Annotated in this window: 30 protein-coding genes; 14 read left to right on the top strand and 16 right to left on the bottom strand. The window is 64.7% G+C overall.

Features of this window, described 5'->3' with window-relative positions:
- Nucleotides 1–105: 105 nt before the first annotated feature.
- The 3 genes from QSV36_RS07780 to QSV36_RS07770 all read right to left on the bottom strand — a co-directional run bounded on the left by QSV36_RS07780 (nucleotide 106) and on the right by QSV36_RS07770 (nucleotide 1,422).
- A complete protein-coding gene (locus QSV36_RS07780) occupies nucleotides 106–447 on the bottom strand; it encodes a YgaP family membrane protein (RefSeq protein ID WP_289131069.1) in 342 nt (113 codons plus the stop codon).
- Nucleotides 448–509: 62 nt separating this feature from the next.
- A complete protein-coding gene (locus QSV36_RS07775; RefSeq protein WP_225778824.1) occupies nucleotides 510–980 on the bottom strand; it encodes an RNA methyltransferase in 471 nt (156 codons plus the stop codon).
- Between the two features lie 70 nt (nucleotides 981–1,050).
- The gene (locus QSV36_RS07770) at nucleotides 1,051–1,422 is read right to left on the bottom strand and encodes a YajD family HNH nuclease (protein ID WP_003259546.1); all 372 of its coding nucleotides are present in this window, start codon (nucleotides 1,420–1,422) and stop codon (nucleotides 1,051–1,053) included.
- A 132-nt stretch (nucleotides 1,423–1,554) separates the two neighbouring features.
- Here QSV36_RS07770 and QSV36_RS07765 point away from each other — a divergent pair, with 132 nt between their 5' ends.
- Nucleotides 1,555–1,833: a hypothetical protein gene (locus QSV36_RS07765; protein WP_289131068.1), complete on the top strand. Its 279-nt coding sequence runs from the start codon at nucleotides 1,555–1,557 to the stop codon at nucleotides 1,831–1,833.
- A gap of 195 nt (nucleotides 1,834–2,028) precedes the next feature.
- On the opposite strand, the gene QSV36_RS07760 is transcribed toward QSV36_RS07765, so the two are convergent.
- Entirely contained in the window at nucleotides 2,029–4,071 is a 2,043-nt protein-coding gene (locus QSV36_RS07760; protein ID WP_289131067.1) for a S9 family peptidase, read from the bottom strand.
- Between the two features lie 92 nt (nucleotides 4,072–4,163).
- Here QSV36_RS07760 and QSV36_RS07755 point away from each other — a divergent pair, with 92 nt between their 5' ends.
- Genes QSV36_RS07755 through QSV36_RS07745 form a run of 3 tightly spaced genes read left to right on the top strand, consistent with a single transcriptional unit; the run spans nucleotide 4,164 to nucleotide 5,980 of the window.
- Nucleotides 4,164–4,661 carry an MFS transporter gene (locus QSV36_RS07755; protein WP_289131066.1) on the top strand — a complete coding sequence of 166 codons (498 nt, stop codon included), beginning with the start codon at nucleotides 4,164–4,166 and terminating at the stop codon, nucleotides 4,659–4,661.
- A gap of 14 nt (nucleotides 4,662–4,675) precedes the next feature.
- Complete coding sequence (locus QSV36_RS07750) at nucleotides 4,676–5,449, top strand: class II glutamine amidotransferase (protein ID WP_289131065.1); 774 nt, start codon at nucleotides 4,676–4,678, stop codon at nucleotides 5,447–5,449.
- A gap of 9 nt (nucleotides 5,450–5,458) precedes the next feature.
- The gene (locus QSV36_RS07745; protein WP_289131064.1) at nucleotides 5,459–5,980 is read left to right on the top strand and encodes a DUF2937 family protein; all 522 of its coding nucleotides are present in this window, start codon (nucleotides 5,459–5,461) and stop codon (nucleotides 5,978–5,980) included.
- Between the two features lie 136 nt (nucleotides 5,981–6,116).
- Here QSV36_RS07745 and QSV36_RS07740 read toward each other — a convergent pair whose 3' ends face one another.
- Nucleotides 6,117–7,028: a LysR family transcriptional regulator gene (locus QSV36_RS07740; protein ID WP_289131063.1), complete on the bottom strand. Its 912-nt coding sequence runs from the start codon at nucleotides 7,026–7,028 to the stop codon at nucleotides 6,117–6,119.
- Nucleotides 7,029–7,156: 128 nt separating this feature from the next.
- On the opposite strand from QSV36_RS07740, the gene QSV36_RS07735 reads away from it, so the two are divergent.
- Genes QSV36_RS07735 through QSV36_RS07720 form a run of 4 tightly spaced genes read left to right on the top strand, consistent with a single transcriptional unit; the run spans nucleotide 7,157 to nucleotide 10,832 of the window.
- On the top strand, nucleotides 7,157–8,443 hold the full coding sequence (locus QSV36_RS07735; RefSeq protein WP_289131062.1) for an MFS transporter: 1,287 nt from the start codon (nucleotides 7,157–7,159) through the stop codon (nucleotides 8,441–8,443).
- Nucleotides 8,444–8,455: 12 nt separating this feature from the next.
- Entirely contained in the window at nucleotides 8,456–9,235 is a 780-nt protein-coding gene (locus tag QSV36_RS07730; protein ID WP_289131061.1) for a 5-oxoprolinase subunit PxpA, read from the top strand.
- Nucleotides 9,232–9,918, top strand: a complete 687-nt coding sequence (gene pxpB / locus QSV36_RS07725) for a 5-oxoprolinase subunit PxpB (RefSeq protein ID WP_289131060.1) — start codon at nucleotides 9,232–9,234, stop codon at nucleotides 9,916–9,918. Before QSV36_RS07730 ends, pxpB begins: the two co-directional genes overlap by 4 nt.
- The gene (locus QSV36_RS07720; RefSeq protein ID WP_289131059.1) at nucleotides 9,915–10,832 is read left to right on the top strand and encodes a 5-oxoprolinase subunit C family protein; all 918 of its coding nucleotides are present in this window, start codon (nucleotides 9,915–9,917) and stop codon (nucleotides 10,830–10,832) included. Before pxpB ends, QSV36_RS07720 begins: the two co-directional genes overlap by 4 nt.
- A gap of 176 nt (nucleotides 10,833–11,008) precedes the next feature.
- On the opposite strand, the gene QSV36_RS07715 is transcribed toward QSV36_RS07720, so the two are convergent.
- The 3 genes from QSV36_RS07715 to QSV36_RS07705 form a co-directional block, all read right to left on the bottom strand.
- The gene (locus QSV36_RS07715) at nucleotides 11,009–12,187 is read right to left on the bottom strand and encodes a vWA domain-containing protein (RefSeq protein ID WP_186687825.1); all 1,179 of its coding nucleotides are present in this window, start codon (nucleotides 12,185–12,187) and stop codon (nucleotides 11,009–11,011) included.
- Between the two features lie 13 nt (nucleotides 12,188–12,200).
- Entirely contained in the window at nucleotides 12,201–13,046 is an 846-nt protein-coding gene (locus tag QSV36_RS07710) for an AAA family ATPase (protein WP_170031400.1), read from the bottom strand.
- 216 nt (nucleotides 13,047–13,262) lie between these two features.
- Nucleotides 13,263–14,342 carry a DUF748 domain-containing protein gene (locus QSV36_RS07705; protein WP_289131058.1) on the bottom strand — a complete coding sequence of 360 codons (1,080 nt, stop codon included), beginning with the start codon at nucleotides 14,340–14,342 and terminating at the stop codon, nucleotides 13,263–13,265.
- Nucleotides 14,343–14,476: 134 nt separating this feature from the next.
- Between QSV36_RS07705 and cysK the strand changes: the two genes are divergently transcribed.
- Together cysK and QSV36_RS07695 are read left to right on the top strand one after the other, a co-directional pair.
- Nucleotides 14,477–15,451 carry a cysteine synthase A gene (cysK, locus tag QSV36_RS07700; protein ID WP_289131057.1) on the top strand — a complete coding sequence of 325 codons (975 nt, stop codon included), beginning with the start codon at nucleotides 14,477–14,479 and terminating at the stop codon, nucleotides 15,449–15,451.
- Nucleotides 15,452–15,623: 172 nt separating this feature from the next.
- Entirely contained in the window at nucleotides 15,624–16,559 is a 936-nt protein-coding gene (locus tag QSV36_RS07695; protein ID WP_225778809.1) for an aspartyl/asparaginyl beta-hydroxylase domain-containing protein, read from the top strand.
- A gap of 49 nt (nucleotides 16,560–16,608) precedes the next feature.
- On the opposite strand, the gene QSV36_RS07690 is transcribed toward QSV36_RS07695, so the two are convergent.
- From QSV36_RS07690 to azu, 3 genes are all read right to left on the bottom strand, one after another.
- Complete coding sequence (locus QSV36_RS07690; protein WP_289131056.1) at nucleotides 16,609–17,766, bottom strand: ATP-binding protein; 1,158 nt, start codon at nucleotides 17,764–17,766, stop codon at nucleotides 16,609–16,611.
- 145 nt (nucleotides 17,767–17,911) lie between these two features.
- Complete coding sequence (locus tag QSV36_RS07685; RefSeq protein WP_289131055.1) at nucleotides 17,912–19,564, bottom strand: cyclic peptide export ABC transporter; 1,653 nt, start codon at nucleotides 19,562–19,564, stop codon at nucleotides 17,912–17,914.
- A gap of 33 nt (nucleotides 19,565–19,597) precedes the next feature.
- Nucleotides 19,598–20,047, bottom strand: a complete 450-nt coding sequence (azu, locus tag QSV36_RS07680) for an azurin (protein WP_289131054.1) — start codon at nucleotides 20,045–20,047, stop codon at nucleotides 19,598–19,600.
- Between the two features lie 181 nt (nucleotides 20,048–20,228).
- On the opposite strand from azu, the gene QSV36_RS07675 reads away from it, so the two are divergent.
- Together QSV36_RS07675 and QSV36_RS07670 are read left to right on the top strand one after the other, a co-directional pair.
- Nucleotides 20,229–21,212: a TauD/TfdA family dioxygenase gene (locus QSV36_RS07675; protein WP_289131053.1), complete on the top strand. Its 984-nt coding sequence runs from the start codon at nucleotides 20,229–20,231 to the stop codon at nucleotides 21,210–21,212.
- 474 nt (nucleotides 21,213–21,686) lie between these two features.
- Nucleotides 21,687–21,947 carry a DUF3077 domain-containing protein gene (locus QSV36_RS07670; RefSeq protein ID WP_289131052.1) on the top strand — a complete coding sequence of 87 codons (261 nt, stop codon included), beginning with the start codon at nucleotides 21,687–21,689 and terminating at the stop codon, nucleotides 21,945–21,947.
- A 136-nt stretch (nucleotides 21,948–22,083) separates the two neighbouring features.
- Here the strand turns inward: QSV36_RS07670 and QSV36_RS07665 are convergent, their stop codons facing one another.
- The 3 genes from QSV36_RS07665 to QSV36_RS25890 all read right to left on the bottom strand — a co-directional run bounded on the left by QSV36_RS07665 (nucleotide 22,084) and on the right by QSV36_RS25890 (nucleotide 24,485).
- Nucleotides 22,084–22,689, bottom strand: coding sequence for a hypothetical protein (locus QSV36_RS07665; protein ID WP_289131051.1), 606 nt, complete (start codon nucleotides 22,687–22,689; stop codon nucleotides 22,084–22,086).
- Between the two features lie 390 nt (nucleotides 22,690–23,079).
- Entirely contained in the window at nucleotides 23,080–23,595 is a 516-nt protein-coding gene (locus QSV36_RS25895) for a hypothetical protein (RefSeq protein WP_353853220.1), read from the bottom strand.
- Nucleotides 23,592–24,485 (bottom strand): PAAR domain-containing protein, encoded by an 894-nt coding sequence (locus QSV36_RS25890; RefSeq protein ID WP_353853219.1) that lies wholly within the window; start codon nucleotides 24,483–24,485, stop codon nucleotides 23,592–23,594. The genes QSV36_RS25895 and QSV36_RS25890 overlap by 4 nt, the downstream gene beginning before the upstream one ends.
- A gap of 345 nt (nucleotides 24,486–24,830) precedes the next feature.
- Between QSV36_RS25890 and QSV36_RS07655 the strand changes: the two genes are divergently transcribed.
- Together QSV36_RS07655 and QSV36_RS07650 are read left to right on the top strand one after the other, a co-directional pair.
- The gene (locus QSV36_RS07655) at nucleotides 24,831–31,298 is read left to right on the top strand and encodes a non-ribosomal peptide synthetase (protein ID WP_289131050.1); all 6,468 of its coding nucleotides are present in this window, start codon (nucleotides 24,831–24,833) and stop codon (nucleotides 31,296–31,298) included.
- A 1-nt stretch (nucleotide 31,299) separates the two neighbouring features.
- Complete coding sequence (locus QSV36_RS07650) at nucleotides 31,300–43,059, top strand: non-ribosomal peptide synthetase (protein WP_289131049.1); 11,760 nt, start codon at nucleotides 31,300–31,302, stop codon at nucleotides 43,057–43,059.
- 188 nt (nucleotides 43,060–43,247) lie between these two features.
- On the opposite strand, the gene QSV36_RS07645 is transcribed toward QSV36_RS07650, so the two are convergent.
- On the bottom strand, nucleotides 43,248–45,707 hold the full coding sequence (locus tag QSV36_RS07645) for a TonB-dependent siderophore receptor (protein WP_289131048.1): 2,460 nt from the start codon (nucleotides 45,705–45,707) through the stop codon (nucleotides 43,248–43,250).
- Between the two features lie 126 nt (nucleotides 45,708–45,833).
- Nucleotides 45,834–46,694 carry a dihydropyoverdine dehydrogenase gene (pvdO, locus tag QSV36_RS07640; protein ID WP_289131047.1) on the bottom strand — a complete coding sequence of 287 codons (861 nt, stop codon included), beginning with the start codon at nucleotides 46,692–46,694 and terminating at the stop codon, nucleotides 45,834–45,836.
- Nucleotides 46,695–46,754: the final 60 nt, after the last annotated feature.

Here is a 46,754-nt window from a genome sequence, read left to right as displayed (position 1 = left end):
TTCGCGGGTAAACCCGCTCCCACAGGTACGGCAAAGCGTCCAACGTCCTGGTGATCCTGTGGGAGCGGGTTTACCCGCGAAGAGGCCGGCACAGGCCAACGTGCCTCAACTGCCGGTCAACGGGTCCTTCCCGGTCACCGTCACCTCACGCGTCGCCGCCTCGGCACTGGCCTTCAAGGCCTGCAGTTCGGAGGCACTGCGCTCGATGTCCGAGCGCAAACGGTGATATTCCTGGCGGTGGCGCTGCCACCAAGCCTTGGTCGCGCAGTGCCCGGTGAAGCCGCGCGCCAGCGCCAGGCCGCCCACGGCAACCTGCAACAAGCCGACCAGGCCGCCGTGGCGCAGCCCCTTGCTGACCATCAAGGCGCCGCCCGCCAGCGAACTGGCGCGCTCCAGCCCATGAACGTTGTGGTCCTGCGAGGTTGCAGGCGAATGAATATCCAGCATGGCGAGGCCTCCGTCTGACATGTAAGCAGCTGACCCGCTGGCCACCGCCATCGTTCAGTCGGTTATTTGAACCTGGGCCCCGAACGGGTATTCAGCCCCTTGGCCATGCGGTCATACAGCACCACATTCACCGTCGCCGCCAGGTTCATGCAACCTTCGGTCGGAATATAGATGGTCTCTTCACACCAGCCCCGCACATCCTCGCTCAGCGAGCCATCTTCCGGCCCGAAGATGTAGATGGCCCGGTCAGGGTGGGTGTATTCCGGCAACGGACGGGCGCCTTCCACCAGCTCCACCGCCACCGGCGTGCAGCCCAGCGGGATGATGCGTTGCAGGTCGTCGATGCCGATCAGCGGAATGTCGTAGTGCACGCGCTTGGTATCGGTGACGAAGTCACGGGCGCGCTCGTAGCGTTTGCCGGTATAGAACACCGAGTTGACACCGTAGCAACCCGCGGCGCGCATGACCGAGCCGACGTTTTCTGCCGACTTGGGGTTGAACAGGCCGATGCAGCTGTATCGTTTGTTTGCCACGTACCGGGGCCCTTCGCAAAAAAGCGCGATTATACGGGCTGCCCGGTAGCAGCGGGGGGCGAATCGATGGTCAGTCCTTTTTCAGCATGCCTGCCAACCCGGCGAACGGGTTGTGGGTGGCCTTGGCGATGCTCGGGGTGCTGGTGGAGCCTTCGCTGAAGTACTGCTGGTCGGTGTAGCGCGAATGCTCGTTGTCGTGGCAATACAGGCACAGCAGCTCCCAGTTGGAGCCGTCCTGCGGGTTGTTGTCGTGGTTGTGGTCGCGGTGGTGCACGGTCAGTTCGCTCAGGCGCTTGCCGGAGAATTCGCGGGCGCAGCGGCCGCACACGTGCGGGTACATTTTCAGGGCCTTGTCGCGGTAGCCCATTTCCTTGTCACGCTTGGCATCGGCCAGGATACGGTCCAGGCGCGCAGTAGCGGCGGCGGAAGAGGTGGAGCTCATGGTGTTTCCTTCGTTCTGGTCAGGCAAATGTCGGTTATGCCCCTGAGTCTAGCGCGCTTGCACGGCTGGCGGACAGGCGAAAACCGGAATATCGGCGTAGCCTGTAGGAAGGTTCCCGACAGGAGGTTGCTGATGTTTCGCACGATCCTTGCCGTGCTGCTGCTGGCTGGCCTGCCCATGGCCGAAGCTGCCAGCACGCCACCCCGGTTGACCACGCCAGTGCCCGGTGCGCCAGGTACGCCAACGCCCACGCCGTACCCGCAGATTACCCCAAGTACGCCACCCAAGGCCTACGACAGCCAGCCGGGGGCACCCTTGTTGCCGCCCATGCCGGTGCCAGGGCCGCCAAAAGACCAGCCCTTGCCGGGGTTACGCCAGGACCCGCCGAAGCCGCCGGTGCAGGATGATTGAATTCAGCCGGCCTACCCCGGTTTGCTGTGGCAGCGGGTTTACCCGCGAAGCAGGCGCCGCGGTGGATGGCACGGGCTACGCCCGTGTTCGCGGGTAAACCCGCTCCCACAGGGATCGCGCAGGATTCAGGGCATGCGCGGTCCCTGTAGGAGCGACCTTGTGTCGCGAAAGGGGCGCAAAGCGCCCCCAGCCCTCTCAAACGATACCTAGCTCGCCGAACACGAACGCGTACTCGAGGGCCACATCCTTCAGCCCCTGATACCGCCCGCTCATCCCGCCATGCCCAGCCCCCATCTCAGTCTTGAGCAGCAGCAGGTTGTCGTCGGTCTTGCGCGTACGCAGCCGTGCCACCCACTTGGCCGCCTCCCAATACTGCACGCGGCTGTCGTTGTAGCCCGCCACCACCAGCATCGCCGGATAGGCCTGTGCCTTCACGTTCTCATACGGTGCGTAGGCCTTGATCCGCTCATAGACCTCTGGCTCCTCAGGGTTGCCCCATTCGTCGTACTCGGTCACGGTCAACGGCAACTCAGGGTCGAGCATGGTGTTGAGCACGTCGACGAAAGGCACTTCGGCAACGGCACAACGGAACAGTTCGGGGCGCAGGTTGAGCACTGCGCCCATCAGCAGGCCACCGGCACTGCCGCCGCTGATGGCCAGGCGATTGGCGGCGGTCACGCCCTCGGCGATCAGGTGCTCGGCACAGGCGATGAAGTCGCCAAAGCTGTTGTGCTTGTGCTCCTGCTTGCCGGCGCGGTACCAGGCTTCGCCCAGTTCGCCGCCGCCGCGCACGTGGGCGATGGCGAAGGCCACGCCGCGCTGCAGCAGGCTCAGGCGCGCATGCGAGAACCACGGGTCGAGGCTTTCGCCATAGGCGCCGTAGCCATACAGGTACAGTGGCACGGCCTGGCCCAGGTCCTGGCGCCGGCGTACCAGGCTGATCGGCACCTGGGTGCCATCCGCCGCCGTGGCCCACAGGCGCTCGCTGACATAGTCATCGGCGTCGAACGGCCCGAGTACCGGGGTTTGCTTGAGCACCACCTGGGCGCCAGTGGCCAGTTCCAGCTGGCGCACCTGGGCCGGGCGGTTGAGCGCTTCGTAGCGCAGGCGCAGGCGCGGGCTGGCGAACTCCAGGCTGTCCTGCACGTACAGGCTGTAGGCTGCATCGGGCAGCTCGACACGGTAGGCCGGCAGGCCCTGGGGGCGTACCTCGATGATCGGCAGGCCGCCTTCGCGCAGGCTCAGGGTCAGCGCAGTGGCATTCAGGCTGAGGCCCTCGAGCATGATCGCGTCGCGGTGCGGCACCAGCACCTGCCACTGCGCGCGGCTTGGCACCGGTGTTGCCGGCGCGTGGTACAGGGCGAAGTTGATGCCGTCCTGGTTGGTGCGGATGAACCAGCGCCACTGGCCGTCGAGCTGGCCGTGGTCGGGGAAGTACTCATGGCCTTCGACCCGCGGCGCCAGGCAGGTGAAGGGCGCCTGCGGCGTTTCGGCATCCAGCACCCAGGCTTCGCTGGTGGTCTTGCTGTTGAGCAGCAGCACCAGCTGACGCTCGGAGCTGGTGCGGTAGCAGTGCAGGAAAAAGCGCCCGTCGGGTTCTTCGAACACGGTCTGCGCGCCATCGCTGCCCAGGGTGTGGCGGCGCAGGCGCCAGGGCCGGTGGGTGTCGTCCAGTTCGGCAAAGAACAGCGTCTGGCTGTCGTTGGCCCAGGTCAGGCTACCGTCGCAGTCGTCGAAGGGCAGGGTGGTGACGTCGCCACTGGCCAGGTCCTTGACGTACAGGGTGAAGATTTCGTCGCCGCTGGTGTCGAGGCTGTAGGCCAGCAGGCGGTGGTCAGGGCTGACGTTGAACGCGCCCAGTGACAGGAAGCCGCCATTGGCCAGGGCATTGGGGTCGAGCAGCAGTTGCTCCTGGCTTTCATCGACGGTGTTGGTGTCGTCGGCCGGGCGCGGGCAGCGGTAGTGGCGCGGGTACTCGTCGCCAGCAGTGGTGCGGGTGTAGTAGAGGTAGGGGCCCCAGGGGGTCGGCAGCGACAGGTCGGTTTCCAGGATGCGACCCTTGATCTCTTCGAACAATTGCTCGCGCAGCCCTGCCTGGTCGGCCAGGCAGGCTTCCTGGTAGGCGTTTTCGGCTTGCAGGTAAGCCAGCACCTCAGGGCTGTCGCGCTGTTGCAGCCAGGCATAGGGATCGGTGGCGTTGTCGGCATGGGCGATGGGTGGCAGAGGCTTGTTCGGCATCGGGGAACTCTTGGCTGGGGACAGGGAGACGCTGTCTGCGCCCGGAAAAGTGTTTATCATAGGCATCTCTTTGCCTGGCTTGCACGAACACCATGACCGAGAACGACTACACCCTGGCCTGGGGCCTATACGCGGTGGCCGCCCTGGGCTGCCTGCTGGTGGGCTTCAAACTCACCGGCTGGATGTGGCGCTGGCTGCGCGAACCGTTGCGGGTGGTGCTGGCGGTACTGCTGCTGACCCCGACCATCGTCGACCCGGCCAAGGACAGCTTTGCCCCGGCCATCGCCATCACCGCGCTGGACGTCGCCTTCAAGGTCGGCAACAACGCCTGGCGCGCAGTGTCGGACTTCGCCATGTACGGCATGTTCGCCTTCAGCCTGTATTTCCTCTTCGTGGCGCTGCGCTGGCCGCTGGAAAAGCGCGCCCGCGAGCGCCGCGCCCAGGCCGAGGCTGCGGCCCAGCGCGAGGCTGCCGAAGACGACGCGCTCGCTGCCCAGGCGCCGTTGGCCGCCGAGCGCCGGGACCGTTACCTTGACGACCCACGCCCTGCCGCGTTGCGTGGCGGTGGCCGGGTCGAGCCCCGTCTGTAAGCGGAGACACGCCTATGTGCGAACTGCTGGGCATGAGTGCCAACGTCCCCACCGATATCGTTTTCAGCTTCACCGGCCTGATGCAGCGCGGTGGCCGCACCGGCCCGCACCGCGACGGCTGGGGCATCGGTTTCTACGAAGGCCGTGGCCTGCGCCTGTTCCAGGACCCGGCCGCCAGCAGCGAGTCGGAAGTGGCCAACCTGGTGCAGCGCTACCCGATCAAGAGCGAAGTGGTCATCGGCCACATCCGCCAGGCCAACGTCGGCAAGGTATGCCTGGCCAACACCCACCCCTTCGTGCGGGAAATGTGGGGCCGCAACTGGTGCTTCGCGCACAATGGCCAATTGGGCGACTTCAAGGGGCAGGCCGGTTTCTACCGGCCCGTGGGCGACACCGACAGTGAAGCGGCCTTCTGCGACCTGCTCAACCGCATTCGCAGCAGCTTCCCCGAACCGGTTGCGGTGGAACAGCTGCTGCCGGTGCTGGTCGAAGCTTGTGCCGGCTACCGTGCGCTTGGCGTGTTCAATTGCATGCTCAGCGACGGCGACTGGCTGTTCTGCTTCTGCTCGACCAAGCTGGTGCACATCACGCGGCGCGCACCCTTTGGTGCCGCACGGTTGAAGGATGTCGACCTGATCGTCGATTTTCACACCGAAACCACCCCCAACGACGTGGTCACGGTCATCGCTACCGAGGCCCTGACCGAGAACGAGACCTGGCAGCGCTACGCGCCGGGACAATGGGCCCTGTGGCGGCACGGCGAATGCGTGGCGCACGGCCAGAGCTAAGGACGCTGCATGTTCAGAAGTTACCTGCGGTTGCTGCTGTTCACCTTCGGCCTGTTGGCCGGCATCCAGGTCCCGGGGCTGGTCAAGGATTACAGCCAGCGGGTCGAGGCGCACCTGTTCGAATCGCGCGAGGCGCTCGATGGTTTCCGGCAGACGGCCGAGCGCTTCTTCAACGGTGACTTGCAGGCGCTGTTGCGGCACTACCGCAGCAGCGACGACCCGGTATTCCTCAGTGACGCCAACAGCATCGAAAGCCTGATGATCCGTAACGAACGGCTGGAAAACGAATGGCAGGCGCTGCAAGGACCATGGGTTGAACGTACCTGGCACGTGCTGGTGCAGGCCGACCCGCAACTGCGGGAAGAGACGCTTAACGGCTACAGCTACCAAATTCTGCTGGTGCCCGAGGCAATTGGCTGGGGCATTGGCGCAGGGTTTGTGCTGGCCTTTGTGGTCGAGAGCCTGTTGCTGGGGATTGGCTGGGTGATTCTTGGCGGGCGGCGTGGCGCGGTGAAGGAGAGCTGGCGCTGATTTTCGCAGAGCCTGTGCCGGCCTCTTCGCGGGGTAAACCCGCTCCCACATGTACTGCATCAACCTCGAATGCCGTGCAAATCCTGTGGGAGCGGGTTTACCCCGCGAAGCGGCCGGCACAGCCAGCACAGTTGGGTCAGACCAACACTATCCGCTGCCCTCCCACATCCCGTGCATACCCCTCCAGCACCTGCCGGCACACCCCGACCACTTCGTCCACCAGCGCCACCCCGGTCTGCCAGGCCACCACCAGTTCCAGGCTCGGCGGTGGTTGCAACCCCTCCAGCAACACCAGCTCACCCCGGCTCAACTCGGCATCCACCAGCGCCGGTGGCAACGCGCCAATGCCAAAGCCGTCGCGCAGCAAGCGGGTAATCGCCGCCACCGAGTTCACGCAGTTCAACCGCGGCGTTTCGGCACCCGCGGCTTGCAGCAGGCTCAGCACCTCCTGGTGTGGCCGTGAGTTCTTCGAGAAGGTGATGATGCGCTCACGCGCCAGTTCGGCCAGCGAGGCGTAGTCGCGCTGCTGCAGCGAGCCTGCCGCCACGATCCAGCCCATCGGGTAGCGCGCCAGGTCGAGGCTGCGGATCGATTGCTCGCGCACCAGGTCGGTCTGCAGGATCACGTCGAGAAAGCCCTTCTGCAACTGCTCGCGCAGATTCAGAGCGGTGTCGGCCACCAGTTCGATCTCCACCTGCGGGTAGCGTTCGCTCAGCTCGGCCACCAGCGCGCTCATCCAGGTATGGATCACCGTGTCCATCACCCCGATGCGGATGCGCCCGAGCTTGGCCCGGTCGCTGTCCAGTGACTGCTTCATGGCCTTGGCGGTTTCCAGCATGCGCTCGGCATACTCGAGCACCTTGCTGCCCTCTGGGGTCAGGCTGACCCCGCGCGAGTCGCGCAGCAGCAGCTTCACGCCCAGGTCGGCCTCCAGTGCGGCGATCCGGCTGGACACCGAGGCCTGGGTGGTGAACAGCTTTTCCGCAGTCAGGCGGAAGCTCTTGAGCCGGGCAACCCAGACGAAGGTTTCGAGGAAACGAAGGTTCATGATCAGTTTTTCTTGTTCCAGACCGGCGGTTTTTTTCGTTGGACGCAGCTGGCGCGGCCTCTGAACAATGATGCCCAGGCCGCGACCCTGAGTCGCCCGTAAAACAATACCAACAAGCCGAGGCAACCATGAACCCCACCGGCGTGCAGCAGCAGGTCAGTCCCTCTTCATCGACCGGGCCATTCGCCTGGTACCGCGATATCGATTCCCAGCAACGACGCACCTTCTGGAGCTGCAAGATCGGCTATGGCCTGGATGGCATGGACACGCAGATGCTCAGCTTCGTCATCCCCACGCTGATCATGCTGTGGGGCATCAGCACCACCGAGGCCGGGCTGATCCACACCAGTACGCTGATCGCCTCGGCCGCCGGCGGCTGGATTGCCGGCATCCTCTCCGACCGTATCGGCCGGGTGCGCACCCTGCAATTGACGGTGCTGTGGTTCGCCTTCTTCACCTTCCTGTGCGGCTTCGCCCAGAACTACCAGCAGCTGCTTATCGCCCGCACCCTGATGGGCTTTGGCTTCGGCGGCGAATGGACTGCCGGCGCGGTGCTGATCGGCGAGGTGATCCGTGCCCAGGACCGTGGCAAGGCGGTGGGCATGGTGCAGTCCGGCTGGGCGCTGGGCTGGGGCCTCACCGCCATTCTCTACGCGCTGCTGTTTTCCTGGCTGCCGGCAGAGCAGGCCTGGCGTGCGCTGTTCCTGTTGGGCCTGGTGCCGGCGATCTTCGTGATCTTCGTCCGCCGCCTGGTCAAGGACCCCGAGGTGTATCGCGAGGCCAAGGCCGTGCAAGACACCGAGGCGCCTTCGCGCTTCTACGAGATCTTTGCCCCAGGCATGCTCTGGACCACCGTGCGCGCGTCGCTGCTGACCACCGGTGCGCTGGGCGGCTACTACGCCATCACCTCGTGGCTGCCGACGTTTCTCAAGAGCGAACGCGGCCTGAGCGTGCTGGGCACCGGTGGCTACCTGGCCATGGTGATTGTCGGTTCCTACATCGGTTATGTGGTCAGCGCCTATCTGTCCGACCTGCTCGGGCGCAAGAAGAACTTCATTCTGTTCGCCGTGGGCTCGTTCGTCATCGTGCTGCTGTACACGCAAATGCCGGTCAGCGATGGCGTGATGCTGTGGCTGGGGTTGCCGCTGGGCTTCTTCGCCTCGGGCATCTTCAGCGGCATGGGCGCGTTTCTCACCGAGCTGTTCCCCACGCGTATCCGCGGTTCGGGGCAAGGCTTCTGCTACAACATCGGCAAGGTCGTCGCGGCGCTGTTCCCGCTGCTGATTGGCGTGCTCGGCCAGAAGGTGCCGCTGGGCCTGGGCATCGGCGTGTTCGCCGCGGTGTCCTACGGCGTGGTGATCCTGGCGGCACTGAGCCTGCCGGAAACCCGCGGCAAACAGCTGCAGGCGCGGTAAGGTAAGAGGCATATGAACAACCACATGGGAGGCCGAGCGGTGAAACGCCTGCTACTCAACTGCGACATGGGCGAGAGTTTCGGCAGCTGGCGCATGGGCCTGGATGCCGAGGTCATGCCGTTTATCGACTGCGCCAACATCGCCTGCGGCTACCACGCCGGCGACCCTGGCATCATGCGCCGCACCGTGGCCCTGGCGCTGCAGCACGGGGTCACCATTGGCGCACACCCGGCCTACCCGGACCTGGTCGGCTTCGGCCGCCGCTCCATGGCCTGCAGCGCGGAGGAAATCCGCGACCTGCTGCACTACCAGATCGGTGCGCTGGACGGTATCTGCAAGGTGCAGGGTGGCCGCGTGGCCTATGTAAAACCCCATGGCGCGCTGTACAACGACATGATGGCCGACCCGCTCAAGCTGCGCAGCGTACTGGAGGCCGTGGCGGCCTACGGCGACGACCTGCCGCTGATGCTGATGGCCACCGCCGACAATCGTGCGGCCCAGGCGCTGGGCGATGAAATCGGCGTGCCGCTGTGGTTCGAGGCGTTCGCCGACCGCGCCTACACCGCCAGCGGCCACCTGGTGTCGCGGCGCCTGCCCGGCGCGGTGCACCACGACCCGGCTTTGGTTGTGGCGCAGGCGGTGCGTCTTGCCCGTGGCGAAACGCTGGTGGCGGACGACGGCAGCGCGCTGCAACTGGAGGCCAGCACCCTCTGCGTGCACGGCGACAACGACAGCTCGGTGGCGGCGGTACGGCAGATTCGCCAGGCCCTTGAAGCGCTGGAGTCGCCATGAACCCGCGGATCGAAGTGGTGGCCGTCGACAGCCTGATGGTGCGCCTGTTCGAACGCATCGACGAGGCCAACATGCCCTGGCTGCTCGCCGCCAGCCAGCGCTTGCGCGCGGCGTTCGGCGAGTACCTGCTGGACCTGGTGCCTTCCTATACCACGCTGATGGTGCAGTTCACCTTGCCACCGGCTGAAGCGAGGGCGCTGATCAACCAGGCGCTGCAGGGCCTGCAGCCTGATGCGGGCAGCGCCGGTCGACGGCATGAAATCCCGGTGTGGTACGACGCCAGCGTAGGCCCGGAGCTGCCGGTATTGGCAGCCCGCAGCGACTTGAGTGAAGCCGAGGTGATCCGCTTGCACAGCGCGCGTGAGTACCCGGTGTTCGCCCTGGGGTTCGCCCCTGGCTTCGGCTTCATGGGGCTGGTTGACGAACGCTTGGCCAGCCCACGCCTGAGTACCCCGCGCAAGCGCGTGGCGGCCGGCAGTGTCGGCATTGCGGAGCGCCAGACCGCAGCCTACCCGGCGGTTTCCCCGGGTGGCTGGAACCTGATCGGGCGTACCCCGGTGCGCCTGTTCGACCGTGAGCGCGAGGGCTACAGCCTGTTGCAACCCGGCGACCGGGTGCGCTTCGTGCCGGTTTCGCGCAGCGAGTTCGTGGCGTTGGGCGGTGATGTGGAGGCGCAAGGATGAAGCAATTGCAGATCGAGGCCAGCACGCCGCTGTGCCAGTTGCAGGATGCCGGGCGCTTCGGCGTGCGCCACCTGGGCGTGACCCAGGGCGGGGCACTGGACTGGGTGGCGATGTATTGGGCCAACTGGCTACTGGGCAATCCCCTCGCTGCGCCTGTGGTGGAGGTGACGCTGGGTGGTTTCTGCGTGGTGGCCGAACAGGACTGCGTGCTGGCGCTGGCCGGCGCCGACCTGGATGCGCGTGTCGATGATCAGCCGCTGGCACCCTGGCGCAGCTTTGTATTGAGCAAGGGGCAGCGGTTGACGCTGAAACAACCGAAGCAGGGCGTGCGGACCTACCTCGCTGCACCGGGCGGGTTCCTGGGTGAGGATGTGCTGGGCAGTTGTGCCGCGGTGGTGCGCGAAGCACTGGGCGGTATCGATGGCTGCGGGGCTGCGCTTGGCAACGGCCAGTTGTTGACCTTCGCCGGCAGCGCAACGACGCTGCGCGAGGTGCCGCCAGCGCTGCGGCCGCAATACCTGCAAAAGCCAGTGCTCGACCTGGTGATGGGCGCGCAGATTGGCGAGTTCAGCGGTACCAGCCTGTTCGAGGCGTTCAATCGCGAGTGGACGCTGGACAGCCGCGCCGACCGCATGGGCATTCGCCTGCTGGGGCCGCAGCTGGTCCATCAGGGGGCGCCGATGATTTCCGAGGGTATCCCGCTGGGCGCGGTGCAGGTGCCGCCGGACGGGCAGCCGATCGTGTTGCTCAATGATCGGCAGACCATTGGCGGTTATCCGCGGCTGGGGGCGTTGACGCCGCTGGCGCTGGCACAGCTGGCGCAGTGCATGCCGGGAGCAGCGGTGCGCTTCAGGGCGGTGGTGCAGGACGAGGCCTGGCGGGAGCAGCAGGCATACCTGGACCGTTGGCGATAAGGCTGCCGGCCCCTTCGCGGGGTAAACCCGCTCCCACAGGTACGGCGCAAGCCTTGAGACCTGTGCCGGCCCCTTCGCGGGGTAAACCCGCTCCCACAGGTACGGCGCAAGCCTTGAGGCCTGCGCGGGACCTGTGGGAGCGGGTTTACCCCGCGAAAGGGCCGGCACTGGCAACATCATTTGGACAGGTAACGCATCCCTTCCTCCAACCCCTGCAAGGTCAGCGGGTACATCTTGTCTTCGATCAGGTCACGCACCAGATGGGTCGATGCGGTGTAGTCCCAGGCCTGCTTCGGGTACGGGTTGATCCAGATGATCTTGCGGAATTTCTCCATGAAGCGCTGCATCCACACGTAGCCGGCTTCTTCGTTCCAGTGCTCGACGCTGCCACCCGGCTGGGTGATTTCGTAGGGCGCCATGGCCGCGTCGCCGACGAACACCACCTTGTAGTCATCGCCGTACTTGTGCAGCAGGTCGAAGGTGGAATACCGCTCCGAGGTGCGGCGCAGGTTGTTCTTCCACACCGACTCGTACACGAAGTTGTGGAAGTAGTAGTACTCCAGGTGCTTGAACTCGGTCTTGCACGCCGAAAACAGTTCTTCGCAGACCTTGATGTGGGCATCCATCGAACCGCCGATGTCGAACAGCAACAGCAGCTTGACCGTGTTGCGCCGCTCGGGGCGCATCTGGATGTTCAGCAACCCGGCATCGCGTGCGGTGTGGTCGATGGTGCCGTCGATGTCCAGCTCCTCGGCGGCGCCTTCGCGGGCGAACTTGCGCAGCCGGCGCAACGCCAGCTTGATGTTGCGCGTACCCAGCTCGACCTGGTCGTCAAGGTTCTTGTACTCGCGCTGGTCCCACACCTTCACCGCCTTGCCCTGGCGCTTGCCGGCCTCGCCCACGCGGATGCCCTCGGGGTTGAAACCGCCCGAGCCGAACGGGCTGGTGCCGCCGGTGCCGATCCACTTGTTGCCGCCAGCGTGGCGTTCCTTCTGCTCTTCGAGGCGCTTCTTGAATTCCTCGATCAGCTTGTCCAGGCCTCCGAGCGACTGGATCTGCGCGCGCTCTTCGTCGCTCAGCGAGCGCTCGAACTCCTTGCGCAGCCAGTCGTCGGGAATCAGCGCCTCGATGTGCCGGTCGAGGTTCTCCAGGCCCTTGAAGTAGGCGGCGAAGGCCCGGTCGAACTTGTCGAAATGGCGTTCGTCCTTCACCAGGATGGCGCGGGCGAGGTAGTAGAACGCGTCCATGTCGGCGAACACCACGTGCTTCTGCAGGGCCTGGTGCAGGTCGAGCAGTTCGCGCACCGACACCGGCACCTTGGCCGCGCGCATTTCATTGAACAGGTTGAGCAGCATGGCCCGGCTCCTGTCAGCGGTTGCCGCGCCGGCTCATGAAGGCCAGGCGTTCGAGCAGCTGTACGTCCTGCTCGTTCTTCACCAGGGCCCCGGCCAGCGGCGGGATGGCCTTGGTCGGGTCGCGTTCGCGCAGTACCGCTTCCCCGATGTTGTCGGCCATCAACAGCTTGAGCCAGTCGACCAGCTCGGAGGTGGACGGCTTTTTCTTCAGGCCTGGCACCTTGCGCACGTCGAAGAACACATCAAGCGCTTCGCTGACCAGTGCCTGGCTGATGTTGGGGTAGTGCACGTCGACGATCTGCTGCAGGGTGGTGCGGTCGGGGAAGGCGATGTAGTGGAAGAAGCAGCGGCGCAGGAAGGCGTCCGGCAGTTCCTTCTCGTTGTTGGAGGTGATGATGATGATCGGGCGCTGCTTGGCCTTGATGGTCTCGTCGATTTCGTAGACGTAGAACTCCATCTTGTCCAGTTCCTGCAGCAGGTCGTTGGGGAACTCGATGTCGGCCTTGTCGATTTCATCGATCAGCAGGATCACCCGCTCTTCGGCCTCGAACGCTTCCCAGAGCTTGCCTTTCTTCAGGTAGTTGCGCACGTCGTGGACCTTGTCCACGCCCAGCTGCGAGTCGCGCAGGCGGCTGACCGCATCGTACTCGTACAGGCCTTGGTGGGCCTTGGTGGTGGATTTGATGTGCCAGGTGATCAGCCGTGCGCCGAACGAGGCGGCCAGCTGCTCGGCGAGCATGGTCTTGCCGGTGCCGGGTTCGCCCTTGACCAGCAAGGGGCGTTCGAGGGTGATGGCCGCGTTTACCGCCAGTTTCAGGTCGTCTGTGGCGACGTAGTCGCGGGTGCCTTCGAACTTCATGGGGTCTGTCCTCTGCCGTATGCCTGTCAGGGCCTCTTCGCGGGCACGCCCGCTCCCACAGGCATTGCACAACCTTGCGGATCTGTGGGGTACCTGTGGGAGCGGGCATGCCCGCGAAAAGCCCAAAACCTGTTTTCGATTTGTCACCGACTATAACGCGGGGTTCGCCGACTGCAAACGCAGACCGGGTATTCAGTCCCTGAATGCCCCGTCACTTCAGCCTCGGTCAGAATCCGGCGCATCACGCTCATAGCGCGCATTGAATGCCTGGATGAACCCGTTGCGCAGGATCTGCAGGAACGCCTCGAAGGCGCTGATATCCTGCTTGCGTACGCTGCCACTCAATTCCACGCGGGTCGCGAACTGGTTCTTCGGCTGGTTTTTCAATACCGTCTCGGTCGCGCCCACCAACGCCTCCCAGACCGAGCGGAAGAAGCCTTTGTCCTTTTCTTCGACATCCTGCTGCCAGTCGAACACATCCACATCGCGCAACAGCGGCTTGATGTAGCCGTTCAAGCGGCCATTGGTGGCCTCGGCTTCGATCACCACGTCGCCGTGCCCGGCGTTGAAGTCGAACTTGCCATAGGCGCTGGCGAAGTCATTGAGCTTGCGCAGCTCGATACCGGTGGCGCGCAGGCGGAACTCGAAGTCGTCGAAATTGCTGAACGGGTCGAACGTGGCGCGGCTTTCCACCTTGGCATCGCCCACCATCAGCGCCGTGCCCTCGAAACTGGCGTCGCGTCGGCCTTGTTCGTCGCGGATGTTGGTAAGGTTGCGAATGCTGGCGTTGAGCTGGGTGGCCTTGAGGTTGACCGGTGGCTTCGAGTTGAAGTTGCGGAAGGTCAGCACGCCATCGTCGATGCGTACTTCGTTGAGGGTGATGGGCAGCAGTTTTTCCAGTTGCTGGCGCCAGTCGGTGCCCTGGCCGGTCTGCGAGTTCTGCTTGTTGCCGCCGTCGACGAAGTTCAGTTCGGGCCGGTCGAACACTACTTCGGCTACCACAGCGCGGTCGTACCAGAGGGCGTGCCAGCTCACCGACAGGTCGATCAGCGGGGCGTCGAGGAACGGTACCGGCACCTTGCCGGTGGTCTTGACGATCTTCAGCCCGTTGATCTGGTACGCGCCGCGCCACCAGGCCAGGTCGACGTCGGTTATCTGGCCACGGTAGTCGCCCATGTCGGCCAGCTTGTCGTTGAGGTAGTTGCGCACCAGGTAGGGCAGGGCCAGGTGCAGCGCCAGCAACAGCACGATCAGGCTGGCCAGGCCGATCAACGGCCAGCGGTAACGGGCTCTCATCAGCGTGTCTCCAAGGCAGCATGTGCGGTTGACCGCAACGCGGCTCGCTGAGTTCGAACGGGCTTTACGGGCTACCGGGGCGGGCTTACCCTTGAGGTCTTTCCCTGCTCGTTTTCCTGTCAAGGACCCCTGCCATGAGCCGTATCTTTGCCGACAACGCCCATTCCATCGGTAACACGCCGTTGGTGCAGATCAACCGCATCGCCCCGCGCGGGGTGACCATCCTGGCCAAGATCGAAGGGCGCAACCCGGGTTACTCGGTCAAATGCCGCATCGGTGCGAACATGGTCTGGGACGCCGAAAGCAGCGGCAAGCTCAAGCCGGGCATGACCATCGTCGAGCCCACCTCGGGCAATACCGGCATCGGCCTGGCCTTCGTCGCCGCTGCCCGTGGCTACAAGCTGATGCTGACCATGCCCGCCTCGATGAGCCTGGAGCGGCGCAAGGTGCTGAAGGCGCTGGGCGCCGAGTTGGTGCTGACCGACCCGGCCAAGGGCATGAAGGGCGCCATCGAGAAGGCCAACGAAATCGTCGCCTCCGACCCGGCCCAGTACTTCCTGCCCGGCCAGTTCGAAAACCCGGCCAACCCGGCGATCCACGAGAAGACCACCGGCCCGGAAATCTGGAACGATACCGATGGCGCGGTGGATGTGCTGGTGGCCGGCGTGGGCACTGGCGGTACCATCACTGGCGTGTCGCGCTACATCAAGCAGACCCAGGGCAAGGCGATCACTTCGGTGGCTGTGGAACCCCTGGCCTCGCCGCTGATTACCCAGACCTTGGCCGGCGAGGAGCTCAAGCCCAGCCCGCACAAGATCCAGGGCATCGGCGCCGGCTTCGTGCCGAAGAACCTTGACCTGTCGATGGTCGACCAGGTGATGACCGTGACCGATGAGGAATCCAAGGCCATGGCTATCCGCCTGATGCAGGAAGAGGGCATCCTCTGCGGTATTTCCTGTGGTGCGGCGATGGCGGCGGCCGTGCGCCTGGCCGAGAAACCGGAAATGCAGGGCAAGACCATCGTCGTGATTTTGCCCGACTCCGGTGAGCGTTACCTGTCCAGCATGTTGTTCGCCGACATGTTCAGCGAGCAGGAAAACCAGCAGTAAATGGCCTGGCGCTGACCCGGCGCAACGTTCCCTGGCCGGGTTCATTGCAAAATCTTCATCAATGAGTTGCCGCCCAGGTTGTTTTTACACCGGCGGCAGCGGTTTATGATGGCAGGATGATTTACAGGAGTGCAGGGCCCCTGGCGCTGTCTCGTCCTCAAGGAGTGAAAGCATGACCTTTTCCTTTGCAGCCAAGGCGGGTGTCTTGCTGGTGTTTTTCGGCAGTGTGTTGTTCGTGCACCTGCGCGGCAAGGCTCGCTTGCCGGTGTTGCGCCAGTTCGTCAACCATTCGGCGCTGTTCGCCCCCTATAACAGCCTGATGTACCTGTTTTCCGGTGTGCCGTCCAAGCCTTACCTGGATCGCCAGCGCTTCCCCGAGCTGGATGTGCTCAAGGACAACTGGCAGGAAATCCGCGAAGAGGCCATGCGTCTGTTCGACGAGGGCTATATCCGCGCCGCCGAGAAGGACAACGATGCCGGTTTCGGTTCGTTCTTCAAGAAAGGCTGGAAGCGCTTCTACCTGAAGTGGTACGACAAGCCGCTGCCCTCGGCTGAAACCCTTTGCCCGCGTACTGTCGAGCTGGTCAGCAGCATCCCCAACGTCAAGGGCGCGATGTTTGCCCTGCTGCCGGGTGGCAGCCACCTCAACCCGCACCGCGACCCGTTCGCCGGTTCCTTGCGCTACCACTTGGGGCTGTCCACGCCCAACTCCGACGCCTGCCGCATCTACGTCGATGGCGAGGAGTACGCCTGGCGGGATGGCGAGGATGTGATGTTCGACGAAACCTACGTGCACTGGGTGAAGAACGAGACCGACGTTACCCGGGTGATCCTGTTCTGCGACATCGAACGCCCGCTGAGCAGCCCCTTGATGACCCGCATCAACCGCAAGGTCAGCGCCTTCCTCGGCCGTGCTACCGCACCGCAGAACACCGACGACGAGCGCGTGGGCGGGATCAACCAGGCCTATGCCTGGAGCAAGCGCTTCAGCAACCGCATCAGCGCCCAGGTGAAGCAGTTCAAGCGCGCCAACCCCAAGGCCTACCGCGTCTTGCGGCCGGTGCTGGCGGTGCTGGTGGCCTATCTGCTGTATCGCTGGTTGTTCTGATTCCCGCCTCGGGGGCTGCCGTGCAGCCCCCTGTGCAGTTCCAGGCTGCTCAGGCAAGGCCCTGCAGCAGGCCATCGGCCCGTACGATATCGACGATTACCTGTTCGTCTACCGCATACACCCCGCGTGATGCTTTCCATACCAGTTGCTTTTCCTGCAGGGCGATGAGTGCCTGCTGTACCCCCGGCACCTCGGCCTTCACTTCATTGGCAGCCATGCCTGCCAGTTCCATCGCCTTGGCGTACAAGGCCAGGGTCGGGGCCTCGAACGGCGCATAGTCGTTACCTTTGACGCACATCACCCGCAACACTGCGGACTGGATCGGGGTGAGGCTGTGGATCACTTTTTTCAGGCTTGCGTTCAAGTCATCGGCCTGGGCCCGGACCAGTTCGCTGAACCGCGCCGGAATGGCCTGGGGCTCGATGCTGAAGTCGAAGCGGATTTCATCCGCTGCGGCGCCCAACAGTTCCGGGCGGTAGCCGCTTTCCCTGAACAGCTGGAACACCTCGCTTGGGTCAAGCGCGCAGGGCAGGTCGATGTTGGCGCAAAGCCAGTCGATGAAGTCCTGGTCCAACGTCGGGAACTGCACCATCGAGGCGCCGAAGAATGCCTGGTCCTTGCTGTTGCGCAGCATCGCCAGCTTGTCCCGGTTCGAGCCTGTGCAGACGATGCGCAGGCCATGGTGCTTGGAGCTGTTGAGCTCGTCCCGGGCGGCCTTGAGGGCGAACAGGGCGGCTGTACCGGCTTCCGTGGTGATGGCGTGCTGGGCTTCGTCGATGATCAGGACAATGATCTTGTGCGACTCATCGGAGAGTGCCACCAGGGCGCTGGTGAGGTCGATATCCTGCCCGAGGCCGATCTTGTCCAGGCTGAAATTCAGCCCTCCAATCGTGACCTTTTCCATGCCGGACGCCTTCGCCAGCCGCGTGATGAAGCCTTCGTTACGACCCACCGCATCACGCACCGCTTCGACGATGACCTGGCCTGGATCCTTGGTCAGGTCTTTCCACAGGTCGGCATACAGCACGATCGCCCCTGCAGCTTCGAGGGCAGGGCGCAGGTCCTCACGGGCGAAGGTAGATTTGCCGGTGCGCCGTGGCGCCGCGAGAAATACGCCGGAGCTGGCAGCGCTGCCCACGGCGACATGCAGGATCAACTGCGACAGGCGGGATGCGAGCGCCGGGCGGTGGTAGACGGTTTCAGGCATAGCTGCACCTCCATACGAATCTATAGCCGACTATAGACCGACTATAGATTGATTATAGGTTTTCGTAGGGCAGCCAGTTTATAGCGAATTATAGAACGATTATAGAGCGATTATGGCGACCGCTGGCGAACCGACTGTATCGCCTTCATGCCGGCGCCAGCGCAGTGACCACCTTCCCCCGGCTAAGGTGCACCAGCTTATCGGCGGTATCGAAATAGCGGTCATCATGCGAGATCACGATGATGGTCTTGCCCATGCGTTTCAGGTCCGGCAGCAGTTCGGTGTAGAACACCCGGCGGAAGGTTGGGTCCTGGTCCGCCGCCCATTCGTCGAACACCAGCACCGGTCGCCCGCCCAGCCAGGCGTTGACCAGCGCCAGGCGCTTGCGCTGCCCGGTCGACAGGTCGGTGGTGGTGAAGGCGCCATCGCGCACGCTCACCTTGTGGGCGATTTCCAGGCGTTCCAGGTAGCGCGTGGCATCGCCGGGCAGGCTGTGTTCGTGCTCGGGCAGGTCGTCGAACAGGTAGTAGTCGGCAAACACCGTGGTGAACAGTTGGCGATAGTCGTCCAGCCCCTGCGGGCCGACAGCCTTGCCATTCAGGCGCACCTCGCCGCGTTGCGGGGTATACAGGCCCAGCAGCAGTTTGATCAGCGTGGTCTTGCCGCAGCCGTTCTCGCCGACGATGAACAGGATCTCGCCCGGCTCGATGCGCAGGTTCAGCGGCCCTACGTGGAACGGTTCGTGGCCGTCCACCGCAGGGTAGCTGTACTCGACGTTGTGCAGCTCCAGGTGGGCGCGGGGCGGTGCGGTGCATTCGGCCGATGGCTCCAGCAGCAGGTGTGGCTCGGGCGACGAGAAGCGCTCGGCCAGGTCGGCAATGCGCCGGAACGCCACCTGGGCACGGCCGAGGATCGGCAGGTTGCTGATCAAGGTTTCCAGCGGGCCTTTCATGTACAACAGCACCAGCACGAAGCCGCTCATCACCGCCGGGTCGTTGCTGGGCCACAGCGACTGCAAGGCCAGGGTCAGGCCGATGACCACGAAGAACAGCATCGAGCCCAGGCTCTTGGCCATGACGAAAATGTTGATGGCGCGGATATGCGTGCTGGCGATGAAATCAGCGGTGCCCTGGATGTTGCGGGTCAGCATGGCGTGGCGGCGGCGGCGGTCGATGCGCAGCTCCTTGGCGCCTTCGGCGATGGCCGAGTAGTGCTTCTGCAGGTTGTCTTCGGCATCGCGGGCGGCGTTAAAGCCGGCGACGCCTTTTTGCCGGGCGATGTACTGCACGCCGCTGCCGATGCCGATCGCCGCCAGGGTAATGAGGAATATCGGCCACGACAGCCACGCCAGGTAGGCCAGGCAGCCGGACACGGTGGTGAGCGAGATGGCCAGCGGGGCGAAGGCGAAGGCGAAGTCGCTGATGGTGTCAACGTCGCGGGTCAGCACCGGGATCAGGCGGTGGCTGCGGTAGCGTTCGATCTGCTCGATGGGGGCCGACAGCACTTTGGCCCCGAGGTCCTTGCGCAGCCGGGCGATAACCTTTTGGCCGACGTAATTGGTGCCGCTGTCAGCGGCCACGCTGCTGACCAGGGCCAGCAGGCACAGGCCGGCGAAGGCCAGCAGCAGGCCCTGGCTCATGCCGCCCGGTGCATGCAGGCCCTGGTTGACGGTGGCCAGCAGGGCGGTCACCGCCAGGCCGCCGAGCATGCCCAGCAGCACCGAGACGAGCACTGCCATGCGGTAGGGTTGGAGCAGGCCCAGCAGTTCGCGGATGGCCCCGGGAGAAGAGGTTTTCATGAAACGTGATCTCGCTGGTGGAGTAGGGCTCGGTCAGCTGCCGAGGGTCAGGGTGCCCTTCATCAGGGTGCTGTGGAACGGGAACGAGCAGTAGAAGCTGTAGGCGGTACCGGCTTTCAGCAGCTTGGTATCGAAGGTGACGCTGTCCTGCTCGCCGCCGCCGATCAGGCGGGTGTGGGCGAGCACCCGGGTGTCGCCGGGCTGGATGTAGTCGTGCACCTCGCCGGCCTTCTGGCCATCGTCGAGTACCCCCTGCATGTCGGCCTGGGTGCTCAGCACCCAGTTGTGGCCCATCACGTGCTTCGGCATGGCGCCAGGATGGGTGAGGGTGACCGTGAACGCACTGCAGGCCGCCGGCACGCTGATGGCGGGCTTGTCGAATGTCATCTGGTCGGTGCCATGGATTTCCACGGCGCATCGTTGCGCCGACCAGGCGGTCGGGGCAGCGGCGAGCAGGGTGAGGAGCAGGAGCTGGCGAGTCATGTACGGTTCCTGGGCGATAAAAGGGGGCACATCGTTCAGACGAACCGGCGCGCCCTGGCTTTACCTGTGGCTGCGGGGCGGGTGAATTTCGCGCAGGGCCGCTCGTTCATCTAGTCAGGCGCTGCCATGGCGCACATCCCGATTTCGCCGCCAACGCGGCCCTGGCTTGAGGTGACCGGACATGAGTGAACTGCTGAGCTTCGCGATCGAACCGCTGGACGCCGCGCGCGGCAACCTGCCGTTACTGGTGCGCGCGCCGGAGCCGGGCATCGACCTGCTGGAAGCGTTTGCCGAGCTGCAGCCGCTGGTGGACCGCCACCTGCTGCAGGCCGGCGGCATCCTGTTCCGCGGCTTCGAGGTGGCGGGCGCCGAAGCCTTCCGCCAGTTCGCCGCGGCCTTTGGCCACCCGCTGCTCAACTACGAGTTTGGCTCTACCCCGCGCAGCAACGTGACCCAGGGCGTATACACCTCCACCGAATACCCGGCGCACCAGCGCATCCCCTTGCACAACGAGCAGGCCTACACCCTGGAATGGCCGATGAAGATCTGGTTCTACAGCGTGCTCCCCGCCGAGACCGGTGGTGAGACACCGATTGCCGACAGCCGCGAGGTGTACCGGCGCATGCCGGCGCGCATTCGTGAGCGGCTGGTGGAAAAAGGGCTGATGTACGTGCGCAACTACGGCAACGGCCTGGACGTGGAATGGTCGCAGGTGTTCAACACGGAAGACCCGCGCCAGGTCGAGGCCTATTGCCGGGCGCATGCCATCGAGTGCATCTGGAAGGACGACGGCGAATTGCGCACCCGCCAGCGCTGCCAGGTGGTGGCGCGGCATCCGCTGACCGGGGAGGACGTGTGGTTCAACCAGGCGCACCTGTTCCATGTGTCGAACCTGCAGCCAGAGGTGCGTGAGTCGTTGATGGACATCGTCGAGGAAGAGGACCTGCCGCGTAACGTGTACTACGGCGACGGTACGGCCATCGAGGATTCCTTGCTCGATGAGGTGCGCGGGGTGCTGGATGACTGCACCATCAGCTTCCCTTGGTTGGAAAACGATGTGCTGATGCTCGACAACATGCTCGCGGCGCATGCGCGGGCGCCGTTTACCGGCAAGCGCAAGGTGGTGGTGGCGATGGCGCAGGGGTATAGGGAGGTGCTGAGCTGATTTGGGCGTGAGGGCTGCCATGTGCCTGGCTTGAGAGGTGTGGTGCCTATGAGATCGAGCGCCCCCCGGCGGCGCTCGATCTCATAGGCACTGAAAGCGCTGTGGCGAACACCTGTCGGCCCAGATGTATTCCCAAGACATGCGACCTGCAACCTGACAACAATCCCAGACTCTTCTTACACCTCGGGACTGGCAACTCCAACCCCTGCGAAATACCCTACAACCCCTGTCGACACCCGTCTGATTGTTCCTGCAAATCTCGCCCTCTAGGCTTTGTCCGTCGCTGACGGTTCAGCGATCGGGTGTGGAAACCCGCAGCAAGCATTTCAGGTTATGTCGTTCATGGCGGCTGTACCCGGGAGGCCTTGTGCCTACCGAGTTTTCCCTGAATGCACTCGGGTTTCCACCCCGTGTACAGCCGCCACCCTTCGTGTGGAAACGGAAGAGGCGGTCAACGAGCATTCTGGAAAACCCATGACCGACGACACCAAAACCACCCCCGGCGTTACCTACTTCTACCAAGGCGAAGGCCAAACCCATCCATTGTTCCGTATCGCCGAGGGCATTCCCTGTCGCAGCGCCCGGGAGCAAGCCTCGGAGCTGATGGGCTATGCACGCGACTTTTCACTGACCGGTTTGATGGATGGCGACCAGCAGATGCTCTGGGCTTCGCATTACTTTGCAGCCATGGCCAAGGCGCTGCTGGATGATGCCGAGTTGGGTTTGATGCGCTGATCTTTGTATAGGCTGGGCCGGCTCATTAGCGGGTGAACCCGCTCCCACAGAGGTTGTGCATAGACTGAAAAATGCGCTAGCTCTGTAGAAATGGGTTCCCCGGGGTGAGTCCTCAGGCAAGACTAGCCAGTGCGGGTTATTGCATTAATGGTGCGTAAGCCGACAAAAAGCCAAAAATGGCGGTGATGGGCATCCAGCAGATAATCAGCCATAGAACATTTGCCCAAGTTATTTTTGAGTTTTTAAACCCGCAGGCATCACCCTCGCAAACATTGGCTGATTGCTGCATCTGCACCATTGCTACCGAGAAAAAGGTGGAGTAGAGGAGTGTGAGCATGATCGGAATCATGGTGAAAAAGGAGAGTGGCAGGCTGTCAAGAAACTTTTCGGATATATAGAATTCCCAGCACACTATCAATAGGATAGGTGTGTAAAGCATCAGAGAGACACCGATCGCACTACCTTCTACTGGCTGATTCGTTTGAGTACAGCGAGCGACGATTTTTTTCATCAAGAAGAATATTGTGAAAGCGCCGAATATTGTACAAAGCAGCGGGATGAGTCTGAGGCCATGCTGACCCCTGATGAGTAACCAGTGTCGATAGTTCCAGTAATAAAGGTAAAGCCCCATTGATAAGGAAGCCATAATTATGAGTTTTGAAATGGAAATCACATAGAGTTGTGTTTTTTTGGAGTGCGAGGTGGTTAGCGATTCCGGATGGTGCTTCTGGTCTGAGCTCATAGGGTAGCTTCTCATTTTATCAGCTTTATTAGGTAGTATGCCGCTACCCATACAATGCCAATGGTGTTTAGCGAAGATGCAATAAGTATTTTTCTTCTCAAATGCCTAGGGAATTGTAAGTGATCTTGTTCATCCAGTAGTCCACTGCGAATGCTTGAAGCGGGGGAACCAATGGCGCCAGCGATTACAGAAATAACTAGAATCCTGGAACCTATTTTTTTCTCTCCCCACATGCTGGTCGCAAATGGAAGGCAAGCACTCCGTTGGAGCGCTGAGGTCATTTCTTTATATTGTCTAGAGCAGGCGATGTGTAGGTCAGATGCAAGCCCGATTAACGCGAGGAGTATAGGGGTGCCCAACAGAGCTAGTCTTAGTTTTACGTCAAGTTGGTCAATCATCTCCAAAGGCCTCGAAGACTAATTCGCCGAACTGCTCGCCAGTCTCCATACCACCTATGCTACCGGCCAAAGCGCCTCCACCGGTGATCACTACTCCGCATGCTAGGGCGTAGGGGCCGGCTCTCCAGCAAATCTTCGCCGAGATTTCGCCTGCAAGCTTCCCTGCCAACCAGCCACCAGCTAAGCCACCGGAGAAATTACCTGCCTCGGTAACGCTGACCTTTTTACAGACATTTGTGTTGCCCTCTTTGCATACCTCAGAAATTTTTAGTGCAGATCCACCCGCGCCAATAGCAAGGCCAATATGTCCTCCGGTTTTTAAATATTTGGCCATCTTGGCCAGCTTATCCAGATGTGTCGAGTAGCCAGGAATGTGTGTCGGCCCTCCCGCCTTACTCCAGTGATGCACCAAGCTTTTCGACGAGATTCCCAAGTCTCGACGCAGACTTTCATAATTTCCGAGATTGAGCCGCTTGTTCAGAACGGTCGCCTTCAGATTTGAGTTCAATTGCTTAAACAGTTTTTGACGCTCTGCAAAAAATCAGGGTGCCTAAGATGCCCGTGTTTGATGAATTGATTTTTATGCAGGTCTTCAATTTTTCGCAATATGTCGCTGATTTCATCCAGCGACTTGCCAACCATCGCCTCGCTGACCCCCATCGCTAGGCTCACATCACTGAGCAACCCGGCGATCTCGGCCTGATGGCGCATCATGAATTCGGCTTCCTCCGGCGTCAGTTCCGCTAACGCTTCTCTAGCCTGTTTCGCCGCACTCATTGCAGACAGTTCTTCGCGCGTACACACTGGTCGCCGCAGACCATCACCAATGACAAAGATCTCACCCGCCTTGAACCCCTGCTGATAGGTAGGATTCAGCCGCTCCAGAATTGACCGAGGCAGGTTGGCCTGCGGCGCGCCCAGTTCTGCCAGGACTTCCTGATAGGTCATGCAACGCGGAACGATGTAGAAGCCGGGTTCCATACCTTGTGGCGTGGGCGAGGGCTGAACTACCTCAGGCTGATAGGTACTTCTTATCGGGTTACCCGTCTGGGCCTGTGCTGGTGCCTCACGAACAGGCTCAGATGCGGGTGCCCTGCGCGAAGCCGGAGGTGCGTAGCCATTTGCAACCAGGCGATTGCTGCCCTGTGGGCACCCGCATTGCACCAGCGCTCCGTCCAGAGCCGTGGGAATACCATCCTGCCGCCAGCGGGCTTCGCCCTCGACGATGGTGCCCGCTTGTCCACATAGCGGGCAGGGTGTGGTCGGGTCGCCTTGAAGCAGCCAGTTGCGGCCATGCACGCGGCCCCTGGCCTGGCTGGCAATGCAGATCGCGCCTGTGCTGGTTTCGTCGCCGTCCAGGCCTTGGTATCGGCCGAAGATGTTCATGCGCATGCTCATGGCTCGCCTCTTTTATAAGGTGGAAGCCAGGAACCTAGCAGGCGGTAGGCGGGTATTTTCGGGGTGGAAGGGGTTTAGGAAGGGTCTTACAAGAAATAGCGATTTGGACTACGTGATTTTATTGATGGCAATGCCGGCCTCTTCGCGGGCATGCCCGCTCCCACAGGTAGTGCGCAAGCCTCGATAGCTGTGGTGTCCCTGTGGGTTGCACCCGCGATGCGCCATGCGGGCGGCGCTCGATCGCCCTGGCGCCACACCCCTCAAGACGATCACCCGCCGCCCCTAAATCAGCCCCCCATGCCTTCGTCTGACAGTTACCGCTCGACTGCCAGGACACCGCTCGACATGAATGCTGATCAAACCCTCCAGCTTGCCCGCCGCTTCATCGCGCTCGCTCCTGACAAGCGCCGCCTGTTCCTCAAGGCGCTACAAGGCGAGGGCATGGATTTCTCGGTACTGCCGATCGCGCCTGGCGTCGAGGTAGCCGAGCGTGATCAGCTGTCGTATGCCCAGCGGCGCATGTGGTTCCTCTGGCAGCTCGACCCACAGGGCGCGGCCTACAACCTGCCGCTGGCCGTCCGCCTGCACGGCCCACTGCAGCTGGCTGCCCTGCAGCAGGCCTTCGATGCCCTGGTGGCCCGCCACGAAACCCTGCGCACCCGCTTCGTCGCCGACGGCGATGACGTCCGCCAGCAGGTGGACGCCGTGGCTGCCCCGCTGCAGCTGCGCCAGGATGCCCTGGCCGAGCTGGACGAGGACGCCCGCCAGGCTGCCATCGAGACCATCGCCGAAGCCGAAGCCCTGGCCCCGTTCGACCTGGCCAGCGGCCCGCTGCTGCGCGTGCGCCTGCTGCAACTGGCCGAGCAGGAACACGTCCTGCTGCTGACCCTGCACCACATCGTCGCCGACGGTTGGTCGATGAATGTGCTGATCGACGAATTCCTGCATCTGTACGACGCAGCCGTGGCCGGCACCGATGCCGCCCTGCAGCCGCTGCCGATCCAGTACCGCGACTACGCCCTGTGGCAGCGCAGCTGGCTGCAGGCCGGCGAGCAGGAACGCCAGCTGGCCTACTGGCGGGCGCACCTGGGCGACGACCATACGCCGCTGGAGCTGCCACTGGACCGCAGCCGCCAGGGCCGGCCCAGTTACCGCGGTGCGCGCCACGAGTTCATCATCGCCGCCGACGTCGCCGAGCGCCTGCGCGGCCTGGCACGCAAGCACAACGTCACCCTGTTCATGACCTTGCTGGCCGCCTTCAAGCTGCTGCTGCAGCGCTACAGCGGCCAATCGGCGATCCGCGTCGGCGTGCCCATCGCCAACCGCAACCGAGCGGAAAGCCAGGGGCTGATCGGCTGCTTCATCAATACCCAGGTGCTGCACACCGAGATCGACCCATTGCTGGACATTGCCGGCCTGCTGCAACGCGTGCGCGAAACTGCGGTAGGCGCACAAAGCCACCAGGACCTGCCGTTCGAACAGCTGGTGGAGGCCCTGGACCTGCCGCGCAGCAGCGACAGCCCGCTGTTCCGCGTGCTGTTCAACCACCAGGCGCAGGTGGCCGATGTGCAGGCCATCGAAACCCGCAGCGGCCTGAGCCTGGCGCCGATCGCGCTGGCCAGGCACAGCGCTCGCTTCGACCTGGCACTGGATACGCACGAGCGAGCGGGGCAACTCCATGCCGCGTTCACCTATGCCACCGATGTGTTCGATGCGGCCACCATCGCAACCCTCGGCGAGCAGTGGCTGGCCCTGCTGCAGGCCCTGGCCGACGAAACGGTTGGCGCCGTCGGCGAGCTGCCGTTGCCCGGCCTGGCCGCTGCCATTGACGCGCCTGTGTGGGCTGGCGAAACCTTGCTGGTCCACCAGCGCTTTGCCGCCGCCGCCAGCCGTCACCCCGAACGCCGGGCGGTAATGGCCGCGGGCGAGCAGGCCAGCTTCGCCGAACTCGACAGTCGCGCCGAGGCCATCGCCAACCGCTTGGGCGAAGCCGGGGTCGGCCCGGACACGCTGGTCGGCGTACTGGCTGACCGCAGCGTCGGCATGCTCGCCAGTATCCTCGGTGTGCTCAAGGCCGGTGGCGCCTATCTGCCGCTGGAGCCCGGGCAACCCGCCGAGCGCCTGGCCTACCTGCTCGCCGACAGCGGCACGCAGCTGCTGCTGGCGCCTGGTGACTGGCAGGCGGAACTTCCCGGCGCGGTACAGCGCCTGGACTGGGCGCAATCCCCCAGCGGCAGTGGTACCCGTATCGTCCCGGCTCCGGGCAACCTCGCCTATGTCATCTACACCTCCGGTACCACTGGCCAGCCCAAGGGCGTGGCGATCAGCCACGCAGCCCTGGCCAACTATGTCGATGGCATCACCGCGCGCCTGCCAGTCGAGCGTATCCGCAGCATGGCGCAGGTCTCGACCCCGGCCGCGGACCTTGGCCACACCATGCTGTTCGGCGCCCTGTGCGGCGGCCATACGCTGCATCTGCTGTCCCGTCAGCAGGTGCTGGATGCCGAAGGCTTCGCGGCCTACCTGGTCGAGCACCAGGTGGATGCGCTGAAGATCGTGCCGTCGCATCTGGAGGCGATGCTGGCGGCTGGCCGTTCGGCGTTGCCGGCGCAGTGCCTGGTACTTGGCGGCGAAGCCATCGGCCCGGGCCTGCTGGCCAAGGTCCGCGCGCTGGCGCCGACGCTCAAGGTGTTCAACCACTACGGCCCGACCGAGACCACCGTCGGCGTACTGGTAGCCGAACTGAACGGGCAAGCCTGCCTCGGTCAACCGCTGGCCAACACTCGTGTTGCGCTGCTCGACCCTTGCCTGCAGCCGCTGCCCGCCAAGGCCAAGGGCGAGCTGTACATTGGTGGTGCCGGCTTGGCCAGGGGTTACCTGAACCGCCCCGCACTCACCGCCGAACGTTTCGTCCCCGACCCGAACGGCAGCCATGGTCAGCGCCTGTATCGTAGCGGTGACTGGGTGCGCCAAGGCCGCGAGCTGCAATTTGCCGGGCGCATGGACGGCCAGGTGAAAATCCGTGGCTACCGCGTGGAGCTGGGCGAAATCGAAAACCAGTTGCGCGCACTCGACGGCGTCGCCAACGCCCTGGTCCGCGTCCATGGCCAGGCGCCGCACCTGCAACTGGCCGCCTGGCTGGTGCCCAGCCAGCCACCGACAGACAGCCTGGCCTGGCAGGACGTAATCCGCGCCAGCCTGGCAGGCCTGCTGCCCGAGCACATGGTGCCGGGCCAGCTGATGGTGCTGGAGCACCTGCCGGTCACCGCCAATGGCAAGATCGACGTCAAGGCGCTGCCGGAGCCGGGCGTCAGCCTGAAGGCCTACCAGGCCCCGCAGACCGCGCTGCAGATACAGCTGGCGCAGATCTGGGCCGAGGTGCTGCACGTGCCGCAGGTAGGCCTGGGCGATAACTTCTTCGCCCTCGGCGGGCACTCGTTGCTGGCCACCCAGGCCGTGTCGCGCATACGCAAGCAGCTGGGTCTGGATATTCCGTTGCGCAGCTTGTTCGACACTGTCGACCTGCAACGCTTCGCCCAAGCAGTGGCCGAGGCTGAACAGGGCGCTGGTGTGGACATTGAAATCCTCGACCGCCGGCAACCACTGCCGGTGTCGCGTTCGCAGCACCGCCAGTGGCTGTTCTGGAAGCTCAACCCGCACAGCCTGGCCTACAACACGCCGATGGCGGTGCGCATGCAGGGCAACCTCGACCGTGCGGCGCTGCAGGCAGCGCTGGACGCCCTGGTGGCCCGCCACGAAGCGCTGCGCACGGTGTTCGTGGAAGCCGAAGGCCTGCCCTGGCAGCGCATCCTGCCAGCCGCCCCGGTACTGATCGGTTTCGAAGACCTCGGCGGCCAGGACCAGGCCGCGCAGCTACGCAAGCTGGAAGCCGAGGCCTTCGTGCCGTTCGACCTGGCGCACGGCCCGCTGCTGCGTGCGCGCCTGTTCAAGGTGCATGAGCAGGAGCACCTGTTGTCGCTGACCCTGCACCATATCGTTTCCGACGGCTGGTCGATGAGCCTGCTGGTGCGCGAGTTCGCCGCCGCCTACAACGCCGCTGCCAGCGGCCAGGCGTACACCCCCGAACCGTTGCCGGTGCAGTACGCCGACTTCGCCGCCTGGCAGCGCAAGTGGCTGGCCGAAGGGCAGATGCAGGCGCAGATCGACTACTGGAAGGCGCAGCTGGAAGACGATTTCGAGGTGCTCGAACTGCCGGCCGACCGCGTTCGCCCACAGGCCAGGAGCTACCGTGGCAGCCGCTTCGACGTGCGCCTGCCGCAGGCCCTCAGCGAGCGTCTGCGGGCACTGGCCCTGGCCGCCAATGCCACGCTGTTCCATGTGTTCCTGGCGGCCTATGCCATCGTGCTGGCGCGCTACAGCCGCAAGGGCACGCTCAACATCGGCGTGCCGGTCACCAATCGCAACCGCGTGGAGCTGGAAGGCCTGATCGGCTTCTTCATCAACGTGGTGGTGGCCCGCGTCGACGTCGATGGCAGCCAGCCGTTCGGGCAGCTGCTGGCGGCGATCAAGGAAACCACCTTGCAGGCCCAGGCCAACAAGGACGTACCTTTCCTCGAAGTGGCCGAGGCGCTGTACCCGGAGCGCGAGCAGGGCGTGAACCCGTTCTTCCAGGTACTCTACAACCACTTGCGCGACCTCGGCGAGCACGTGACCAGCGATGCGTTGCACGGTTTGCAGGTCAAGGAAGTGGACCTGCAGGAGCCGGGCGCGCAATACGATATCTCGCTCAACACCCTGGAGCGATCGGACGGGGTGACGGCATCGTTCAACTACTCCACCGACCTGTTCGACGCACCACGCATCGAACGCATGGCCGGGCACTGGCTGGCGCTGCTGGAGGCCATCTGCGCCGAGCCACAGCGCTGCATCGGTGAACTGGGCTTGCTCGGCGCTGCCGAGCGCCAGCAACTGGTCTACGGCTGGAACCCGCCACACCAGGCAGCCAGCGGCCTGTGCGCGCACCAGCTGCTGCAGCGCCAGGCGCGGGCGCGGCCCGATGCGCCAGCGCTGGTCTGTGGCGATCAGCAATTGACTTACGCCGAACTGGACCGCCGTAGCAACCAGTTGGCGCACCGCCTGCGCGCCATGGGGGTAGGGCCGGAGCGCCTGGTGGGTGTGGCCGTCGAGCGTGGCCTGGGCATGGCCTTGGCGTTGATCGCCATTCACAAGGCCGGCGGTGCCTACGTGCCGCTGGACCCGGACTACCCGCAAGAGCGCCTGGCCTGGATGATCGAAGACAGCGGCATCGGCCTGCTGCTGGCCGATGCGCCCTCGCGGGAGCGCCTGCAAGCGGGCAGGCAACTGCCCTGCGTGCTGCTGGAACCCGGTAGCGAGTGGCTGCAGGCCTGGCCCGCCGAGCCGCTGGCCAACCTGGCTGGGCCGCACAACCTGGCCTACCTGATCTATACCTCCGGCTCTACCGGCACGCCCAAGGGCGTGGCCATCGAGCATCACGCGCTGGCGCTGTTCTGCCAGGTGGCTGCGCAGTATTCGCGCCTGGGTCCGGACGACCGCGTGCTGCAGTTCGCCACCTTCAGCTTCGACGGGTTCATCGAGCAGTTCTTCCCGCCGTTGGCCCAGGGTGCCTGCGTGGTCCTGCGCGACGCGCGGGTATGGGGCACGGCGACCCTGCTGGAGGAGATCAACCGCCATGGCGTGACCGTGGCCGACCTGCCGGCCGCCTACTGGCGCCTGCTGGCTCTGGAGCGCCACAGCCCCGAAGCCTATGGCCCACTGAAGCAGATCCATGTCGGCGGCGAGGCGGTGCCGGAAGACGCCTTGCGCGCCTGGCTGGCCGATGGCCCGCCAGCGGTACGCCTGCTGAACACCTATGGCCCGACCGAAGCCACCGTGGTCGCCACCACCTACGACTGTTCGCAGATGACTGCGGCGCAGATCGGCCAGGGCGGTGTGCCCATTGGCCGCGCGTTACCGGGCCGCACCCTGTATGCCCTGGACGAGTGCCTGGCACCGACCCCGACCGGCGTGCCTGGCGAGCTGTTCATTGGCGGTGCCGGCTGCCTGGCGCGTGGTTACCACCAACGGCCGTCGCTCACCGCCGAGCGCTTCATCCCCGACCCGTTCGACCCGCTAGGCGGTGGCCGCCTGTACCGCACCGGTGACCTTGGCTACTACGACGAAAACGGCCAACTGGCCTATCGCGGCCGGGTCGATCACCAGGTGAAGGTGCGCGGTTTCCGTATCGAACTGGGCGAGATCGAGCAGTGCCTGCGGGCGCACCCGGGCGTGCGCGAAGCCACCGTGGTGGCCATCGACCTGCCCAGCGGCAAGCAACTGTGCGCCTATGCCGTGCCGACCGATGGCCACGACGCTGACCTGCGCCTGGCGTTGCAGCAACACCTCAGGGCCAGCCTGCCGCACTACATGGTCCCGGCCTGCCTGGTGACCCTGGCGGACATGCCGTTGACCCCCAGCGGCAAGCTCGACCGCAAGGCGCTGCCCCTGCCTGACCTGGGCCAGTCGCAGCACGCCTACGAGGCGCCGCAGACCGAACGGCAGCAGCAACTGGCGAGCCTCTGGGCGCAATTGCTGAACGTTGACCGGGTTGGCCTGAACGACAACTTCTTCGAACTGGGCGGCCACTCCTTGCTGGCTGCCCAGGTGGTATCGCGGATCAACCTGGAGCTGGGGCTGGACATGCCCCTGCAGCTGATCTTCACCCACCCCGAGTTGCGCGCGTTCGCCCAGGCACTGGACGAGCAGGGCCTGGCGCTGACTGACGACGGCCTGAGCGATATCGAACACATGATGAACGCATTCTCCGAGGCCTGACATGGAACTCACTGCAGCACAACGCATCGCCCAACGTTTCGTTGGCCTTTCCGTGGAGCAACGCCAGCAGATCCTGGCGCAGATGCAGGCCAGCGGGCAGAGCTTCCGCCTGCTGCCCATCGTGCCGGCGCGCCAGGGCCTGGCGCGCATTCCGCTGTCATACGCCCAGCAGCGCCTGTTGTTCCTCTGGCAGCTGGAGCCCGACAGCCCGGCCTACAACGTGCCGCTGGCCGTCCGCCTGAAAGGCGCGCTGGACCCGGCGCTGCTGCAACAGGCGCTGGATGCGCTGGTGCAGCGCCACGAGTCGCTGCGCACGCGCTTTGCCGCGCAGGAGGGTGAGTTCTACCAGGACATCCTGGACCACTGTCCGCTGCCGATCGAGTGGGTGGAATTCGCCGAGACTCCCAGCGAAGCGTCGCTGAGCGCAGCCGTTGACGCTGCCCTCAAGCAGCCCTTCGACTTGCAGGCCGGCCCGCTGCTGCGGGTGACCCTGCTGCGCGTGGAGGCCGAACACCATGTGCTGGCGCTGAGCATGCACCACATCATCGCCGACGGGTGGTCCAGCGATGTGCTGGTGCAGGAATTCATCCAGCTGTACAGCGCCCTGGCCGAGGGCCGCCAGGCGCAGTTGCCAGACTTGCCGATCCAGTACGCCGACTACGCCATCTGGCAGCGCGCCTGGCTCGAAGCCGGTGAGGCACAGCGCCAACTGGCCTACTGGCAGGCGCAACTGGGCGACGAGCAGCCGGTGCTGAGCCTGCCGCTGGATTTCGAGCGCCCGGCCACGCCCAGCCAGCGCGGGGCGGTGCTGCGCGTGGACATCCCGGGCGCGCAGGCCGAAGCCCTGCGCAGCCAGGCGCGCAAAGGCGGCTACACCGTGTTCGTGCTGGTGCTGGCGGCCATGGCGGTGGTGCTGTCGCGCTACAGTGGCCAGGCCGACATCCGCATCGGCGCACCCAATGCCGGGCGCAACCGCAAGGAGCTGGAGGGCCTGATCGGCTTCTTCATCAATACCCAGGTGCTGCGCGTGCAGGTGGATGAGCGCGCCACCTTCGCCGCCTTGCTCGAACAGGTAAAGGCGGTGATCGGCGCGGCCCAGTCGCACCAGGAGCTGCCATTCGAGCAGTTGGTCGATGCCTTGCTGCCGGCGCGCAACCTGGCCCACAACCCGCTGTTCCAGTTCAAGCTCAACCAGCACGTGGCCGCCCGCGACGCGGGGCGCAAGCGCCTGGGTACGCTGGAGGTGGAAGGTTTCGCGCGAAACGATGGCGATGCCCGCTTTGACCTGGCATTCGACTTTTCCGACAAGGCCGATGGCATCGAAGGCTACTTCACCTATGCCACCGAGCTGTTCGAACGCGCCACCATCGAGCGCATGGCCGCTTCGCTGCGCCGGGTGCTGGATGCGCTGACCGGCGACCTGCAGCAGGCCATTGTTGATTGTCCTGAACTGCCGGCGCTGATGCCGGCGCCCACGCAGGCCTACCCGCACGGCGATGTGCTTGCCCTGTGGCGTCAGGCCATGGCGCAAGGCCAGGCTCATGGCGGTGTGCGCGCTGGTGAACGGTTCATGACCCAGGCCGGGCTGGAGGCGGCGTCCAACCGCCTGGCCGACTACCTGCGCCAGCGCGGTGTCGGTGCCGGCAGCATCGTTGCCTTGTGCCTGCCGCGCTCCATCGAGTGGGTCAGTGCCTTGCTGGCAGTGCTCAAGACCGGCGCTGCCTATTTGCCGCTGGACCCCCAGCAACCCCAGGAGCGCTTGCAGCAACTGCTTGTCGACAGCGCTGCTGCCGTGCTGTTGCACGAACCGGGTGACCAGCGCTTCACCGGCCTGGAAGGCGTGCAGGTAGTCGCTTGCGACCCTGCCCAATGGGCGACCTGCAGCGACCGCCCGGTAGAACCGGCGATTGCCGCTGAGCAGCCGGCCTACCTGATCTACACCTCGGGCTCGACCGGCCAGCCCAAGGCCGTGGTAGTCAGCCATGGGGCCCTGGCCAGCTACACCCAGGCGGTACTCGAGCGCTTGCAACTGCCGGCTGCAGCGAGCATGGCGATGGTCTCCACCCCCGCCGCCGACCTGGGCCACACCGTACTGTTCGGTGCCCTGGCCTCGGGTCGCCTGCTGCACCTGCTGCCGCAGGAACTGGCGTTCGACCCGGACGGCTTCGCCAGCTACATGGCGCAGCATCAGGTCGGCGTGCTGAAACTGGTGCCGAGCCATCTGCAAGGCTTGCTGCAAGCGGACCGCGCTGCCGACGTACTGCCGACCGCAGCATTGATTCTCGGCGGCGAGGCGTGCAGCTGGGGCCTGCTGCAAAAGGTTCGCGCGCTGCGTCCGGGCTGCCGGGTAATCAACCACTACGGCCCGACCGAAACCACCGTCGGCGTGCTCACCTTCGAGCCGGGCCAGCCATTGCCAGGCTGCCGCACGGTGCCGGTCGGGCGCCCGCTGGGCAATGCCTGCGCCCAGCTGCTGGACGCTTACCTCAACCCGCTGGCGGCGCAGGTGCCCGGTGAGCTGTACCTGGGCGGGCAGGGCGTTGCCCAAGGGTATCTGGGCCAGCCGGCGCTGACCGCCGAGCGCTTCGTACCGACCGAGGGCGGTGCCCGTCTGTACCGCACTGGCGACCGCGCACGGCTTACGGCCGATGGCCTGATCGAGTTCATCGGCCGCGCCGATGACCAGGTGAAGATCCGAGGGTACCGCGTGGAACCTGGCGAAATCGGCCGGATGCTGGCCGACCTGCCCGCCGTCAACGAGGCCGTGGTGCTGGCCTTGCCGCTGGAGGGTGACGCCGAGCGCCTGCAGCTGGTGGCCTACGTGGTCGCCGCAGCTGGGGGGACCGTCGAGCAGTTGCAGGCGCTGCTGCTGGCACGCTTGCCGGACTACATGGTGCCGGCGCAGATGGTATTGCTGGAACGTCTGCCGCTGACCGCCAACGGCAAGCTCGACAAACGTGCATTGCCGGTACCCGGTGCCGCCAGCCGTGGCTATGTGGCGCCGCAGGGTGATATCGAGGAAACACTGGCGGCGGTGTGGGCCGATGTGCTCAAGCTGGAGCGGGTCGGTAGCAGTGACAACTTCTTCGAACTGGGCGGCGACTCGATCCTCAGCCTGCAGATCATCGCCCGGGCCAAGCGGCAGGGCATCCGCATCAGCCCCAAGCAACTGTTCGAACAACAAACCATCGCCCAGCTGGCGCAGGTGGCCAAGCGCATCGAGGCCAAGCCAGCGCCTGCTGCGGCAGCCGAGGGCGCCAGCCTCAGCGGCGAGGTTGGGTTGTTGCCAGCCCAGGCGCGGTTTTTCGACATGCACATCGCCCAACCGGCGCACTGGAACCAGTCGGTACTGCTCAAGCCAACCAGCCCGGTGCAGGCACAGCATCTTGAGGCCGCGCTGCGCGCCGTGGTCGCACAGCACGACGCCCTGCGCCTGCGCTTTACCCGTGGCGCCGGCCAATGGCAGGCGCGCTTCCAGCCATTGGGCAACGCACCACTGCTGCAACAGCGCAACCTCGATACCCTGAGTGAACTGGACGCTGCCGGCAACCAGGTGCAGGCCAGCCTGAACCTGGAGCACGGGCCGCTGCTACGTGGCGAACTGTTCGACTTTGCCGATGGCCAACAGCGTCTGCTGCTGGTAATCCATCACCTGGTGGTCGATGGCGTGTCATGGCGCGTGCTGCTCGAAGACCTGCAAACGGCCTACCAGCAGCTGCTGGCCGGCCAAGCCGTGAACCTGCCGGCCAAGACCACCTCGGTGCAGGCCTGGGCCGCGCGCCTGGCCAGCCATGCCAGCAGCCCGGCGCTGCAGGCACAGCGCGATTACTGGCTGCAGACCTTGGCAGGCGAGCACGCCGAACTGCCACGCGACAACCCGCAGGGCAGCCTGGCCAACAGCCATGCCCGCACCGCCACCACCCGGCTGGATGCCGCGCGCACCGCCAGGCTGCTGAGGCAGGCCCCGGCGGCCTACCGCACGCAGGTCAACGACCTGCTGCTGACCGCGCTGGCGCGCACCCTGTGCCAGTGGAGTGCGCAGGACAATGTGCTGGTCCAGCTGGAGGGCCATGGTCGCGAAGACCTGTTCGACGACCTTGAACTCAGCCGCACCGTGGGCTGGTTCACCAGCCTGTTCCCGGTGCGCCTCACCCCCGGCCACGACCTTGGCCAGTCGATCAAGGCGATCAAGGAGCAACTGCGCGCGGTGCCGGACAAAGGCCTCGGCTACGGCCTGTTGCGCTACCTCGGCGATGCCGAGGTGCGTGACCAGCTTGAGCGTGCTGCCCAGGCCCGTGTCACCTTCAACTACCTGGGCCAGTTCGATGCCAGCTTCGATGCCGAGGCCGGCGCCCTGTTCACCCCAGGCAGGGAAAGCGCAGGCCGTACCCAGTGTGTCGGCGCACAGCTGGGCAACTGGCTTGGCATCACCGGTCAAGTGTATGCCGGCGAGCTGTTCCTGGAGTGGACCTACAGTGCAGACGTTCACCATCCGGCGACCATCGAAAACCTGGCCCAGGCCTACGAGCAGGCCCTGGCAGAGCTTGTCGAGCACTGCTGCGATGGCCGCCATCTGGGCGTGACACCGTCGGACTTCCCGCTGGCCGCGCTGACCCAGGCGCAACTGGACAGCTTGCCGCTGGCGGCGGGGCAGATCGCCGACGTGTACCCGCTGTCACCGATGCAGCAGGGCATGCTGTTCCATACCCTCTACGACCAGCAGGCCGGCAACTACATCAACCAGCTGCGCGTGGATGTGGACGGGCTGGATGTGCAGCGTTTCCGGCAGGCCTGGCAGGCCACGCTCGACGCCCACGACATCTTGCGCAGCGGTTTCATCCTGCAAGGCGAACTTGGGCAGGCCGTGCAGGTGGTACGCAAGGCCGTCGAACTGCCGTGCAGCGAGCACGACTGGCGTAGCCAGCCGGCACTGGAGCAGGCATTGCAGGCCCTGGCCGAAAGTGAGCGCGAGCACGGCTTCGACTTGTCTGCCGCGCCGCTGCTGCGCCTGGTACTGGTGCGCACGGGCGATACCCGCCATCACCTGATCTACACCAACCACCACATCCTCATGGATGGTTGGAGCACCTCGCGCCTGCTGGGCGAAGTGCTGCAGCGCTATGCCGGCCTGGCACCGCAAGCGCAGGCCAGCCACTACCGCGACTACATCGCCTGGCTGCAAGGCCAGGACGCGGCCGTTGCCGAAGCCTTCTGGAAAGCCCAGCTTGCGGCCCTGGACGAGCCGACCCGGCTGGCCCAGGCCATCGCCGGCAGTGCGGGCTCGAGCGGTAGCGGCCAAGGCAACCACCGCCTGGCCTTCGACCCTGAGCAGACCGCACGCATCGAAGCCTTCGCCCGGGCCAACCGGGTCACGGTCAACACGCTGGTGCAATCGGCCTGGCTGCTGTTATTGCAGCGCTGCACGGGCCAGGCCAGCGTGTGCTTCGGCGCCACGGTCGCCGGCCGCCCGGCAGACCTGCCGGGGGTAGAGGAACAGATCGGCCTGTTCATCAACACCGTGCCGGTGATCGGCGCACCGCGTGCCGAGCAGACCGTGGCCGAGTGGATCGGCCAGGTGCAGGCCGGCAACCTGGCCGTGCGCGAGTTCGAGCACACGCCGCTTTACGAGGTGCAGCGCTGGGCGGGGCAGGGCGGTGACGCCTTGTTCGACAGCATCCTGGTGTTCGAGAACTACCCGGTGGCCGAGGCGCTGCAACAGGGCGCGCCCGCTGGCCTGCGCTTTGGCGACGTGGCCGTGCAGGAACAGACCAACTACCCGCTGACGCTGGTGGTGGAGCTGGGCACGACGCTGTCGATGCAATACAGCCACGACCGTGCGCTGTGGAGCGACGAGACCATTGGCCGCCTGGCTGGCTACTTTGCCAACCTGCTGCAGGCGCTGGTGGAGAATGCTGACGCGGTGATTGGCGAGCTGCCAATGCTGGGGCTGGCAGAACAGAAACAGATGGTCGAAGGCTGGAACGAGACCCACGCGACGTACCCGAACGAGCGCAGCATCCACCAACTGATCGAAGCCCAGGTGTTCGCCACCCCGGACGCGCCGGCGCTGGTGTTCGGCGAGCAGACCCTGAGCTATGCCGAACTCAACCGCCGTGCCAACCAGCTGGCACACCGGCTGCGCGAACTGGGCGTGGGCCCGGACGTGCTGGTCGGCATCGCCATGGAGCGCAGCCTGGAAATGGTCATCGGCCTGCTGGGCATCGTCAAGGCCGGCGGCGCCTACGTGCCGCTGGACCCGGAGTACCCGCAGGCGCGCCTGCGCTACATGTTCGACGACAGCGGCATCGCCTTGCTGCTGAGCCAGTCGCACCTGCGCGACAGCCTGCCGATCCCGGCCGGTTTGCGCTGCCTGGAGCTGGATAGCGAAGACCTGAGCGGTTACCGCGACGCCAACCCGGACATCGATGTAGCACCGCTGAACCTCGCCTATGTGATCTACACCTCTGGCTCCACCGGTCGCCCGAAAGGCGCGGGCAACAGCCATCGGGCGCTGGTCAACCGCCTGTGGTGGATGCAGAAGGCCTACGCCCTGGACGCCAGCGACAGCGTGTTGCAGAAAACCCCGTTCAGCTTCGACGTGTCGGTGTGGGAGTTCTTCTGGCCGCTGATGACCGGCGCGCGCCTGGTCGTGGCCCAGCCGGGGGCGCACCGCGACCCGCAGCTGCTGGTGGACACCATCGACCACTATGGCATCAGCACGCTGCACTTCGTGCCGTCGATGCTGCAGGCGTTCATGGCCCACGAAGCGGTGGAGCGCTGCGTCAGCCTCAGGCGCCTGGTGTGCAGCGGCGAAGCACTGCCGGCCGAACTGGCCCGGCAGACCCTGCAACGTTTGCCGGCGGCGCGCCTGTACAACCTGTACGGGCCGACCGAAGCGGCCATCGACGTCACCCACTGGAGCTGCCAGCCGGACGAAAGCATCAGCGTGCCGATCGGCCAGCCGATCGACAACCTCAAGACCCACATCCTCGATGGCAGCCTGCAACCGGCGGTGCGCGGCAGTGCCGGTGAGCTGTACCTCGGCGGTGTGGGCCTGGCCCGTGGTTATCACCAGCGCCCGGCGCTGACCGCCGAACGCTTCGTGCCAGACCCGTTCAGCCGCGACGGCGGCCGCCTGTACCGCACCGGCGACCTGGCGCGCTACCGCGCCGACGGGGTGATCGACTACGCCGGGCGGATCGACCACCAGGTGAAGATCCGCGGCCTGCGCATCGAGCTGGGCGAGATCGAAGCGCGCCTGCTGGAGTTGCCGAGCGTGCGGGAAGCGGTGGTGCTGGCCCAGGACGGGCCGAGCGGCAAGCAACTGGTGGCCTACGTGGTGCCTGCCGACAGCACGCAAGAGCAGGGCGCGTTGCGCGACAGCCTGCGTGCCGCGCTCAAGGCCAGCGTGCCGGACTACATGGTGCCAGCGCACCTGCTGTTGCTCGAGCAGCTGCCGCTGACGCCGAACGGCAAGCTCGACCGCAAGGCCCTGCCGCAGGCGGATGCCAGCCAGTTGCAGGGTGAGTACGTGGCCCCGCAGAGCGCGCTGGAGCAACAGATCGCGGCGATCTGGGCGCAGGTGCTGAAGCTGCAGAGGGTCGGCCTGACCGATAACTTCTTCGAGCTGGGCGGTGATTCGATCGTATCCTTGCAACTGGTCAGCCGAGCACGCCAGGCCGGGCTCGAGTTTACCCCCCGGGAGCTATTCGAGCATCAGACCGTGCAGCGCCTGGCCTTGGTCGCACGGCAACAGCGTACCGCGCAGGATGGCGACCCGCCTGCAGCCTCGGCAGCGGATGCGTTGGCGGCGCTGACCCAGGCACAACGGCAGCGACTGCCGGTTCCGATGGAGCAGATCGCTGACCTCTATCCGCTTTCGCCGATGCAGCAGGGGATGCTGTTCTATACCCTGCAAGGGCCCGAAGCCGGCCTTTACATCAACCAGACCGCAGTCTCGGTTGCCGGGCTGGACATCGACCGCTTCGCCGATGCCTGGCGGCAGGTGATTGCCCGGCACGACATTCTGCGCACGGCCTTCTGGTCCGACCCGCAACTGCACGAGCCGATGCAACTGGTGCTGCACGACGTGGCCTTGCCGTTGCAGGTGCTCGATTGGCGGCAGCGAGACTGCGCGCCGCAGGCACTCAAGGCATTGGCGGCAGAAGACGCTGCCCGAGGCTTCCAGTTGGCCAGTGCGCCGCTCATGCGCCTGACGCTGGTGCGCCTGGAAGATGGCGGCGTGCACCTGATCTGGACGCGGCATCACATCCTGATGGACGGCTGGAGCGATTCGCGCCTGCTGGGCGAGGTACTGCAGACCTATCACGGGCAAGCGCCGGAACGCCCGGTGGTGCAGTTCGGCAACTACATCCGCTGGCTTGGCGCGCAACCCCAGGCACAACTCGAACGGTTCTGGAGCGCCACACTCGGCGGCCTGGAAACCCCGACCTTGCTGACGGGCAGCGTGCTGCCTCGCCCTGCGCCTGAGCTGGACGGTCATGCAGCGCTGTACCTGCGCTGGGACAGGCCCAGGACCCGACGCCTGCGTGAGCAGGCGCAAAGGCTGCGGGTGACCCCGAACACCCTGATCCAGGCGGCCTGGTTGCTGGTGTTGCAACGCTACACCGGGCAGTCCACGGTGTGCTTCGGCGCGACGGTGGCCGGGCGCCCGCCGAGCCTTGCGGGCGCCGATGAAATGCTGGGGTTGTTCATCAATACCTTGCCGGTGGTGCAGACGCCCGAGCCCGGGCAACGGGTCGAGACCTGGTTGCAGCAGCTGCAGGCGTACAACATCGAGATGCGCGACCACGAGCACGCGGCCCTCGCCAATGTCCAGCGCTGGGCCGGGCGCCCGGGCCAGGCGTTGTTCGACAGTATCGTCGTGTTCGAGAATTTCCCGGTCGATCAGCGCCTGGCAGAAAACAGTAGCGATTCCCTGCAGTTCGGTGATGTCAGCGCGCGCGGCGTTACCAACTACGCCATGGACTTGTGCGTGGAACTGGGCAACACCCTGCTGGTGGAGTTCATGTACCTGCGCAGCTGCTTCAGCGAGGCCGCCACCGAGGCATTGCGCGGCAGCTTCGAGTGTTTGTTGCATGCGCTGCTGGATGACCCGCAGGCTACGCTCGGTAGCCTGAACATGTTGACCCCGGCGCAGTTGCAACAGGCAGCCACGCGTAACCGCCTGGCCGGTAGCCCGCAGCGCGAGCCGCTGCTGGCCGAGCAGATTGCCCGGCATGCCATGGATTGCCCCGATGCCGTCGCGGTGGTCTGCGCAGGGCAGCAACTGACTTATCGCGAGTTGGAGCAACGGGCCAACCGCCTGGCGCATCGGCTCATCGCCGTGGGCGCGCGGCCGGAGGCCACCGTCGGCATCGCCCTGGAGCGTTCGGTCGATGTCATCGTGGCTTTCCTTGCGGTGATGAAGACCGGTGCGGCCTATGTCCCGCTGGACATCGATTACCCCCAGGAGCGCCTGCAATGGATCGTCGCTGACGCCGGCATGCACGCGTTGATCACAACCCGCGGGCTCAGGCCGCGTTTCGCCCAGGTGCAGTGCTGTGTCGAGCTGGACACCCAGGTACTCGACGGGTTGCCGCTGACGCCGCCGCAAGTGAACCTGCAGCGGGACAACCTGGCCTACCTCATCTATACCTCTGGCTCTACCGGCAAGCCGAAAGGGGTAGCGGTCAGCCACGAGCAGATCCGCATGCACTGCCAGGCCATTGCCTCGCTGTATGACATGGATCGAACCACCCGCGAGCTGCTGTTCATGTCATTCGCCTTCGATGGTGCCCAGGAACGCTGGCTGTCGACCTTGTCATCCGGCGGCTGTCTGGTGGTGCGTGAAAACCGTTTGTGGACGGCAGAAGAAACCTGGCAGGTACTGCACCAGCAGCGCATCGACATTGCCTGTTTCCCACCGGCCTACCTTCAGCAGCTGGCAGAATTCGCCGAAAGCCAGGACCAGGCCGCGCCCCCGGTGCGGGTGTACTGCTTTGGCGGGGACGCGGTGCCGAATGCCCTGTTCGAGCAGGTCAAGCGCAGCTTGCGGCCGCAGTGGCTGACCAACGGCTATGGCCCGACCGAGACGGTGGTCACGCCGCTGTTGTGGAAGGCCTCCCGCGAGCAGGCATGCGAGGCGGTGTTCGCACCGATCGGCGCGGGTGTCGGTGAGCGCACCCTGTACGTGCTCGACCCGCATCTCAATCCGCTGCCTGATGGTGTCGCGGGCGAACTGTACATTGGCGGCGAAGGGGTGGCGCGTGGGTATCACCAGCGGCCATCCCTGACTGCCGAGCGTTTCGTCGCCGACCCCTCTGGCCACGGCTTGCGCCTGTATCGCACCGGTGACCGGGTGCGGCGCCGTAGCGATGGCGTGATCGATTTCATCGGGCGCATGGACAACCAGTTGAAGGTGCGTGGTTTCCGCATCGAGCCCGGCGAAATCGAAGCGCGCCTGCGTGACCTGAGCGAGGTGCGGGATGCCGTGGTGGTCGCGCGCGACACAGCCACAGGCAAACAGCTGATCGGCTACGTGGTTACCCGCGACCAGCACGGTTGCGCCCAGGCATTGCGTGAGGCCCTGGCTGCCGAACTGCCGGATTACATGGTGCCTGCACAACTGGTGCTGATGCCGGCATTGCCGCTCACGCCAAACGGCAAGGTCGACCGCAATGCATTGCCGGCGCCGGAATTCGCTGGCCAGCGAGTACAGGTTGCACCGCGCAACGCGATCGAGCGGGCGTTGGCGGACATCTGGCAGCAAGTGCTGGATGTGCCCAGCGTGGGGGTCGAAGACAACTTCTTCGAGCTGGGCGGCGATTCGCTGCGGGTGCTCAAGATGCTGTCCCAGGTCCGCGCCTGCGAGGCGTTGCCCATCGAACTGAAACTGCGCGATGTGATTGCCAGGCCGACCATTGCCGAGTTGTCTGGTTACGCCGACAAGGAGGCCAGCCTGGATCCGCTGCTGCTGCTCAACAGCCGTGTGGCCGACGCGACACCGTTGTTCTGCTTGCACGCCGGCTTCGGTACGGTGTTCGACTACGAGCCGTTGGCGCGCCGCCTGGACGGCCGCTGTGCGGTCTACGGCATCCAGTGTCGCATGCTGCTGGAGTATGCCTGGGAGGATGATTCCCTGCAGGCAATGGCGATCGACTATGCCCAGTACATCCGCCAGAAGCAGCCGCAGGGGCCTTACCAGTTGCTCGGCTGGTCGCTTGGTGGCGCGCTTGCGGTGTTGGTGGCCCATGAACTGGAAAGCCAAGGGCAGCAGGTTGCGATGCTGAGCCTGGTGGACAGCTTCATTCCTCAGCCGGGCCAGGTGGCACCTGACGCTGATTGGCGTGACGATCTGCGCGGCTTCCTGGAGGTGATGCTTGGCGCCGACAGACAGCGGCTGGTAGTGCCTGCGATAGCGGCCGATTGCGACAGCGACGGGTTGGCGCAGATCATCGACGCAGTGCGCGCCACCCAGGCCGGGCAGTCAGCTTATGCCGAGATCGGCAGCGCGGAGCTGGCCCACACTTTTGTCGTCGCGATGAAGCTCAAGGCACTGTCGCAGCAGATGGCCGCGTTGCCGGTTACTGTTGCAGAGGCTGCGTGCTGGTGGGCGGGTAGCGGCAACTTCGACCAGCGAATTGCCGGCCCTGCCCGGCATGCCTCTGTGGATGCCGGGCATTACGACATCCTCAGGCATCCCGAGGTACTCGACGGTCTGGTTGCCTTGCTGCAACGGCGGGATCTGGTCGGCGGCTGAAGCTGGCCGCCCCGTTGCGGGGCGGCTGCCTGCATAAGGGCCCGTTGCCTACCCCTTGGGGTGGCAACGGGCTTTTTCATGACAGCGGCTCGTGCGGGAATGGGCGGGCAATGAAAAACGGCGCTCCCGTGTGGGAAGCGCCGTTCTGTCAGCCGGCTTGCGGCAAGCGTGGCGGGATTGCTGCCAGGTCAGAAGTCGTAGCGCAGGTTCAGCATGGTGTTGCGCGGGGCGCCGTAGTGGGCGTAGCTGCCGGCCATGCCTGCGTAGTATTTCTCGTCGAACAGGTTGTTGACGTTGACGGTGGCCGACAGGTTGTCGTTGATCTGGTAGCGAGCCATCAGGCTGGCGACGGTATAGTCGTCTTGCGTGACCCGTGCCCCCAGGCGGGCGTAGGTGAGCGACGAACTGGAGTTCCAGCTTGCACCGCCGCCAATGGTCAGCTTGTTCCAGTCACCTTGAAGACGGTAGGTGGTCCAGAGGCGGAAGGTGTCCATGGGCAATTGCGTGGTCAGGCGGTTGCCATCGGCGTCCTCGGTACGCGAGTGGCTATAGCCGGTCTGCAGGTTCCAGCCGGGCAGCACCTCACCGGACAGTTCCAGGTCGATACCTTTCGTTTCCGCACCATCGACAGCGCGGTAAGCTTGGGTACGACCAGGTGTCAGGTTATCGCCATCCTCTTCGGCAAGGTTGTCGCGCTGGATCAGATAGAGGGCAGCGTTGGCATTCAAGCGGCCCTCATAGAATTCACCTTTCCAACCCAGCTCGTAGTTCTTGCCCACTACAGGTTCCAAGGTCTTGCCGGAAACATCCTGGGCAGACTGCGGTTTGAAGATGTCGGTATAGCTGACATAGACCGACTGTTCCGGGGTCAGGTCGTAGACGATCCCGGCATAGGGTGTGACCACGCCGTTCTCGCGCATCTTGGTGGTTGGGGCGCGGGTGGGCAGGACGCTGAGGTTATAGTCGTAGCTGTATTTCGAGACCCGGGCGCCCAGGATGAAGTGCAGCTCGTCAGTGATGTTGAAGCGGCCGGCCAGGTAGTAACCGCTCTGCCGGCTAGCGACGTTGTAATCGAGGAACGGGACGTAGCTGTCGTCCGCTGGCCGGGCCATCTGGTTGTCCCAGTTGTAATAGTCGATCGTGGTCGACGGCGCATCGGCTTCGTCGTGCTGGTTCTCGTACTCCTGGAAGTTGTAGCCGACGATCAGCTCATGGCTTTGCCCGAGCAGTTCAAACGGGCCCTGGAGCGTCACATCGATGCCTTTCTGCGTCTGGGTTGCCTTGGCCTTGGCCGGGATGATCGGTATCGCACCGGTGGCCTGGTTGATATAGGCCACGTTGGTGGTGGTGCGCAGGTAGGCAGAGTCGGTATCGCGGTCGACGTCCATGTAGTTGGCGGCGATCTTGAACTGCCAGTCATTGGCCAGGGCCTGTTCCAGGCCGAAGGTGTAGTTGGTGGTCTCGATTTCGTCGTACATCCAGCGCGCGCCGGCGCTTTTCGAGCGGGAGAAATCGGTGGGTTGGCCATTGCTGAACAGCACCGGCACGCCCGGCGCACCATCGGCCCGGTACTTCTGGTGGTCGATGCTGAAACGGCCGACGGTGGTGTCGGTCAGGTCTGCTTCGACTACCCCATAGACCAGGTCGCGTTTCTGGCTGTACCAGTCCATGAAGGTGTCGTTGTCTTGCTTGGCTGCAACGAAGCGGCCGCGAACGTTGCCGTTTTCCGTCAGCGGCCCGGAAATGTCTGCTTCGGCGCGGTAGTAGTCCCACGAGCCAACCCCGGCCTGGATGTGCGACTTGAACTCGCGGGTTGGCCGCTTGCGGATCAGGTTGACCACGCCGCTCGGGTCACCCGCCCCGGTCATCAGGCCGGTGGCACCACGGATGATCTCGACATGGTCGTAGAGCGCCATGTCCAGCAAGGTGCTGGGCATGTTGCGGGTCTGGTTTTCCTGGGTGGTGGTCACGCCATCGATCTGGTAGGTGTTGATCGCACTGCCACGCGAGTAGATGTTGAAACGCTCACCGCCGTCCTGGGACATGGTGATGCCTGGCGTCTGGTTGAGCACTTCGGTCATTGTCGCCAGGTGTTGGTCGTCCATGCGCTGGCGGGTGATCACGCTGATGGTCTGCGGCGTTTCGCGGATCGACAGGTTCATCTTGGTGGCGGTGTTGGTCAGCCCGGTGGTGTACGACCCTGTACCTTCGGTAGTGGCCCCCAGGCCCGTGCTACTGACGTTGGTCGCCGAAAGTTCGACCTGGCCGTCCTTTGCGCTCGAGCCTGCGGTGACGGTCACGGTGTTGCCGTCGATCTGGTAACGCAGCCCGCTGCCACCCAGCAGGATGCCCAGTGACGAAGCGAGGTCGTGCCGGCCCTCGAGGGTACTGGAGCGCAAACCGCCGATGTCCTCCGGGCTGTACAGCAACTGGGTATCGGTCTGTCTGGCCAGGGCCTGCAATGCCGAGTTCATCGACTGCGCAGGAATGTCCAGGGTCCATTCCTGCGCCTGCACCTGGGCGGCCATGGCGGCGGACATCGCCAGGCCCAGGCCGACGCGTGTCAACGCCTCCCGGGGACGAAACGAGTGACGGATCAGTAACGCTTTGGCAAGCGGGTCGAGCGGGCCGGGCAAGGACTTGGACATCTATTGCGGTCTCGTTGGCAGAGGGGTTTTATTTGTGTCAGCAATAGGACGCAGCACCTGGCAAAAACCGGAACGATTCTTATTGGCGATTTTTTCAGGGGCTGCTGCGCCAACCGCGTCACAACTTCACAAGTCACGTGCTACGCGAAAACCGAGGAAGTCGCCGCGGGTAGTCTTGAGGCGGTCGTTGCGGTTGGCCGAGCGGGAGAAGATCGGCGGCTCGCCCCAGTCGTTGCCACGCATGTGCGCGCGGATGCACTGGGGGTCCTGAACCCAGGCGCTGCCGTCGGCAGGGGCGCCAACGTAGCTGTCGTGGTAGCAGTCGGCGACCCATTCGTAGACGTTGCCGTGCATGTCGTAGAGGCCGAAGGCATTGGCCGGGTAGCTGCCCACCGGGGCGGTGAAGGCGTAACCATCCTTGGGGCCGTAGGTGTTGGCGTGCTTGCTGATCTCGTACTTGCCCGGTTCGTCGAAGGGGAAGGGGAACGGGCCGGTAGAGCCGGCGCGGGCGGCGTATTCGCGTTCGGCCTCGCTGACCATGCGGTAGGGCTTGCCGGTGGTTTTCGCCAGCCAGCGGGCGTAGCCCTGCACTTCGTCGTAGTCCACGCACACCGCCGGTTGGCGAGGGCCTTGCGGGTAGCTGGGTTTGCTGGCCTGGCACCAACGGCCGGGGCGGTCGTCACCGCTCTTGATCAGGGTGCCGGTGGCTTTGATGTAGGCGTCCAGTTCGCCGGCGGTAACCTGGTAGCGGCTCATGGCGAAGGGTTTGGCGAAGGTCACGGTGTGCAGCGGACCTTCGTCGGGCTGGCGACCGACTTCATCGTCGGGGGCACCCATCTGGTAGCTGCCGGCGGGCAGCACGACCATTTCCGGGCAGTCCTTGCAGTCTTTGAACACGTCGCCGGGCTTGGCGGCGTAAGTGTAGGTGCTGACCAGCAGCAGGCAGGTGATCTGGGCTGGCCGGCAGAGCCAGGTGGATACGTTCATCGGCGGTCCTCGGAACGGGTGAATGCGGCTGCGTTTCGCATTCAGACGAGCCGGGGCGGT

It is taken from the genome of Pseudomonas sp. BCRC 81390 (assembly GCF_030341915.1).
Lineage (GTDB): Bacteria > Pseudomonadota > Gammaproteobacteria > Pseudomonadales > Pseudomonadaceae > Aquipseudomonas.
Note: the sequence above shows the minus strand (reverse complement) of the source record. Positions and strands in the feature narration are given on the sequence as shown.

Bases quoted from the DNA above. Each gene is read 5' to 3' on its own strand.
- QSV36_RS07730 (WP_289131061.1), top strand. From the start codon at position 8,456: ATGAACAACCACATGGGAGGCCGAGCGGTGAAACGCCTGCTACTCAAC.
- cysK (WP_289131057.1), top strand. From the start codon at position 14,477: ATGAGCCGTATCTTTGCCGACAACGCCCATTCCATCGGTAACACGCCG.
- pvdO (WP_289131047.1), bottom strand. From the start codon at position 46,694: ATGAACGTATCCACCTGGCTCTGCCGGCCAGCCCAGATCACCTGCCTG.
- QSV36_RS07655 (WP_289131050.1), top strand. From the start codon at position 24,831: ATGAATGCTGATCAAACCCTCCAGCTTGCCCGCCGCTTCATCGCGCTC.
- azu (WP_289131054.1), bottom strand. From the start codon at position 20,047: ATGACTCGCCAGCTCCTGCTCCTCACCCTGCTCGCCGCTGCCCCGACC.
- QSV36_RS07760 (WP_289131067.1), bottom strand. From the start codon at position 4,071: ATGCCGAACAAGCCTCTGCCACCCATCGCCCATGCCGACAACGCCACC.
- QSV36_RS07765 (WP_289131068.1), top strand. From the start codon at position 1,555: ATGTTTCGCACGATCCTTGCCGTGCTGCTGCTGGCTGGCCTGCCCATG.
- QSV36_RS07685 (WP_289131055.1), bottom strand. From the start codon at position 19,564: ATGAAAACCTCTTCTCCCGGGGCCATCCGCGAACTGCTGGGCCTGCTC.
- QSV36_RS07780 (WP_289131069.1), bottom strand. From the start codon at position 447: ATGCTGGATATTCATTCGCCTGCAACCTCGCAGGACCACAACGTTCAT.
- QSV36_RS07670 (WP_289131052.1), top strand. From the start codon at position 21,687: ATGACCGACGACACCAAAACCACCCCCGGCGTTACCTACTTCTACCAA.
- QSV36_RS07675 (WP_289131053.1), top strand. From the start codon at position 20,229: ATGAGTGAACTGCTGAGCTTCGCGATCGAACCGCTGGACGCCGCGCGC.
- QSV36_RS07690 (WP_289131056.1), bottom strand. From the start codon at position 17,766: ATGCCTGAAACCGTCTACCACCGCCCGGCGCTCGCATCCCGCCTGTCG.
- pxpB (WP_289131060.1), top strand. From the start codon at position 9,232: ATGAACCCGCGGATCGAAGTGGTGGCCGTCGACAGCCTGATGGTGCGC.
- QSV36_RS07695 (WP_225778809.1), top strand. From the start codon at position 15,624: ATGACCTTTTCCTTTGCAGCCAAGGCGGGTGTCTTGCTGGTGTTTTTC.
- QSV36_RS07740 (WP_289131063.1), bottom strand. From the start codon at position 7,028: ATGAACCTTCGTTTCCTCGAAACCTTCGTCTGGGTTGCCCGGCTCAAG.
- QSV36_RS07720 (WP_289131059.1), top strand. From the start codon at position 9,915: ATGAAGCAATTGCAGATCGAGGCCAGCACGCCGCTGTGCCAGTTGCAG.
- QSV36_RS07645 (WP_289131048.1), bottom strand. From the start codon at position 45,707: ATGTCCAAGTCCTTGCCCGGCCCGCTCGACCCGCTTGCCAAAGCGTTA.
- QSV36_RS07665 (WP_289131051.1), bottom strand. From the start codon at position 22,689: ATGAGCTCAGACCAGAAGCACCATCCGGAATCGCTAACCACCTCGCAC.
- QSV36_RS07750 (WP_289131065.1), top strand. From the start codon at position 4,676: ATGTGCGAACTGCTGGGCATGAGTGCCAACGTCCCCACCGATATCGTT.
- QSV36_RS25890 (WP_353853219.1), bottom strand. From the start codon at position 24,485: ATGAGCATGCGCATGAACATCTTCGGCCGATACCAAGGCCTGGACGGC.
- QSV36_RS07755 (WP_289131066.1), top strand. From the start codon at position 4,164: ATGACCGAGAACGACTACACCCTGGCCTGGGGCCTATACGCGGTGGCC.
- QSV36_RS07745 (WP_289131064.1), top strand. From the start codon at position 5,459: ATGTTCAGAAGTTACCTGCGGTTGCTGCTGTTCACCTTCGGCCTGTTG.
- QSV36_RS07650 (WP_289131049.1), top strand. From the start codon at position 31,300: ATGGAACTCACTGCAGCACAACGCATCGCCCAACGTTTCGTTGGCCTT.
- QSV36_RS07705 (WP_289131058.1), bottom strand. From the start codon at position 14,342: ATGAGAGCCCGTTACCGCTGGCCGTTGATCGGCCTGGCCAGCCTGATC.
- QSV36_RS07710 (WP_170031400.1), bottom strand. From the start codon at position 13,046: ATGAAGTTCGAAGGCACCCGCGACTACGTCGCCACAGACGACCTGAAA.
- QSV36_RS07770 (WP_003259546.1), bottom strand. From the start codon at position 1,422: ATGAGCTCCACCTCTTCCGCCGCCGCTACTGCGCGCCTGGACCGTATC.
- QSV36_RS07715 (WP_186687825.1), bottom strand. From the start codon at position 12,187: ATGCTGCTCAACCTGTTCAATGAAATGCGCGCGGCCAAGGTGCCGGTG.
- QSV36_RS07735 (WP_289131062.1), top strand. From the start codon at position 7,157: ATGAACCCCACCGGCGTGCAGCAGCAGGTCAGTCCCTCTTCATCGACC.